Source organism: Pseudoalteromonas sp. SW0106-04, assembly GCF_001293805.1.
GTDB classification, from domain to species: Bacteria; Pseudomonadota; Gammaproteobacteria; order Enterobacterales; family Alteromonadaceae; genus Pseudoalteromonas; species Pseudoalteromonas ruthenica.
Genome location: NZ_BCAI01000004.1, coordinates 171136 through 228806 on the forward strand (window position 1 = coordinate 171136; position 57671 = coordinate 228806).

Below are 57671 nucleotides of genomic sequence, written 5' to 3' on the forward strand. Positions count from 1 at the left end.
CAGTGCTACGGATATCAAAATGTGATGTTTGCTATGGTCGGTGATGTGATTCGTAATGCCAGCGGCTTAGAATACGAAACATGGATGCAAGAGTTTATATTTAAACCGTTACGTATGCGCCATGCCAGTATTGGTTATGAGGGGATGGTGCGGGATGAAAACTTTGCTTACCCCCATGTGCGCGGGCGAAAACGTTGGCATACGGCGCGGTTAAAGAAAAATTACTACAAGGTCTCCCCAGCGGCAGGCGTCAATGCCAGCGCCGCAGACATGGTGCAGTGGCTTAAAGCACAGCTTGGCATGTACCCCAGTGTGCTGCCGCCTGAGGCGTTACAGGCACAAGTGCGTCCTTACACGGTGACCAAAAAGGAGCGCTATCGTCGCGTGTGGCGAAAACATGTAAATGAGGCACATTATGGCCTGGGTTGGCGTATCTATGATTATGATGATGAGACCATCTTTTATCACAGTGGTTGGGTGCAGGGCTATCGCACCGATATTGTGGTGATCCCCCGTTTAAATGTGGGTTTTAGTCTGCTGCTTAATGCCGAAACAGGTTTAATTAACGAGTTGACCACGCAATTTCTTGATCAGTTGCTGGCGATGTCACAACCGGCATAAAAGTGGGCGTTGAAATAAAAAAGGTCGGCATGAGCCGACCTTTTTTATAAGCGTTCGTGACTACCCGCGAGGTAGCTGAATCTTACGCTCTTCGCTTTGGCGATAAATAGTTAAAATATGACCAATGCTTTGCACTTTGTAGGCACCCGTTTCACGGATGATGGCATCAAAAATAAGTGCTTTAGTTTCTCTATCACTGGTTGGCACTCTGACCTTAATGAGCTCATGGATGTCCAAAGCACTGTCGATTTCGGCAATCACCCCTTCGGTCAGGCCGTTAGCACCCAACAAAACCACTGGCTTAAGTGGGTGTGCGAGGCTTTTTAGGTATTGCTTCTGTTTATTCGATAGTTTCATAGATTTTCAAATTTTGCTGATTCGAGCTTGAATTATCGGTATTCTAACGCCATCTAGCAGATATTACTATTTTAGTTGCGTGTTAATTTATGGCGAATAAGAAGCACTCGGCGAGCTCCCAGCGATGGTTGAAAGAGCATTTCGACGACCATTATGTGCATGAAGCGCAAAAGCAAGGATGGCGGTCGCGCGCGGTTTTCAAACTTGATGAAATCCAAAACAAAGACAAATTACTTAAACCCGGCATGGCAGTCGTCGATTTAGGCGCGGCCCCAGGAAGTTGGTCACAGTACTTGGCGCAGAAGGTAGGCGACAAGGGTCAGGTTATCGCCTGTGATATCCTGCCGATGGACTCTTTGGCTGGGGTCGACTTTTTACAAGGCGATTTTCGCGAAGAGGCTGTGCTAAATGCGTTGCTCGAGCGTATAGATGGGCAGAACGTCGATGTGGTGTTCTCGGATATGGCCCCGAATATGAGCGGTAATATGAGTACCGACCAAGCGGGAAGCATGTATCTGGTAGAGTTGGCACTGGATATGTGCCACCAAGTGCTAAAGAAAAACGGTGCCTTTGCGGTTAAAGTGTTTCAAGGCGAGGGCTTTGATCAGTTTGTAAAAGACGTTCGTGACAGCTTTCGCACTGTAAAAATACGTAAACCCGATGCGTCGCGCCCACGTTCCCGTGAGGTATATGTAGTAGCTACGGGCTACAAACTGTAGTACAGTTGTCGGGAAAAGTTGAATTTAATTAATTTGGATACAAGAGGTTAACACCTTGAGTGATATGGCAAAGAATTTAATACTATGGCTGGTTATTGCCGTTGTTTTGATGTCGGTTTTTCAAAGCTTTAACGGCTCCGACAATTTAGACAGGCAAACGAGTTACACACAATTCGTCAAGGATGTACGCAGCGGTTCGTTGCGCGAAGTCGTGATAGACCGTGGAACAGGCGCAATCACTGGAGTTAAAACCAGTGGTGAGCGTTTTCAAACAACCATGCCTATGTATGACGAAGACCTTATCAATGACTTACTCAAAAATGATGTCAACGTAAAAGGTGTTCAACCTGAAGAACAGTCCTTACTGGCAAGCATTTTCATTTCCTGGTTCCCAATGTTACTGCTTATTGGCGTATGGATATTCTTCATGCGACAAATGCAAGGTGGTGGCGGCAAAGGCGCGATGTCCTTTGGCAAAAGTAAGGCTCGTTTAATGAGTGAAGATCAGGTGAAGACTACTTTCGCTGACGTTGCTGGTTGCGATGAAGCCAAAGAGGACGTCACTGAGCTAGTGGATTTCTTGCGCGACCCATCCAAGTTCCAAAAATTGGGCGGCAGTATTCCTAAGGGCGTACTCATGGTTGGCCCTCCTGGTACAGGTAAAACCTTGCTCGCTAAAGCTGTTGCTGGTGAAGCGAAAGTGCCGTTTTTTACAATTTCAGGTTCTGACTTCGTTGAGATGTTCGTGGGCGTTGGTGCATCCCGGGTGCGCGACATGTTTGAGCAAGCGAAAAAAGCCGCTCCTTGCATCATCTTTATTGATGAGATTGACGCCGTAGGTCGCCAACGGGGTGCTGGTATGGGTGGTGGTCACGATGAACGTGAGCAAACCTTGAACCAAATGCTGGTAGAGATGGATGGTTTTGAAGGCAACGAAGGTATTATCGTTATCGCTGCAACCAACCGTCCGGATGTACTGGACCCTGCATTACTTCGCCCAGGTCGCTTCGACCGTCAGGTGGTCGTTGGTTTACCAGATATTCGCGGTCGTGAGCAGATCCTAAAAGTGCACATGCGAAAAGTGCCATTGGCCGATAATGTAGAAGCCTCGGTTATTGCTCGAGGAACGCCTGGTTTCTCTGGTGCTGACTTAGCCAACCTTGTGAACGAAGCCGCACTATTCGCTGCTCGTGGTAACAAGCGTGTTGTCAGCATGGCTGAATTTGATGCCGCCAAAGATAAAATCATGATGGGCGCAGAGCGCAAATCAATGGTGATGTCTGAGGAAGAAAAAGAGATGACCGCGTATCACGAAGCCGGTCACGCTATTGTTGGGCGTATCGTGCCAGAGCACGACCCAGTGTACAAAGTGTCAATTATTCCTCGTGGCCGTGCCTTGGGTGTCACCATGTACTTGCCAGAGCAAGACCGAGTGAGCCACTCAAAAGAGCACTTGGAATCAATGATTTCTAGCTTGTACGGCGGCCGTATTGCTGAAGCCATTATTTATGGCGATGAGAAAGTGACAACGGGTGCTAGTAACGACATTGAGCGTGCCACTGAAATTGCCCGTAAGATGGTGACCCAGTGGGGCTTAAGCGCGAAAATGGGCCCGCTACTGTACGCTGAAGAAGAAGGCGAAGTGTTTATGGGCCGAGGCTCATCACGCAGTGCCAGCATGTCTGATGACACAGCCAAACTGATTGATTCAGAAGTCCGTGATATCTCAGATAGAAACTACGAGCGTGCAGAGCAAATCTTGCGTGATAACATTGATATCCTGCATGCCATGAAAGACGCATTGATGAAATATGAGACCATTGACGCGCTGCAAATCGATGATTTGATGGAGCGTCGTGAGGTGCGTCCACCACGTGATGCCCACGACCAGAAGCCTCCAGCAGATGCCAAAGCTAAATCGCAAGGTGAGCTGGCCGATGAAGCAACGGCGCAAGACGATAATAACGTCGATAAGCCGAACTCTGACGACAAAGAGTAAAAACCAATAGCCCCAACACAGTTTGGGGCTTTTCCTTTCCCCAAGTTAGCCATTGATTAACCGGTACTTGGAAGACCTTCATAGACAGAGTAAGTAATGAAAAGGTTAACACTTCCTCGAGATCGTTATTTGGATCTCAGTACTCCCCAAGTCATGGGGATTTTAAATGTCACACCGGACTCCTTCTCCGATGGCGGCCAACACAATACCCTAGACAACGCTGTCAAACGTGCCCTAACGATGTTAGAGCAGGGCGCCACTATTATTGATGTGGGCGGCGAGTCAACACGCCCAGGCGCAGACGATGTCGCTGAACAAGAAGAGTTGCAGCGGGTGGTCCCAGTGATTAACGCCATTCGCGAGCGCAGTGATTGCGTCATTTCCATTGATACCAGTAAGGCCGGCGTGATGACAGCGGCGGTTCAGGCTGGTGCAGATATCATCAACGATGTGCGCGCGCTGCAAGAACCAGGGGCACTCAGCGCAGCAGCCAGCGCTCAGGTTCCTGTGTGCATTATGCACATGCGCGGGCAACCACGCTCAATGCAAAATGCCCCTGATTACAATGATGTCACCAAAGAGGTGGGCACGTTTTTACATGAGCGAGCGCGGCAATGTATCGAAGCTGGAATAAGTAAAACGAACATTATTATCGACCCCGGCTTTGGCTTTGGTAAATCACTGCAACATAACTATCAATTGTTGAGTGAGCTTGAGCAATTACAGCAACTAGGATACCCAGTACTCACTGGCCTATCGCGCAAATCAATGTTCGGAAAATTATTAAATCGAGATGCAGATCAGCGTCTCAGCGCAAGCTTAGCGGGCGCATTAATCTGTATGCAAAAGGGCGCGCGCATTGTGCGCGTGCATGATGTGCAAGAGACAACGGATATTGTAAAGGTTTTCCAAGCCACCCAGGTCCCTTTGCAAGTACAAGATTAGGAGAAAACATGAGTACAACACGTAAATATTTTGGCACCGATGGCGTGCGAGGTCAGGTTGGTGAATACCCGATAACGCCAGAATTTGCTCTTAAACTAGGCTGGGCGGCTGGTAAAGTTCTCTCTAAAACGGGAACGAGGAAAGTTATTATCGGCAAAGACACCCGCATTTCCGGTTACTTACTTGAGACCTCTTTAGAGGCCGGGCTTATCGCAGCGGGCATTGATGTCGTCTTACTTGGTCCAATGCCAACACCAGCGGTTGCTTATTTAACGCAAACCTTTAGAGCGGAAGCGGGCATTGTCATAAGTGCTTCACACAACCCTTATCACGATAACGGTATTAAGTTTTTCTCCAGCGATGGCCTTAAACTAGCCGACGATATTGAACTTGAAATAGAAGCCATGCTCGACAGTGATATGACCTGTGTGCCTTCTGAAAAGCTGGGTAAAGCGCGACGTCTGGTAAGTGCAGATGGCCGCTATATTGAATTTTGTAAAGGCCAGTTCCCGCAAGGCCATTCTTTAGAGGGGCTTAAAATAGTCCTCGATTGTGCCAATGGCGCAACCTATCACATTGCGCCTGCAGTTATGCAAGAGCTGGGTGCAGAGGTGATCCCTTATGCTTGTCAGCCGAATGGCTTGAATATAAATGCTGAGTGTGGCGCCACCGATGTATCCGCACTGAAACGCAAAGTGCTTGAAGAGCAGGCCGATGTAGGGATTGCTTATGACGGTGACGGCGATCGGGTGATGATGGTCGACCACAAAGGACAAGTGTTTGATGGCGATGATATCGTTTACATCATTGCCAGCGCACTGCACCATCAAGGAGAGCTTGGTGGTGGCGTGGTAGGTACGGTGATGTCCAACATGGGTCTTGAAAATGCCCTTAAAGAGAAAGGAATAGACTTTGCTCGCTCGAAAGTGGGTGACCGTTATGTGATGGAACTATTAAAGCAAAAAGGGTGGAAAATCGGCGGTGAAAGTTCAGGCCACGTGCTGAACTTAGATTTAATCAGCACCGGTGACGGTATTATTTCCAGCTTACAAGTACTTGCGGCTATGGTCACGACGAACAAAACATTGCGCGATTTAGGGCAAGGGTTTGTTAAATATCCCATGAATATGATTAACGTGCGCTATGCACCGGGTAGTGACCCAACACAAGCAGCCACTGTGCAACAGGTTGTCGCTGAGGTTGAACAGGAACTCGCCGGTAAAGGGCGGGTGCTGCTACGTAAATCGGGTACCGAGCCGGTGGTTCGTGTGATGGTTGAAGCCGAGCATGAAAAACAAGTACTGGATTTAAGTAGTAAAATAGCGCAAGTTGTTGAAAGTGTGAGCAGTTAAACAAGTTTGCATAAATAACTACTTGTAAGTTGAAATGACTCGGGGTACTATCTCGTCCGCTTTCAGACATGGAGTAAAACATGGCATCACGTAAGCCTTTAGTGGCTGGTAATTGGAAGTTAAATGGTTCTCAAACATTGCTTAATGAAATGGCTAATGTTTTAGAAGATATTAATAGCCAAGAAGTCGATGTGGCACTGTTTGTTCCCGCCCTATTAGCAGCAGAAGCTGTGAAATTAGGCTTGCAAACGGGTGTGCAGACTGTGTCTGAATATGAAGCGGGCGCTTACACCGGGGAAACCCAAGCGGCCCTGGCTAAACAGCTAGGTGTCACTTACACCTTAGTTGGGCACTCTGAGCGTCGCCATGTTTTTGGTGAGTCTGACGAAGACGTAGCAAATAAGTTTGCTATGGCGCAACAGCAGGGCCTTATCCCTGTGCTGTGTGTCGGAGAGACCGAGCAGCAACGTGAACAGGGTGAAACAGAATCAGTGATTAGTGCTCAAATTGACGCGGTAATCCAAAAATTAGGTGTGGCTGCATTATCACAATCTGTGATAGCATACGAGCCGGTTTGGGCTATAGGCACAGGTAAAACTGCATCGCCGCAGCAAGCTCAAGACATACACCAGTTTATTCGTGATAAAATTGCCCAGCAAGATCAGGGCCTATCACAAGGCTTACGCATATTGTATGGCGGTAGCGTAAACGAAAAGAATAGTGAAGAATTATTTGCACAACAAGATATAGACGGCGGCCTTATCGGCGGTGCAAGTCTAAAAACAGGCGCTTTTGTCAGCATCTGTGAAAGTGCAAAAGGATAATATTAAATGTACGAAATTCTATTAGTAATTTATTTGATTGTTGCAATTGCACTGGTTGGTTTCGTGCTAATTCAACAAGGTAAAGGCGCTGATATGGGGTCTTCATTTGGTGCAGGTGCATCGGCAACCGTTTTCGGTTCGTCAGGTGCTGGTAACTTTATGACTAAGACAACCACAGTATTAGCAACTATCTTCTTTGTGCTAAGCATCGTGCTAGGTAACCTAACTGCGGGTCAAATTAAAAAGACCGACGAGTGGGAAAACCTAGAATCAGCACCTGCTGCACAGACGGTGACTGAAGAAGCATCTGATGTACCAGTAGAAGAGCCTAAGAGCACGAATCCAGACGTGCCAAACTAAAAAATTAAGCCGTGGTGGTGGAATTGGTAGACACGCCATCTTGAGGGGGTGGTGAGCTATGCTCGTGCGGGTTCAAGTCCCGCCCACGGCACCAAATTAAAAAAGCCAAGCAGATGCTTGGCTTTTTTATTGTAAAGGCCTTGTTAATACTGGCCTTTAGTCATGCTAGGTGGTTGCTAAATATAAACCTTACCTCTATAATAGTCGCCACGAATGAGGTGATGCAGCCGTATCTCTCATGCAGCAGATTTTCAAACAAGGTTGTCTTTACGTTGGCTTTGTTTTATTTGATGTTCGCGCATTCTTAGTAATGCGCGTTTTGCGTTTAGCCAAGGCAACTTTGCTAAACGTCGCAGCGGTTTTTATCGTGCAGATATAGCCCGCAGCCAAGCTTGGCCCTAGGCCGCTCAGAAGATCAGGAGATCTTCGTACTACGAATATCTCCGGTGTGACGCCCCGCTTGGTTCGGGGCGTTGTTGTATCTGTACTTGAAAAATGGGGCTTAAGCCCTTTTTTTGTTTCTATGGAGGAGTTTCGTGACAAAGCTCGAGCAAACATTAACTGACATGTTAACACCGGCAGTTGAAGCCTTAGACTTCGAGCTACTGGGGCTTGAATTTATTCAAGCGGGTCGCCATTCCACATTACGTGTGTATATCGACCATCCAGATGGCATTACTGTGGATAATTGTGCAGATGTAAGTCGACAGGTGAGCGCGATTCTCGATGTAGAAGACCCCATTACCAACGAATACGACTTGGAAGTGTCATCGCCAGGCGTTGATCGTCCACTGTTCAAACCAGAACATTACCAACAAGCAGTGGGTGAAGAAGTACGCTTGCGTACCAAGCTTCCACAAGATGGTCGCCGTAATTTTAAGGGCGACTTAGTAGCAGTTAATGGTGATATGGTCACTATCAACGTTGATAATCAAGAGTTTATGTTGATGATCAGCAACGTTGAGCGTGCCAATATCATCGCCAAATTTTAATTTCAGTGCGAAAGGAATAGGGCAAGCGAGGCAATACCTATGGCAAAAGAAATCCTATTGGTGGCGGAAGCCGTTTCCAATGAAAAAGCGGTCCCCAAAGAGAAAATTTTTGAAGCATTAGAGTTCGCACTAGCGACCGCAACAAAGAAAAAACATGACGGTGATATCGATGTGCGTGTATCTATCGACCGCAAAACCGGTGAATACGATACGTTCCGTCGTTGGCAGGTGGCTGAGGCGCTAGAAGATGGCAGCCTAGAACACCCATACCGCGAGATTACCCTAGAAGCGGCGCAGGTAGAAGAGCCTGAAATCCAGCTTGGTGATTTTGTTGAAGAACAGATTGAATCTATTAAGTTTGACCGTATTACCACGCAAATGGCGAAGCAAGTTATCGTCCAAAAAGTGCGTGAAGCAGAACGCGCCTTAGTGGTTGAAGCGTATAAAGATCAAGAAGGTGAGTTAGTCACTGGCGTGGTGAAAAAAGCCAGCCGCGACGCCATCGTGCTTGATTTAGGCAACAATGCCGAAGCCGTCATTTATCGTGAAGATATGTTACCGCGCGAAAACTTCCGCCCAGGTGACCGTGTTCGTGGTTTACTCTATGCAGTGCGCCCCGAAGCGCGCGGCGCGCAATTGTTCGTCACTCGCTCTAAACCTGAGATGCTGATGGAACTATTCCGCATTGAGGTGCCAGAGATTGGCGAAGAAATGATCGAGCTACGCTCAGCAGCGCGTGACCCAGGTTCACGTGCCAAAATTGCAGTAAAATCGAATGATAAGCGCATTGACCCTGTGGGTGCATGTGTCGGTATGCGAGGTGCGCGTGTGCAAGCTGTCTCTACAGAGCTTGGCGGCGAGCGCGTGGACATCGTGTTATACGATGATAACCCCGCACAATTCGTTATTAATGCGATGGCACCTGCTGAGGTCGCATCCATTGTTATGGACGAAGATTCGCGCTCAATGGATATTGCTGTTGAGGCCGATAATCTCGCACAGGCCATTGGCCGTAACGGACAAAACGTGCGTTTAGCGAGCCAGCTTACTGGTTGGGAACTGAACGTGATGACGGTTGAAGATATGGAATCTAAAAACCGTGAAGAATCAGACAAACTTATCAACCTATTCACTGAAGGGTTGGATATTGACGACGACTTCGCTGAATTATTAATCGGCGAGGGCTTCTCAACGCTTGAAGAAGTGGCCTATGTACCTACTAGCGAGTTCCTAGAAATTGATGGTCTTGATGAAGAGACTGTTGAAGAGCTACGTAACCGCGCTAAAGATGCATTAACAACGAAAGCGTTGAAAGACGAAGAATCGCTAGAAGGTGCTGAGCCAGCTGAAGACTTATTGAATCTTGAAGGACTTGATCGCCACCTTGCCTTTGTCATGGCAAGTAAAGGGGTGATTACTTTAGAAGATCTAGCTGAGCAAGGCATTGATGAACTAGTTGAAATTACCGAGCTTTCCGAGCAGGAAGCGGGCGACCTGATTATGGCCGCGCGTAACGTTTGCTGGTTCGGTGACGAGTAATTTATTAACGGAGGTAACAAAGAATATGGCAGAAGTAAGTGTAGCAAAACTGGCCGAGGACATTGGTACAACTGTTGATAAATTGCTCCAGCAATTAGACAGTGCCGGTATTAAAAAAGGCGCTGACGACCATGTCTCTGAGTCAGAAAAAGCACAACTACTCGATCACTTGTCGAAGCAACACGGCGGTGCGGGTTCAACTGGCCCCGAGCGCATGACCCTGCAGCGTAAGAAGAAAAGTACGCTCAGCGTGACAGGTTCAACGGGTAAGGCGAAAGCCGTACAAGTAGAAGTGCGCAAAAAGCGCACCTACGTGAAAAAGAGCGCGCTAGAGGAGCAGCAGGAGCAAGCTCGTTTAGAAGCAGAGGAGCAAGCGCGTAAAGAGGCCGAGGCAAAGGCCAAAGAAGAAGCAGAGCGTAAGGCCAAAGAAGAAGCCGAACGCAAAGCAAAAGAAGAGGCTGAACGCAAAGCGAAACAAGAAGCTGAGCGTAAGGCTAAAGAAGAAGCGAAGCGTAAAGCTGAAGCACAGCGCAAAGACAGTCATGATTCTGCAAAGGACGAGGAGCAAACTCAGAAAGAACGTGAAGAAGCTGAGCGCTTACAGAAAGAAGCAGAAGAGGCAGCATTGAAGAAAGCCGAAGAAGAAGCGAAACGTCAAGCCGAAGAAGCCCGCCGTCTAGCGGAAGAAAACGAAGCGCGTTGGAAGAAAGAAGAAGAGGAGCGTAAGCGCCGCGAGGAAACAGCGGACCATCACCTCACAACCTCGACCTATGCCCGTGAAGCAGAGGACGAATCAGACGCGCGCGAAGAGAAAAGTGCACGTCGTAAAAAGAAAAAGCCAAAGGGTAAAACCGAGGCTCCAGCTAAGCTTAAAGGCAAGAAAGGTAAGCTCAAAGCGCCTACGTCTTTACAGCATGGCTTTAAAAAGCCGGTAGCGGATAAAAAAGCGGAAGTACGCATTGGTGAAACCATCACCGTTGCTGAGTTGGCATCACGTATGGCGGTGAAAGGCGCTGAAGTGGTGAAAACCATGATGAAGATGGGTGACATGGTAACCATTAACCAAGTTATCGATCAGGAAACAGCACAACTGGTGGCCGAGGAAATGGGTCACAAAGTAGTGATCACCAAAGAAAATGAGCTTGAAGAGCGCGTACTGAGCGATCGCTCTGAAGGCGGTCAGGCTGAATCGCGTGCACCGGTTGTAACCGTAATGGGTCACGTTGACCACGGTAAAACCTCGACGCTTGACTACATCCGTAAAGCCAAAGTGGCATCGGGTGAGGCTGGCGGTATTACCCAGCACATTGGTGCTTACCACGTTGATACCGACAACGGCATGATCACCTTCCTAGATACACCAGGACACGCGGCCTTTACTTCAATGCGTGCACGGGGTGCAAAAGCAACGGATATCGTTATCCTTGTTGTTGCTGCCGACGATGGTGTAATGCCGCAAACCAAAGAAGCAGTACAGCACGCTAAAGCAGCAGAAGTACCGTTGATTGTTGCGGTGAACAAAATCGATAAAGAAGGCGCGGACCCAGATCGCGTTAAGAATGAGCTTGCAGCGTTAGATGTTATCCCAGAAGAGTGGGGCGGCGAAACGCAGTTCGTTCATATCTCAGCGAAAACGGGTGAAGGTGTTGATGAGCTTCTTGAAGCTGTCTTGATGCAGTCAGAAATCCTTGAGCTGACCGCAATTCCTGAAGGTATGGCCTCGGGTGTGGTGATTGAATCACGTCTAGATAAAGGTCGTGGTCCTGTGGCAACCGTTCTTGTTCAAGAAGGTATGCTTAAGCAAGGCGATATCGTTCTTTGTGGTCTTGAATATGGCCGTGTTCGTGCAATGCGCGATGAGAATGGTAAAGAAATCAAAGAAGCGGGCCCGTCAATTCCAGTCGAGATTTTAGGTCTCTCTGGTGTGCCTGCAGCCGGTGACGAAGCCACTGTAGTACGCGATGAGCGTAAAGCGCGTGAAGTAGCGCTTTATCGTCAAGGCAAATTCCGCGAAGTGAAACTTGCTCGTCAGCAAAAAGCGAAACTGGAAAACATGTTTAGCAATATGTCTGAAGGTGACGTGAGCGAAGTGAACATTGTCCTTAAGGCCGACGTTCAAGGTTCTATCGAAGCCATTGCTGATTCACTGACTAAGCTTTCTACTGAAGAAGTTAAAGTGAAAATCGTGGGTAGCGGTGTTGGTGGTATCACCGAGACTGATGCATCACTTGCCGCCGCATCAAATGCGATTGTCGTTGGCTTTAACGTTCGTGCTGACGCCTCAGCGCGTAAAGTGATTGAAAGCGAAAGCATTGACCTGCGTTACTACAGTGTTATCTATGACCTGATTGAGGAAGTGAAGCAAGCCATGACTGGTATGCTACAGCCTGAATTCAAGCAGGAAATCATCGGTCTTGCCGAAGTACGTGATGTATTTAAGGCACCGAAGATTGGCTCTGTCGCTGGGTGTATGGTAACCGAAGGTGTGGTTAAACGTTCTAACCCAATTCGCGTTCTTCGTGATAACGTCGTTATCTATGAAGGTGAGCTTGAGTCGCTACGTCGATTCAAAGATGACGTTCAAGAAGTTCGTAACGGTATGGAATGTGGTATCGGCGTTAAGAACTATAATGACGTTAAGGTCGGTGACCAAATTGAGGTATTCGAAGTCGTTGAAGTACAACGCTCGCTGTAAACCTCACAGTTAGTCATAAAAAGTATGGGGGCCTTGTGCCCCCATTTGTGCATTGTGTAATCAATAGAAGTGGTGGAAATGAGAGAATTTTCTCGCACAGAGCGCGTAGCGCAGCAAATCCAAAAAGAAATTGCCGTGATCATCCAGCGGGAAGTGAAAGACCCGCGTCTCGGCATGGTGACGGTCTCTGCGGTGGAAGTATCCCGTGATTTGTCGTACGCCAAAATTTTTGTCACCGTCTTTAACCAAGATGACGACACTAAAGCGAAACAAAGCATGCGTATTTTGAATGACGCTAGCGGCTACATTCGTTCTTTGTTAGGCAAGCGTATTCGTGCCCGCATTATCCCTGAATTGCGTTTTGTGATCGATAACTCGCTGCTCGAAGGGATGCGTATTTCTAACTTGGTCGATACCGTAATGCGTGAAGATCAAGATAAGCGCAATAACAGCGACGAAGAAGAGTAAGCGCTATGGCCAGACGGACAAAAGGCCGCCCGGTCGATGGCGTATTGTTGGTTAATAAGCCGCAAGGGATCTCCAGTAACCGCGCGTTACAACAAGCAAAAGGTATTTTCTTTGCGCAAAAAGCGGGCCACACTGGCGCGTTAGACCCTCTTGCTACGGGTATGTTACCGGTGTGCTTCGGTGAAGCGACCAAGTTTTCACAGTTTTTACTCGACACCGACAAAACCTATGTGGTTCGGGCTAAACTCGGCGAGCGCACGACCACCTCCGACGCCGATGGTGAAATTGTGCAAACCCGTGCAGTGAATGTCTGTGAAGCGGATTTACGTGAACAGGTTGCCAGTTTTATTGGGGAGTCGGATCAGTATCCGTCGATGTACTCGGCACTGAAATACCAAGGCCAACCACTGTATAAATATGCCCGTGAAGGCATTGAAGTACCGCGTAAATGTCGCCGTATTCATGTTTACAGTTTGACCTTAGATGAGTTCGACAGTGAGCGCAACGAGATACAAATGACCGCGCACGTATCCAAAGGCACCTATATACGTACGATTGTTGATGACTTAGGTGAGCTACTGGGATGTGGTGCCCATGTGATTATGCTTCATCGCTCTAAGGTAGGTCACTATCCGGCAGAAAAAATGGTGACGTTAGAGACGTTGCAGCAGCTACTTGATGATGCTAAAGCCAAAGATATCGCCCCGGCAGAGGTACTCGACCCCTTGTTGTTGCCCATGGATACTGCGGTGCAAGATTTACCAAGCATTGAGCTTGACGAACAACAGGCCACTGCCTTTGCCCACGGGCAAACTGTGGTTGTCACCGAGCCGGTTGCGCCGGTATGTGCGGTGCGCTGCAAAACACGCTTTCTAGGCGTTGGTGAGCGTAACCAACACGGCCACTTAAAGGCCAAACGTGCTGTAGCAATTAACAGCTAGGGAAGCGGCGCACCCTATAAAGCGCTTGTAGTTCTCGCGTAAATTGTTAAAATAGCTCGCTCATTTGGTGGGGCTGGATTAGTGATCGGCTCTTACCGTATTAAAACACTCATTTTTTGGAGTTATTTATGTCACTAAGCAACCAAGAAAAAGCAGATATCATCGCAAAATTCGCACGCGCTGAAGGCGACACAGGTTCACCTGAAGTACAAGTAGCTTTGCTAACTCACGATATCAACAAGCTTCAAGGCCACTTTGCTAACCACAAGCAAGACAACCACTCACGTCGTGGTCTGCTTCGCAAAGTAAGCCAACGCCGTAACTTGCTTAACTACCTAAAAGGTAAAAGCATCGAGCGTTACACTGCACTAATTCAAGAACTTGGCCTACGTCGCTAATTCTTTGAAATCAGTTTACAAAAAGGGGCTATCTAGCCCCTTTTTTTGTGTGCTTTTGGCGAGTATACTAGGCCCTGTCTAAGTCGGTAGGGCAATGTATGGCCGTCGGCTAAGATGGCACCATATTGCCAATTGTAGTAAATAAAGGCATTCCAGCGTGAGTGTGGTTATTTACTGTAATTGGTAAGGTGCTTGAGAAAACCAAACTTTAGTCTGCTTAGGATGATTAAGTAGGGCTAAATGCAACTTAAAGGAAATAATTAAGTGCAACCAATTATTAAAGAATTTCAATACGGTGAACACACTGTAACGCTAGAAACGGGTGCTATTGCGCGTCAAGCAGACGGTGCCGTACTTGCTAGCATTGGCGACACCTCGGTACTTGTGACTGTGGTTGGTAAGCGTGAAGCAAACCCAGGTCAAGACTTCTTCCCTCTGACTGTTAACTACATTGAAAAAATGTACGCAGCGGGTCGTATCCCAGGTGGTTTCTTGAAGCGTGAAGGTCGTCCATCAGACGGCGAGACACTGATCGCGCGCTTGATTGACCGTCCAATCCGTCCACTGTTCCCTGATGGCTTTGTGAACGAAGTGCAAGTTATCGCAACCGTTGTTTCAGTAGACCCTGAAATTCAACCAGATATCGTAGCGCTGATTGGTACTTCAGCGGCGCTTGCGCTTTCGGGTATTCCATTCAATGGTCCAATCGGTGCGTCTCGTGTCGGCTTTATCGACGGTCAATATGTCCTTAACCCAACACTTACTGAGCTAAACGAAAGTAAGCTAGACCTTGTTGTTGCTGGTACTGACAACGCGGTACTGATGGTTGAGTCGGAAGCTGAAACATTGCCAGAAGACGTGATGCTAGGCGCCGTGGTTTACGGTCATGAGCAGTCACAAGCCATTATTACTGCGATTAACGAATTTGCTAGCGAAGCGGGCAAGCCTGTATGGGATTGGACCGCGCCAGCGAAAGACGAGTCGCTAGCTGAGAAAGTGGCTGCCATCGCGGAAGCGAAAATCGGTGAAGCGTATCACATCACTGACAAGGTAGCGCGTAAAGATGCGCTAAGCGCAGCAAAAGCGGAAGTAATCGAGAAGCTTAGCGCTGAGTTGGGTGAAGACGAAAGCTTAGATGAGCAAGAAGTATCGGGTGTATTCGGTTCACTTGAGAAGAAAATCGTACGTGGGCGCATCATTGCCGGTGAAAAACGTATTGATGGCCGTACTCCTGAGATGATCCGTGCTCTAGATGTTAAAACCGGTGTGCTTGCACGTACGCACGGCAGCGCTATCTTCACCCGTGGTGAAACTCAGGCACTTGTTACCGCAACGCTTGGTACAGAACGTGACGCACAGATGATTGATGCCATTACGGGTACCTCAACTAACCGCTTCATGTTGCACTACAACTTCCCTCCATTCTGTGTTGGCGAAACAGGCTTTGTAGGTTCACCTAAGCGTCGTGAAATTGGCCATGGTAACCTTGCGAAGCGTGGTATTGCGGCTGTTCTTCCTACGCTTGAAGAATTCCCTTACTCAATCCGTGTAGTATCAGAAATCACTGAATCGAACGGTTCATCTTCAATGGCCTCGGTATGTGGTACTTCGTTGGCGCTAATGAATGCCGGTGTACCAACTAAGGCGTCTGTAGCGGGTATTGCTATGGGTCTTGTTAAAGAAGGCGACAACTTTGTTGTTCTTTCTGACATCTTAGGTGACGAAGACCACCTAGGTGACATGGACTTTAAAGTAGCCGGTACTTCTGAAGGTATCACTGCATTGCAAATGGATATCAAGATTGAAGGTATCACTAAAGAAATCATGCAAATTGCGCTTAACCAAGCACAAGCTGCCCGTTTGCATATTCTTGGCGTGATGGATGAAGCCATTTCTTCACCAGCAGCTGAGCTTTCAGATTACGCACCACGCATTTACACGGTGAACATTCCACCGAAGAAAATTGCTGACGTAATTGGTAAAGGCGGTGCAACAATCCGTGCGTTAACTGAAGAAACTGGCACTACTATCGAAATCGATGATGACGGTACGGTTAAGATCGCAGCCACTGATGGTGAAAGCGCACGCGCTGCAATCGCTCGCGTAGAGCAGTTAACAGCAGAGCTTGAAGTAGGCACTATCTACGAAGGTAAAGTAGTTCGTATCGTCGACTTCGGTGCGTTTGTTAATGTATTGCCAGGCAAAGATGGTTTGGTACACATTTCACAAATCAGCGAAGAGCGTGTTAATAACGTGACTGATCACCTTAGCGTTGGTCAAGAAGTTAAAGTTAAGGTACTAGAAGTAGACCGCCAAGGCCGCGTTCGCTTGAGTATCAAAGAAGCGCAAGAAAAACCAGCTGCAAACGCAGAAGAGTCAAAAAGCGCTGAATAAGCATTAATCTGATGTAAAAGGGGGCTGTTTAGCCCCCTTTTTTGTGGTTTAATGAAAATCTATAGCCGTTGAATATAGGTGCAGGACGTTGAGAAAACCCATTTCGCTCATTATTGCAGGCGCACTAGCCGCTGTGTTGGCTGGTTGCCAATCCACTTCCCAAGAGCCTCAGTATTTAGTTGCAGTGCCATTTACAGCGCCTCTGCCCAGTGATTTTCGCAGCGAAATTGCCATTGCTCGTTATACCGAGCTCATTGAGCAAGCTGAACTTCCTAATGAGCAACAAGCGCAGCTTTATTATGACCGAGGCGTACTGTTTGATAGCTTAGGGCTCAGTACCTTGGCGCGCATTGACTTTAACCGCGCGGTAAAACTTAAGCCTGATTTAGCCGAGGTCTATAACTTCCTAGGCATTCATCACACCCTAATGCAGCAATACGGCAAAGCTTACGAAATGTTCGACTCGGTATTGGAGCTTAACGCTGAGCATGAATATGCATACTTAAACCGAGGCATCGCCCTTTATTATGGCGAGCGCCCTAAACTGGCCAGTGACGACTTACAAGCCTTTTTAGATTTTGCGCCAGACGATCCCTACCGTGTGCTGTGGCTTTATTTAGCGCAAAGTGCAAACGACGCGCAACAAGCAAAAGCCAATTTAGCTAAAATGGCGCAAGCGTTAGACCCACAGAATTGGGCCTATCAGTTGGTCGCTTATTACAATGGCGATATTGATGAAAAAGCTCTGTTAAACACCTTGAGCGAGGGCGTCGAGTCGCACCAAGAGTATGCTGAGCGATTGTGTGAGGCGTATTTCTATATTGCCAAGCGTCACCAAGCTGAAGGCAATACGGCCTTGGCCAGTGACTACTTTAAATTGGCGTTATCGACTAATGTGTACGAGTTTGTTGAATATAAGTACGCCCGTTTGGAGCTGAGCTTAATGGCAGGCGAGGGTGCGCACTAGTGTGATTATACTGCTGGCACTACTACTTTGTGCCAGCAGCAGTTTCTCCCCTCATTTAGCTTCCCATCTAGCTGCAAACTCTGCCAGTTACCTAGGTTATTGGCATCGCTATCAGCCACACAGTATCGACTATCAATCACTTAATCAGGTACAGCTGCGAGTGTTGGCAGGGCAGAGTGTGGCGCCAGCGCAACTGGCCCTGGCCGTCAAGTTACTCAATGACCACCGTATAGAGGATGCTACGCCGTATTGGCAGGCGGCGTTATCACATCAAAACGACACCCAAGCTGTGCAGTGGCAGCAACTTACCAAGCGGCTACTCCTTAATGAGCAATGGCACTCGCTCACGACCATCTCACAACATCGTGCGCTTAGTGAGGAGGTTGCTCAGCCTCTACTGATGCACCAAGGTGTGGCGCCCAGTCGAATTACCGCTGACTATGCGCAGCATCATGATTTTGAAGTGCGCTTAGGAGCAATTGAGGCACGCCAATGTGATTACAATATTTTATTATTGGCAGATCACGCGCAAGGCATTGAGAGGTTAAAACAATTGCGTGAACGATACCTCGCAAAAGCAGAGCCGCAGCTGGGGCTGATGTGTTTATCTAAGCCTGTTTACATGGGCAGTCAGCTTGCTTGCACGTCGGGTAGGGGGGGCTATGCGCGCTGCAATTGGCAGCCCTTGGCAGAGCAGCCATCACGACTACCCTCGGGGTTTGATTTCATTGTTATGATGACCAAGCAGGGGCGCGCCAATGTCCAAGCAGGAGTCATGCAATTAAGCACAGAGGCGCCTTATCATGTGTTTTTACACGAACTCATGCACTTTGCCGGGTTCACGGATGAATATCCGGGGCCTGAGGCACAACAACACGCATGCACAGACAAAGGGCAAATCTATGCTAACCTTTATGTCGATGATATAAGGCCTTCTGGTTGGTATAAAAGCGATTTTTGCAACAATGGACGTGGCTATAAACCCACTGAGCAAATCAGCATTATGCAACACTCAGAGGTTGGCTTATCGCCTTTGTATCGTCGCCTTTGGGTGAAACAATTGCGCCAACACAGCGATGAATTACTGCGCTATCAAGATTATTTTCATCGCCTAAGTGCGCTACCAATCTGGCTACAACGCCACCCACTTGCCACCCATGGAGCAGGTGAAGGCCGTACAACTATTAACCAAGCTGACAACTAGATTTGTAAGCAAGGTTAGTGAGGTGTTAATCTCAGCCCAAGTTTTAGGCGAATAGCCGCATCTAGGCTAGACAAAGAGTGAGCACAACAGTATAACTGACTAATTATTAATGTTTAATTGGCGCTATACTAACCCTAGTTGAGGAACTTAGCACACGGAAGCAAACCCGATGCTGGAGTTGATTATAAGAAGGTTGTTTGAAGGTTCAGCGACCATAATAAAGGTTCACAAACTATGACTTTGCTGTGGATACCCCTGTTATCCCTTATAGGCAGTTTACTTGCGAGTTTTACTGGTAAATTATCGCGCAATCAAAGTGCGATTATCACCGCAATAATGCCCATTTTAGGCTTAGCCCTAGTATTGAGTTTAGCCCCCGATGTGTTGGCGGGTGAAACCCTCTATTCCAGCTTACCCTGGATACCTGAATTAGGCGTGAACTTGTCTTTCCGTCTGGACGGGTTAGCCCTGCTGTTTTGCTTGCTGATCCTGTGTATCGGTTTGCTGGTTATTCTTTATGCTCGCTACTACCTTAGTGAGAATGACTCCATGCCTAAGCTTTATGCCTACTTAATGCTGTTTATGACAGCCATGCTAGGCATTGTCACGGCGAATAATATTATTCAAATGTGGTTCTTCTGGGAGCTCACCAGTATTAGCTCGTTTTTATTGATCAGCTACTGGTCCCATAAACCTGAAGCACGTAAAGGCGCACGTATGGCATTGGCTATTACCGGCGCTGGCGGTCTGGCCCTGTTGGCGGGCTTAGTGCTCATTGGCCAGTTAGTGGGCAGTTACGAGCTTGACGTTATTCTACAAAGTGCCGAGGTGATCAAGTCATCGTCCTGGTATCCGGTTATCTTGGTGTTGGTGTTGCTAGGGGCGTTTACCAAATCTGCGCAGTTTCCCTTTCACTTTTGGTTGCCGCACGCGATGGCGGCACCTACGCCAGTCAGCGCCTACTTACATTCGGCAACGATGGTTAAAGCCGGAATTTTTCTGTTAGCCCGCTTTTATCCCGCACTGGCAGGCACCGAGCTATGGTTCATTATTGTTGGTGTAACCGGCCTGACAACCTTGTTAGTAGGTGCTTACATTGCTTTATTCAAACACGACTTAAAGGGCTTGTTGGCATACTCGACCATCAGTCATTTGGGTCTTATTACCTTGCTCCTGGGCCTGGATACGCAGCTGGCGACAGTTGCGGCGATTTTCCACATTATTAATCACGCTATTTTTAAAGCATCACTGTTTATGGCTACCGGGATTATCGATCATGAAACCGGTACCCGAGATATGCGAAAATTAAACGGTATGTGGCGCTATATGCCCTATACCGCAACCTTAGCAATGGTGGCGGCGGCGTCCATGGCCGGTGTGCCGCTTCTGAACGGCTTTTTATCAAAAGAGATGTTCTTTGCTGAGACTTTACACCAGCAAATGCTGGGGTCCATGTCATGGTTAATTCCGGTGTTGGCGACGGTAGCCGGGGCGTTGTCAGTGGCTTATTCGGCGCGTTTTATTCACGATGTATTTTTCAATGGTGAGCCCAAAGACCTGCCTAAGGATCCTCATGAAGCGCCGCGTTATATGCGCGTGCCCATTGAAGTGTTGGTTGCCATGTGTGTGCTTGTAGGTTTGTTCCCAGCCTTTGTGGTGGACCCTATTTTATCGGTTGCTTCCAATGCAGTTTTAGCTGGTGATGCACCGGATTACAAACTGGCTATTTGGCACGGTTTTAACCTACCGCTATTTATGAGTGCGGTGGCAGTTGCCGGTGGTTTGTTTATCTATTCTCAACGCAAATATTTGTTCCAGTTCCAAGCCTCGCTACCCAGTGTTAATGCGAAAAGGGCATTCGACGCCGGTATCCAACAGGTGATGACTTGGTCACGTGAGCAAGTTCTGCGTATTGAAAATGGCTCTTTGCAGCGCTATGTCTTTATTTTATTGCTTTCGGCACTGGTTCTTGCCGGTCTGCCATTATTTGAAATGCATACGCTGGCTGGGTCTAAAGGCCTGAGCGATATTGATGCTCATAATGCCATTGGCGCGGCTTTGCTCATGATTGGTGCACTTGCCACCTTGGTATGGCACCGCTCGCGTATGGTGGCCCTTATCATGATTTCGGTGGTGGGGTTGATGACCTCAGTGGCCTTCAGTCGTTTCTCTGCGCCTGACTTGGCCCTCACTCAGCTTACTGTGGAAGTAGTCACGGTGATGCTATTGATGTTAGCGCTGTTTTTCTTACCGCAACGCACGCCAAAGGAATCAAGCTCCATTCGTATCTTGCGAGATTTAGGGATCAGTAGTGCCATTGGCATCGTTATCGGCAGTATTTGTTATGCGGTGCTCACACGCCCACACGAGAGCATCTCGCAATTCTTTGTTGCCAATGCCAAAACGGGTGGCGGCGGTACCAACGTTGTCAACGTTATCCTCGTAGACTTCCGTGGCTTTGATACTCTCGGTGAAATTACTGTACTGGGTATCGCAGCGCTGGGTATCTACAAGTTATTACTTAATCTGCCATTGTTTATGCCAGCATCAGACAGTGAAGGGCGCCCTTGGGCTCGCGAACGTCACCCGCTATTGTTGGCGAGTATCTCGCAAAGTTTGCTGCCGCTGGCCATTATGGTGTCTGTGTATATTTTCTTGCGTGGTCACAACTTACCGGGTGGTGGTTTTATAGCTGGCTTGGTCACTTCCATCGCCTTTATCTTGCAATACATGGCCAATGGTTCGAATTGGATACGTGCGCGCATGGATATCAATTATCGCAAGGTGATAGCCTCAGGGTTAGCCATTGCTACACTGACGGGCATGGGAAGCTGGCTGTTTGGGCGTAACTTCCTAACCAGCTGGTTTGATTATTTTGATATTCCGTTGGTGGGCAAAACCGAGCTTGCCAGCGCAATGATTTTCGACCTAGGGGTCTATCTCACTGTGGTAGGTGCCACTTTGATGATTTTGGCAAGCCTAGGTAAATTGACAGCAGAAACACCGAAAGAAAAGGTCAACCTCTAATGGAACTCTTATATGCAAGCTGTGTAGGTCTATTAGTGGCCTGCGGAGTGTATCTTATTTTACGAGCGCGCACTTTCCCTGTGGTGCTCGGGCTTACCATGCTCTCTTACGCGGTGAACCTATTTTTGTTCTCCTCAGGGCGTCTACAAATCAATAAGGCGCCAGTGTTGGGTCAGTCTACAGGGTATGCCGATCCGCTGCCTCAGGCGTTAGTATTGACCGCCATAGTGATTGGTTTTGCTATGACCGCGTTTGTAGTGATCTTGGCTATTCGTGGTCGCGCGGACTTAGGTAATGACCACGTGGATGGTCAACCGCGCTCGAAAAAGGGGTCATAGTTGATGCAGCATTTGATCACTTTACCTATCCTACTGCCTTTACTTGCGGGGATTATTTTACTGCTCCCGCCTTGTGGTAAAAACCTCATTATTCGCCGCTGGACAGCGATGTTTATGGCATTGCTTACGTTAATAGCGAGCACGGTATTATTGCAGCAACTGCTGCAAGGCGGACCGATTGTGTATGCGATTGGTACTTGGCAGCCACCATTTGGCATCGTTTTATACGCCGATCCGTTGGCGGTGCTACTGACTATCCTAACAAGTTTCCTAACCTTGGTTACCACCATTTACGCCAGTCGCGGTGATGATAAAAAAGGCAGCTTCTATCATCCACTTACGCACTTCTTGCTTATGGGTGTGAATGGTGCCTTCTTAACCGGGGATTTATTTAACCTGTTCGTCTTTTTTGAAGTGCTACTGATTGCTTCCTATGCCTTGCTAATGCATAAAACGGATAAACAGACCACCAAAGCCGCGCTGCACTACGTGGTGCTTAACTTAGTGGGCTCGAGTATCTTCCTCATTGCCTTAGGGATTCTTTATGGGGTACTCGGTACGCTGAATATGGCGGACTTAGCCACTAAAGTAGCTCAGCTACAGGGCGATGATATTTACTTGGCTAAAATAGGTGGTTTGTTGCTGCTTATTGTCTTCGCCCTGAAGGCCGCCTTATTGCCATTACATTTGTGGTTAGCGGCAACTTATAGCCGTGCAATGCCTGCGGTAGCAGCGCAATTTGCGGTTATGACCAAGGTCGGTATTTACGCCATGATGCGCGTGTTCACCATGATCTTCGGTGATAATGCTGGCGAGCTCAGCGGTATGGCCACCACTTGGTTATGGCCTCTAGCGCTGGTCACCTTAGTGGTTGGGGCTGTTGGCGTGTTAGCTTCGGAAGATTTACGTCGGCTAACGGCAAATTTAGTCATTGTTTCGGTGGGCACCTTAGTGGCCATGGTGGCTCTGAATAATGAGCAGGCCACGGCTGTGGCAATCTATTATTTACTGCACTCAACAGTGGGCTGTGCGGCAATGTTCTTAGTCGCGGACTTGATTGGCTTACAGCGTGGTAAAGTGCAAGATAGGCTGGTGAATAGCCGCAGTGTTGCCGAGCCTAAGCTACTCGGTATCTGCTTTGTGCTGTGCGCCATTGCCTTGGCCGGTTTGCCACCACTTTCTGGCTTTATCGCTAAATTATGGTTACTGGATGCGGCTTGGGAAAGCAACGTTGCCTGGGTGTTCTGGCCCATATACCTGATTGTCAGTTTGGCAACCCTTGTGGCTTTGTCGCGAGCTGGAACGAGCCTATTTTGGCATGACAACCCACAGCAAGATGAACAATTTGAAGATGCCGTATACGCTGGCAAACGCCGAAGCTTCGCGGTGCTATTGATGCTTGCAGTGCCAGTACTAATGACAGTGTTCGCTGCACCACTGACCGAAGTGAGCCAGCATGCAGCAGCAACATTGCATAATACTCAAGTCGCAGTTGATACTGTCTTTGCGTTGGCTAAGGGGCAATAAATGCGTTTACAAGCAAAATATAAGTGGTTACCCACCCCGTTTCGCACCATATTATTGTTTGCGGTTTGGCTGTTGCTTAACAACAGCGTATCGCCGGGCCATTTAATTTTAGGGGCGGTACTGGCTATTGTTATTCCGCTGTCTATCGCACCATTTCGCAAGCCTCAGCCGTTAATATTGCGCCCCGGCTTGGCATTCAAGCAGCTGCTTATCGTGCTGTGGGACATTATCACTGCGAATGTTGAAGTAGCGATAAAAATACTGGGCCCAAGCAAGCGTTTGCGTCCTGGGTTTATTAAAGTGCCGTTAGATTTGAAACATGATTTACCTATCACTATGCTTGCGAGCACTGTGTCGTTAACTCCCGGCACGGTCAGCGCTGAGGTGTATCCGATCCCAGAGTCTCTGCCACAAGGACAAGAGCCTGAACAACGCTTCTTGCTGATCCATGTGCTTGATATGGGAGACGAACAGGAGCTGATTAACTCCATTAAAAGCCGTTACGAAGCGCCGTTGAAGGAGATTTTTCAATGTTAGAACATGTTTTACTTATCGTGTTTGCGATGATTGGCGTGTCACTGGTGCTCAATTTGTGGCGCTTGATTGTCGGCCCTTCTATCCCTGATCGTATCTTGGCACTCGATACCATGTACATTAATACCATCGCGTTGATTATTTTGTATGGTATCGGTATGCAAACACAGATTTACTTTGAAGCTGCGCTGCTTATTGCCATGCTTGGTTTTGTCAGCACTGTCGCAGTATGTAAATATTTACTACGTGGCGATATCATTGAGTAGGAGAGGGTATGTTTGAGTGGATAATTGCCGCGTTCTTACTTGCTGGCGGCGCGTTTATTTTAATTGGTTCTATTGGTCTGGTAAAAATGCCGGATTTCTTTATGCGTTTACATGGCCCAACGAAGGCCACCACCTTAGGGATGGCATCGCTACTTATTGCCGCCAATGTTTACTTTAGTGTTACCAATGGTGAAGTGAACATCAAAGAGATTCTTATTTCTATATTTTTGCTGATCACCGCCCCCATCACAGGTTATATGCTTATCAAATCGGCTATTCACCACGATTTAAAAGCGAGAGAAGATACCAAAGGGTTGGATAAAATAGAAGACGACTAAGTAACAATATGAGCAATGAAAACGGGGCGAAAAACGCCCCGTTGTTATATCGACGCTTAGAATATCCGTTAGAAAGTGGTGACCACTTTAACAGCATCTGTGACGCTGCCAGCATCAACAAAGCCGATGGTATCGGGGTTTGAGCTGACTAACTGAATCACTTCTGCATCGTTATCCACCTCTTTAGGCGGTGTGCCCTTTCCTGTAAACACGAGTTTTGACCAATAAGCCTTAAGTTGTCCAGAGGACTTATTCAGTACTTTTTGATTAAATTCATCGGCGGTGGCACCGCTGGCTTGGCTAATGGGAATTGCTTTATTGCCATTGGAGAACGATTTCTCTTTGCCAATAAAGATACGCTCCACCGTGTCCTTATTGATATCACTGCCATTACTGGGGTGAACGATAACGGCCACATCAGCCAGAGCGACTGATGAGCTTAATAGCGTGAACAAAAATGCGATCTTATACATAATTGTGCTCCTCATTTAGAATACCGCGTCAACACCGATGGTGATCGACTCACTGTCACCCGCAACCGCTAAGTCAAAAGAATCATCTTCAACTTTATCGAATTGCACTTTAAATGCAGCGGACGGGTGGAAGTCCCACCTTACACCCACCGATGTGGTGTTGTGCTGCTCGGTATCACCATCGCCTTCTTGATCAAACTCAGAATAACTCACATAGGGTGTGATGCCATCAAAGCGGTAGCCAGCGCTGATCATATAGGTGTCGAGGTTGCCATCGAGGTCGAGGCGGTTAAGCTCTGTTAATACAAAGGCGTCGCCAAAGTCGAGGTTCAAGGCGAGACCATAAAACTTACCGTCGCGTTCGGTATCCCCATCTTCCCAAACAACGATATTGCCACTGCGATAACGCTCATTGGTATAGCGCATGTGTGTAGCCCGTATTTCAAACCAGTCGTTACTCGCTTGAATTACGCCGCCAATGATATCTTTCCATATTTCTCTGGTTGGCTCTTGGAAGAAAAACTCGCTGAGCAGCTTGTTGCTCTCGTCGTCTTCACGGCCACCATAAATATTACCGCTGATGGACCAGTCGCCAACATAACCGTTGTATAGCAAGTTAAGGCCGTTGTAATTGAATATTTGCCAGGTGTAATTATCGGCAGGAGGCCGCATCCATACATAGGCATAACCAACATCATAGAAATCCGAGTAGTAGAATAGTGGTAGGCGCTTCTTCCCCCCTTGCAAAGTCCAATTTTCATTGAGCTCATAAGACAAGTAGGCCCACTCGAACTCAGCATCAAAATCATTGGCACCGCGAGCAACTATTTGCCCTGTTGCGCTAAGACCATCCATCAAGTCGGCACTCACTTGAAGGCCGAATAGCGACTCGGGTTCGAAAGATATTTCATCGGTGTAAGCACTAACAATAGGGTAGTCGGCTAAAAAAGTCGGCTCTACACCATATTGTGGAACACCATCACCACTGAGCACTTTACCAGCATTTATGCTGACAAAGCCCGATACGTTGACATCAGCAAAACTTTGCGAGCTGAACGACAACGCCACTGCAATTAACGATAGTTTGAGTTTCATACCTGTTTCCTAAGTTGTGTGCTTAGTGCTCCTTGAGTATAGACAAATATAAGGTTTGTAAATTTTTTGTTGTGTATTCAGCAGGCAACCACCACCGTGGCGTTTTTTGCATGAACCAATAAAAATGAGAGAAAAAGCAAAAAAAGTTAGAATTTTCTTAAATTTGGTTAACACTTAGAGGTAGCTGGCCGATACCTAATAAGCATTACTTTCTGAGGTGTACACTATGAATACGGGTTTCTCGTTCGCAAACCTAAGCATTACTAAAAAAATCCACGCGATTACATGCATTGCGGTGGTGGCTTTTGTGGTGATTGTGTTAGTCAACTATTCCGCCATGAGCTCAAATCAGCAATCACTCAACGAGCTTGAGACTTCCACCTACAACTTGCTCAACATCACCGCAGAAAACGCCACTGCGCTGAAGAGCGTTGATGAGCTTTATACCCAGGCAGTCACCTTTGGTGATGCAGAGTTGTTGGATAAAGCCGAAGAGGTCTATCAAACCATCACGGATAATTTAGAAAAGCTAAATAGCATCCAAAGCGGTTTTATGCCTGCGAACACCTCTAAGCGGCTGCAAGATTATAAAAACATTGCCGCTAGCATCGCCAAGGGGATGATCGATGGCACGGCGGACTTCAGTAAAATTCAACAAAACGCAAAGCAAAAAACCGACATTTTCAATTCCCTAACGACTGACTTTAACAACGCCGAAGAGCGAGCCAATGCGCGCTTTTTAGAGCTGATAAACGAAACTGAAAGCCGCTCAGGCGCAGCAATGACAACCATGTTAATTGTCGCCGTGGTCTCTGTGATTTTTGTGGTGCTACTTGCGGTGGTGATCGCCCGAGGTATAGGTAACTCGGCAAAAGATGCCGCGCAAAATTTGCATTTGTTGGCACAGGGACAGGGATCGTTGTCGACCACGCTCAATGTGCGTTCTCATGATGAAATTGGCCAAGTCTCCATCAACTTCAATGAATTTATTGCCCTGCTAAAAAAAGCGGTGGTTGAAGTGATGAATGTGGTTGAACCGCTGATGGAGAACTCTACACGCTTGGTGCAAGGCATGGAAAAAGCAGAGTCTGCGACCAACCAGCAAACCAGTGATGCAGAAATTGTCCGCCAGTCGATGGAAGAGATGCGCCAGAGTGTGGGTGATATTTCTCATTCTGCTTCTCAAGCATCCGACGCAGCGCAACTTGCCGAGCAAGAGGTGGCACAAAGCAAAGACCAAATCCGCGTATCCGTGAGTGAATCACAAACCCTGAGTGAGGAAATCAACCGCGCCGCAGGCACGATTAATAAGTTGGCGGATGATACTCAAAACGTAACCCAGATTCTGAATGTTATTACCTCAATTGCAGAGCAAACTAACTTATTGGCATTGAATGCAGCAATCGAGGCTGCCCGTGCTGGCGAACAAGGCCGAGGCTTTGCGGTGGTCGCCGATGAGGTTCGAGAGCTGGCCTCACGCACCGCCAAATCCACCAATGAAATTCGCGAGTTGCTTACCGTTTTAACTGAAGCAGCCAATGATGCTGTTAAGGCAATGACATCAGCGCGGGATATGGCCAGTAATAATGCTCAAGCCGCCGAGCAAACAGGGCAATCGATTGAGCAAATCTCCGAACAGATTTTGTCTATTAACACCATGAACGGGCAAATTGCCGCCGCCACAGAGGAGCAAACCTCAGTGGCTACTATGGTTGTTGATAATGTCACTTCAATGCATCGCTCCTTTGAAGATACGATGCAAGCGCTCAGTGAAGTGCGCGATGTCGCTAAAAACTTACACTATCTATCTGACAACCTGTTGGACGCCACTGCCAAATTTAAAGTGGAATAAGTGAATCAAGGGTGAGTAAGGGCGCTACTAGATAGCGCCCTTTTTTTAGGCATTTACTGAGATGTCTTTGCGCATTGCTAGTCTCACAGCGAAAAGAAACACTCAAAACGGGTGAATTTTCAAGCATTGAGCAATCCATGAGGGTGGTCAATAAATGGTTAAAACATGCAATTAGCGATCATTTAGACTAATCCAGCTGAGAGCAGAATCTTTAACCTTTTGAAATTAAATCACTTTTATTTGGCACCAAGTTTGCTCTGTAAAGGTTGGTTCAATTCCATTAAGGATAAAAAGTGAAAAGCGTTGGATATCTTTTAGTTTTACTCATTTTTGCGTCAGGTTGTGCAACAAACAGTAGAAATCTAAGCCAGGCTCTTGGAGAAGAAAATTCTCATTCGCGTGACCTTATCACTGTTGAAGAGGTCGTTTTTGACAGCGAAGGGGTACCACTATCAGGGAGCATATATATTCCTAAAAACGCACAAGCAGCGGTCGTTCTGGTACACGGCTCAGACCCTGTTCCACGTATGTCGAAGCTAGCAGAGTCACTGGCCAAGCATGACTTGTTGGTTTTGACCTATGACAAGCGTGGGGTGGGTGAGTCTGGTGGGGTTTACGTTGGGCCTCAAGTTGGAACTAATAATATCAGTGTTGATAATTTAACGTTGCTTGCCAAAGATGCCAGTGCTGCGGTAGATGTGGTTCATGAATATGACAATAGTTTATCCATAGGCCTTCTAGGTGCCAGTCAAGCTGGCTGGATTATTCCAATTACCGCACTTAATAATCAATCGGTCGAGTTTATGGTTCTCTTTAGTAGTCCTACTATCACGACTTTGGAACAACTGAGGTTCCAGTTCTACACAAATGGGAGAGAAGATTTTTGGCAAACACAGAGCTATGAAGAGGCCCGTGAACACACCCTAACCGATCCTGATAAATACGAGTTTAACGCAACGGATCCGAAAGTTTACCTAGACTCTCTATCAATACCTGGGCTGTGGCTCTTTGGAGAGCAGGATATACAGGTCCCGGTCAAAATGTGTGTGGAGCAACTAAATGAGCTAAAAGCTCAAGGCAAGCCTTTTGAATATGTCTTATTTCCATCGCTTGGACACAATACGAACAAAGCTGAGCCTCTCGCTATTGCGATACATTGGATAGAGCAAAAATATGCCTCCAATTAACCCGCTATTCGTGTTTCGGCTAAGTTGGAAAAACCCAAGATCATGGCTACTTAACGGCTCAAATGCGACAGCAGATTGCAGCGCGGCGCAGAGCATTATTAATCTATTATGGCGCTTGACCTACTTTTGGGGCCAAAGAAATGAATGGTCGCTTTTGACAGCAGCCAAAAGTCATTAAACTTAACAATGATTGAGCGAAAGCAGATATTCACTTGCTAGCGAGTCTTGGAGTGCCTGTTAAATGCTGGTAAGAACATTACCCCAGTTAAAAGAACCCTCCCAGAACTTACTTTCGACAATAACTGCTTAGCAGTCGATACCGCATTGCATTCCTTTTGCTCTGCGGAAATATTTACTTTAATGTTTGGTTTACGATAATTTTTTCAGTAATACTTATGAGTCTACAGGTGCTTGGCATCTTACCTTGCAAGGTCTCCTAATAAGTTGTTATACACCAAAGGAAAATCTATGACATCGGAAGCTATTTTTGTAACAATCTTTGCATCACTTCTTTCAGGCTTATTCGGCGTACTTATTTCTTTTAAGTTCTATGAGCGTCTTGAGAAAAGAAAACTTCGAATTGAGACTGCAAAGAAGCTAATTGGAGGAAGATTTAATCTTGCCTCTAATGAGTTCAACATTGCTATGAATGAAATATTTGTTGTCTATGCCGATTGCCCTGAGGTAATGACAGCAATGACGAACTTTTGGGAAATTCTCCAAGTTCCACGTGGCCAGCGCTCTGATAAAGTCGTTGATGATAAGCTACTTACTCTTTTGAAAACGGTATGCAAAAATTCTGGCATTACTCATTCGAAAGATATCAATGATGACTTCTTCTTAAGAACTTTTAACGGTAACGGCAATCCTGTATCTGCCAAGCAAGGCGTATAACAAAAAATTAAGTCTCTCGCGGGCTTGCTGGGAAAAAACATGGCGTCAGTGTCACTTCGTTCCGATTATAGCCGCCATGTTTGTGCCTTTTATTTGGGTGTTACTTTAACGGGGAAATTTGAATTAGAATGAAGTTTTTAGTTTCTTCACTTCCTATTTTTTTGCTCATTGGTTGCACGACAGGCAGGTTGGAATATGTCACCCCGGAAGGCGAAACGAAGTACGGATGCGAAACTGAATACACGTGGCAACCCAGCGTAGACAAATACGCAGTAGAGTACATTCTAAGTTACTGTGCCAAACAGGCTGCTCAACTTGGAAATACAGTCGTCAATACGAATCTGCTAAATCTAGACTTATCTATTCCTGCGCCACCGGCTGGTCAAAACTGGAGCTTTGACCTAGCGAAATCAATGTACAAAAAAGGGCAGCTCACCGATAAACAATACGGTTACCTAATCGCTTATATGGATTTGGGGCATGACAAAGGTTGATGTTTCAGCAAGTTCACATAATAAAGAGTTTACCCCACTCACTTCGGTCTCTGGTGCAGTAATGCAGCCGTGCTTCGCGATGATGTCACTAGTTCAATGTCCGTTAGCTTTGTGATTTAGGAGCAGGATGGCCGTGAGAATATTCCTAATTTTGATGACTTCTTTATTGAGTTCAGCCTCTCTAGCCAATGACGTCGAGTTTTCATCGTTTAGAATAGGAACAGACTCTTACGATACTCGTAGTGGAGTCTTTAAACGTTTACTGTGTCTGGAAAGCCAAGACAGTATAGAAGTCGTTTTATCGCTTACTACAAGTGAAAAACTGCAACTTTTTCGTTTAGCCCAACAGGATATTTTTGAGGGCAATGCAGATTTGGGTGAACTAGAAGGTGTATGTGTTAGCAGTTACCCATACGAAGTTATATATGGTGACAGCACGGGGGAAATTAAAACGACTTGTTATTCGCCTTTACAAGATGATGAAGCTCATTTATTAAAGTTTGTTTACTCTATTGATACTGTTCAAAATTTGCCAAAATCACATTGCAGGCTTTATTAGTACTTGCACGTGGCAAGTAATTCACCTGAAATAAGAAGTAGTGGGATGAGCTCACCCTATATACTTTTATTCTGTTAATTAGGCCTTAGCACTCGCCATAGACACCTAAAAACTGCCAGGTTGGACTAGGTTCAACTTATCCAATCTGGCAGGCTCGGTTTAGGTTTATTTAATTTAGAAGGTGGCGACCACCTTCACCTTGTCACTGGCACTTGCGGCACTAACGTACCCTATTGCCCCAGGGTTGGCTGCCACAAAATCAATCACCGCTTGATCGTTCGCTAACTTGTCCGGTGGTGTTCCTTTACCTGTAAACACCAGCTTAGACCAGTAGGCGTTAAGTTGTGAACTCGATTTGCCTACCACCTTATCGTTAAACTCATCAAAGGCGGGTGTGCCATCTTGATTCACCGCCGTGGCACTATTGCCATCAGGGAAAGACTTAGATTTACCGAGATAAAGCTTCTTGATCGCATTTTGATCTAGGCTTGCACCATTACTGGGATGAACGACTACGGCAATATCAGCCCACACCCCTTGTGCGAATACTAAAAGCGAAACTGCTGCTACTTTTTTTAACATGTTTTTCCCCTTAGAACACTAAGTCTACACCCATAGATACAAGATCTACTTCGGTATTGGTAATATCGTCTTCAAATCGGCTCACATCAATTTTAAATGCCGCCGATGGATGGAAATTATAGCGTGCGCCTATAGTGTAGGTATTGGATTCTGCCCGCTGAGAGAGTAGTACGAAGTTAGTAGCGTCTCGCAGCAACGGCGCATTTGGGTCACTCGGGTTAGTCGACACATTGATAGGGCCGTTAGGTGTTTGAATCTGTGCAGGTATGGTGTTCAACTCGGAACTGTCATTCTCGTCGTCGTTATTTTCATAGGTAAAATGCACTGTCCAATCATCGATACGATAACCCACCGAGGCATAGTACTGGCGCTGTTTTGCCAATATGCTGTCTTCTACCTCAAACTGGGTATACTCAGCATCAAATAAGAAGTTATTGTAATCAACACCAAAGCCAACGGCTGCGAAGTAGGCATCATCCTCTTCAATTTCTAGGTCTTGGCGTTGCTCACTCAGTCCATAACTATCTAAGCCGTTTAGTAGCGAAGTTAATTGTGCACTGTTGCTTACATCAATGCTGGCTTCACTCATAAAGTACGCTACCCGCGCGGTGAACCAATCTTTCGATAGTGTCCAGTTTACGCCCAAAGTATCGTTAAGTTCAGCAGCATCGTTATTGGTAACGGCGACAATATCGTCATTTACGGCACCGTACATCAACTGCAACGCACTGTCCCAGTCACCTAGCGTGCTGTTATGCAGGTAACTTAATCCTTCGTAGGTGGTGAAACTGAGGTTATAAACAGACTGTGGCGGGCGCACCCAACGATAGGCGTAACCCACATCTAAAAAGTCTGAATAGCGATAAAAAGGAATGCGCATTTTCCCGGCGCTAAGCTGTGAATTGTCAGATATCTCGTAGGTGAGATAGGCCCATTCAAACTCAGCATCAAAGTCGTTCTCTCCGCGCGCAATAACCTGTGCGGTGGCGCTTAGGCGCTCTTGCAAATCGGCAGACACCTGCAAGGCAAATTTGCTCTCTTGCTCCATATTAAAGTCATTATCATAGCCATAGAGCGTATCGTCATCATCCAAAGTTTGACCACCGACAATAGAGGCGAAACCATTTATTCTTACCTCAGCAAAGCTGGGCAAGCTAACCAGTGCGGCTGCAATAGACAGCCCTAGTAACGTTTTCTTCATGTTGATTTCCTTACTGTTACCGATTAAGGGTGCCTTTTGAGCATAGAATAAAATACCTAGTTAACAAGGTAGGTGACTGATACTTAAGCAGTAGTTCAAGGCAAGAGTATTGCTAATGAAGTTAAGAAAGTGTCCGCTGCGGACACTTTTATTGTCCGCGGACACCATGTACATCTCAATGATTTTGATAAAAAGAAATATAAAACAATGATTTAAGTATTATCTTTGAGTTGGCATGGTTTTCGTAACCCTGTACTCATACGTACTAAGGGAAGTTGTTATGCTATTAACTTTATTTGTTTTTTTTACCTCTCCGTTATTGGTGCTTACGGCGGCACTTATCAGCACCTGGTTACATAGTAACTGCCTGTTGGTCGGGGAGGCGCAGTCATGATCCGTGATACCCAAGCACAGGACACTGTTGTGAAAGAGCGCCAGCGCTCATACAAACCCTTATTGATTGGTCTTATCAGCATATTAGTCATCGCTGCAGCGCTCTATACCTTTGCTAGTCCCCAGTCTAATACCAGCCATTCCATTGCCCGTGAGAGTGTCAAAATTGCCACCGTCGAGCGGGGTAACTTGGTTCGCGATATCGCTACCACAGGGTTTATCGTCGCGGCCAATGCCCCGCAAGTATATAGCCCAACACAGGGCTATGTTGAACTGCTGGTCAACCCCGGCGATACCATTGCTGTGGGGCAGGTCGTGGCGCGAGTTAAAAGCCCCGAGCTGGCCAACAACTTAAAGCAACAGCAGTCTGAGCTTCAGCGTTTAGAAGATGAGCTTTCGCGCAAAGAATTACAGGTGCGCCGCGATAAACTCGCACTTATGCGCACGCTGGATATGGCCAAAGTGACTTTAGATGCGGCTAAACGTGAGCATCGTCGAGCGCTTATCTCTATTAAAGACAACCTTATTAGCCAAATTGATATGGAGCAGGCACAAGATGAATTAGCGCGTGCCAAACTAGCCTATAAACATGCTCAGCAAGAAGTACAAATTGGCGAAGACACCTTAGCATTCGAATTAAAGTCAGCACACAGCGATGTCACCAGGCAGCAGCTTGTTGTTGATGACATCAGTCGTAAAGTGCGCGAGTTAGCGATTGTCGCGCCGGTCAGCGGGGTGGTGGGTAACCACTTTGTCCAACAGCAAGCAGCTGTGGCTCCGAGCCAGGCACTGATGACGCTGGTTGATTTAAGCGCTTTTGAGGCCGAATTACAGGTACCTGAAAGCTACGCCAATGAGCTTGGCTTAGGCCTTGAGGTCGAACTCAGTATTGGCTCTGAGCAGCTGGTGGGTGAGCTGGTGTCTATCTCTCCTGAAGTGAAAGATCGCCAAGTGAGCGCCCGAGTGCGTTTTACCCAGCGTGAGGGCTTGCGCATTCGTCAAAACCAACGGATTTCGGCACGCATTCTCCTAGAAAACCGTGAAGATGTATTGATGGTGCGCCGTGGGGCATTTATGAATCAAGGCGGTTTTGTGGCCTATCGCGTCAATGGCGACGTGGCTGAACGAATTCAAATTCAAACAGGGGCGAGCAGTATGGCGGCGGTCGAGCTCACCGCAGGGGCACAGCAAGGCGATGAACTTGTGGTGTCCAGTTACGATGTATTTAACCAAGCGCAACGTGTATTGCTACGTTAAGCGTTTATAAGAAAGGATATAAAAATGATTAGAATGAATAATATCAACAAGGTATACCAAACGGATATGGTGCAAACCCACGCCCTACGGGATTTCAACCTTAATGTTGAGCAGGGTGAATTTATCGCTGTCACTGGGCCGAGCGGCAGCGGTAAAACCACGTTTTTAAACATCGCCGGGATGTTAGAGCCGTTCTCTAGCGGTCAGTATCAGCTCGACGGTGTGGATGTGGGTGGTTTGAACGACAATCAACGAGCTGATTTACGAAACCAAAAAATTGGCTTTATTTTCCAAGGATTTAACCTTATCCCAGATTTGAACTTGTATGAAAATGTGGAAGTGCCATTGCGATATCGCGGTATCAAAGCCGCAGAGCGTAAAAAGCGCATAGAGCGGTGTCTTGAACTGGTAGGCCTCGGTGCTCGCGCTAAACACCTGCCACAACAGCTCTCTGGGGGGCAGCAGCAGCGTGTCGCGATCGCTCGGGCGTTGGCCGGCGAACCGCGCTTTCTACTTGCCGATGAACCAACCGGAAACCTCGATAGTTTAATGGCGCGTCAGGTCTTGGAAATTCTTGAAGATATTAACCGTGAAGGGGCGACCATTGTCATGGTTACTCATGATCCGGAGTTGGCACGCCGAGCGCCGCGCAATATTCAGGTCGTCGATGGCCAACTTGCTGATTTTAGTCTGTATCAAGGCCGACCTAGTAGCGCAAGCAGTGCCGGCGATATTGCTCAACAGGCTGTAGGGGGCTAATGATGTTTTGGCACTATATTGATTTAAGTTGGCGTTCGCTCAAGCGTACCCCCATGGTGAGCACCTTGATGGTGTTGGCTATCGCCATTGGCATCGGTGTAACGATGACGACTTTATCGGTGTATCACATGATGAGCGCCGACCCTATTCCGGCAAAAAGTAAACAACTGTTTGCCGTGCAATTGCAGTCTATGGACGATGGCGACGGCTGGTGGACCAGCGATGATTTGCCTTATCAACTGTCTTTCCCAGATGCAGAAAATCTATACCAAGACCGTGCAGCGAAAGCGCAAGCGCCAATGTTGCGCACAGGTTTTGCCGTACACCTTGGAGATGCGCGTACCAAGCCACAACTGATGGGGGCAAGAGCGACGAGTCGCGACTTTTTCAGCATGTTTAACGCCCAGTTTGTGCATGGTGGAGCATGGCGCGAGCAGGCGGACAAAGACGCAATGAAACAGGTGGTCATTGAGCGTAGCTTGAGCGAAGAACTTTATGGGCAGCAAAGCCCAGTGGGAAAAACCTTATACCTCGACAATCATGTGTTTGAAGTGGTGGGAGTTGTTGCGCCAGTCACCCGTCATGTCAAATTTTACGATTTGAATAATGGCGCGTTTCGCAAGCCAGAACGCATTTTTGTGCCGTTCTCTTTAATTCGTGAGCTGGAATTGCCCTCATGGGGTAACTCCAACGGTTGGAAACGCGAAGAGATCAAAAGCTATCAAGATAAATTGAATTCGGAGATTTATTGGCTGCAATATTGGGTCGAGCTCGATAATGATGAGCAAAAGCAGCAATACAGCGACTATTTGCGCAATTATATCGACCAGCAAAAGCAACTGGGGCGGTTCACGCGAGAGCATCCGAAGTTTTCCTTGCGCGATGTGAATCAGTGGATGACGTACAACAAGGTTGTCAGCGAAGACAATAAAATTTTAGTGTTATTAAGCTTTATGTTCTTGGCTGTTTGCTTGGCGAATATCCTCGGTCTACTGCTCGCTAAGTTTATGCGTAGGGCACCCGAAGTGGGTGTGCGCCGAGCCTTGGGGGCGAGCAAAACACAAGTATTTATGCAGCATTTGGTCGAGGTTGCCTTGCTTGGCAGCTTAGGCGGTGTGCTCGGTATTTTTCTGGCACAGTTGAGCCTCTGGGGCGTGCGAGAAAGTTACAGCGCCTACAGTGACTTGGCTACCATGGACGCGTTCATGCTTATCAGTGCGCCAGTCATTGCCATTATCGCGTGTATCGTCGCTGGCTTGTTACCGGCTTGGCAGGTGTGTCGAACCAACCCCGCTTATTATCTGAAAACGCAGTAGGAGCTAGAGCATGTCAGAATTAAAACCCATGATAAACGCATTACTGCGCTCAAAAATTGGTGCTGTGTTACTACTGGTACAGGTGGCCATCACCTTGGCTATCGTCAGTAATGCGGCGTTTATGATAAGCGACCGTCTCGCCTATTTGAATCAACCTACTGGCTATGACGAGTCGGCTATTTTTAGCTTTCGAGTGAATAACTTTGACCCTGATATCAACCTGGTTCAGCAATACGCCTTGGATGAACAGGCGATCCGCTCTGTTGATGGTGTGGTTGATGTGGCGATGACTAACTGGGTGCCACTGTCCGGCAGTGGTGACTCGAGCAGTATGCACACTTCGCCACCGCCAGAGATGGGCCGTGGTGTGCGTGCAGCGTATCAGCTTAGCAGCGACAGCGCCCTCAATACCCTAGGTGCCACATTAATTGCTGGGCGTAACTTCCGTGCTGATGAAGTCGTGCACAGTGATAATCGCGACAATTTGCCAACCACAGCCATTGTCACCAAAGATTTGGCCGAGGAGATGTTTCCCGATGAGTCAGCGCTTGGGAAAACCGTTTATCAAGGGCAAGGCGCACTGAAAATAATCGGGGTTATCGATACCATTAAAGGCCCGTGGCTTGATGATAGTCGCCCGGCCAATGTGATCTTCTTCCCGTTTAATTATGCCGACTCGCGAGCCGAGTTCATTGTTCGCACCGAGGCCCATAAACGAGCACAGGTAATGGCACAAATCGAAGAGCTGTTACTTAACAACGAATCTCAGCGCGTGATCTATCGTATTGAAGGATTAGATGAAAGCAAAGCCGCTTATATGGCGCGTGATAGGCTGGTCATGCGTATGCTGATCGTGTTAATTGTGGTCTTAGTACTGGTTACTGCGCTAGGTATTTTTGGCTTGACGCTGTTTAATATCTCCAAACGCACTAAACAAATCGGTACGCGTCGCGCCTTAGGTGCAAGACGCTCGGCCATTGTTCGTTACTTCTTGGTCGAGAATGCATTGGTTGCCAGTGTCGGCATTGTTCTTGGAGCGGGCCTGGCCATGTTATTAGGGCAGCAGCTTATGACGGTCTTTTCTCTGCCCAGTCTATCGTGGACTTTTGTCTTGGCGAGTGCCACTTTTATGCTCATAATGAGTTTGATTGCCGCTTGGGCGCCGGCTCAGCGAGCCGCCAATATCGAACCCAGCATCGCTACGCGGTCTATATAATTACAATAACAAGCGGCGCCGATAGGTGCGCCGCCACATTATGGATAATATGAAAAAGATACTCATCGTTGACGATAACACCGCAGTGTTGGAAGCATTGTCGCTGCTACTGGAGATTCATGGTTATCATCCCGTGGTCTGTGAAACGCCCGCCGAGGCGCTGCATATCGTTCGCTATCAACGTATTGCTTTAGTTTTACAGGATATGAACTTCAGTGCCGATACCACCTCAGGTGAGGAGGGCAGAGCGCTGTTTTATCAGTTACGAGAAATCAACTCACACCTTCCGGTGGTATTGATCACCGCTTGGACCGAGCTCAGTACCGCAGTGGAGTTAGTCAAAGCCGGCGCAGCCGACTACATTGGTAAGCCTTGGGATGACCAAAAGCTGTTAACGACCATCGAAAATCTTGTCGCGCTGGGCGAAGCCGCCAGTGAGAATGCAACCTTCAAACGCCAAGCCCAAGAGCGCAGCCAAGCTCATGCTGGCGCTGATTTAGCCGGGTTGGTATTTGCCAGTGCTGCAATGCAGCGGGTTGTGGATATGGCGTTGCAGGTGGCCCATGCTGATGTGCCTGTGCTTATCACGGGAGCGAATGGCAGTGGTAAAGAAGGCATTGCTGAGATTGTGCACCGTAACTCTGTACTCAAAGCACAGCCCTTTATTAAAGTGAATGCAGGAGCACTGCCTAGCGACTTAATTGAAGCGGAATTATTTGGCGCTGAAGCCGGCGCATTTACCGGAGCCAAAACCACACGCATAGGACGCTTTGAAGCCGCTGATGGGGGCACCTTGTTCCTTGATGAAATAGGTAACCTATCACTCGATGGGCAAATGAAATTGTTGCGTGTGCTGCAAAGTGGTGAATTTGAACGCGTTGGCTCCACGCAAACCCGTAAGGTCTCGGTGCGGGTGATCTCTGCGACCAATGCAGACCTGCGCAGCGATATTCAACAGGGGCGCTTTCGCGAAGACTTATATTATCGTCTCAATGTCATTGAATTAGCGGTGCCACCTTTGTGCCAACGCCAAGATGATATCCCAGCTCTAATTGCGCACTTTTTACCAGGACGAGAGCTGAGTCCTCATGCTGAGCAGGCGCTGCGTCATCATAGTTGGCCAGGAAACGTACGCGAGTTGGAAAACGCCTGTAAGCGTATAGCGGTGCTTAAGCCGCAAGGTGAATTACAGGCAGATGATTTTGCTTTGCAAAGTGCTGAGCAAGCACAGGTGCAAAAACATGAGCCCTCGAAGCAGGACATTGAACACTCTATGCGTCTACATCAAGGGGTGGTGGCCAAAGTGGCACGGGATTTTGGTTTATCGCGACAAGCGCTGTATCGGCGTATGCAGAAATTTGGTATTGAATACTAATGGCCTTGTTAACTTCACCCACTAGTCGCCTTACTTGGCAGCTGAGCTCATGGCTGAGCTTGTTTGTTTGTGCGCCGGTTGTAGCTGGGGTATTGCTAGGGTTGTTATCGGTGTTGCAGGCGTTGCTCTTAGCCGTCGTGCTTGGCGCGCTGCAAGCCATGTTTATACATTATGTGGTCACACCCAGAGTGAAAGGGCTCCAGGCTATAGAGTCAGGGCTGTTGAATTTTAAGGATGGAGATTTTTCCACCTCTTTGGCTTATAACAAAAATGATGAGCTGGGCGATTTGTGTCGGCTTTACAATGACACCGCGAGCAAATTACATCAGGAACGACAATGGATATACCAACGAGAATTGATGCTCGATAAGGTTCTGCATAGCTCGCCGCAAGCGCTGTTATTAGTGAATGACAAACAGCAGGTGGTGTACAGTAACCACAGTGCTAGGAGCTTATTGTTTGCCGATTTACGCGTTGAGGGTGAGCAATTATCGGTATTGTTTGCGCGCATGCCAAACGGGTTAGCGCAAGCTTTGCAGGCAGGGAAAGAGGGCTTATTTAGTGTTGAGCAGCAACATGAGCAGCGGCAAACATGGCACTTAGCCACCGGACACTTCTTGCTCAACAATCAAGCTCATACCTTGTATATACTCAAGCCCATGACACGGGAGATCTCACGCCAAGAAGTGCAGGTGTGGAAAAAGGTGATCCGAGTCATTAGCCACGAACTCAATAACTCCCTCGCGCCGGTATCATCCATGTTGCACTCTGGGCAGTTGTTGGCACAAGGCATTGAAGACACCCGTTTAGCGCGGGTATTTACAACGATTGACGAACGAATCGGTAAACTCAGTGAGTTTGTTCAAGGGTATGGGCGGTTCGCTAAATTACCACAACCGCAAATGAAACATTTCAGCTGGCACAAGATGATGCAAGGGCTTACGCAGCAATGGGCTTTTACACTGCTTGGGGAATTGCCAGAGCAGGGCTATGGCGATGATACTCAGCTTGAGCAATTGCTTATTAACCTGCTCAAAAATGCCCATGAATCAGGCTCTCCAGAGGCAGATATCAGTGTTGAGGTGAATTGTAGCGAGGCGCAGCAGGAAATACTGGTTCGCGATCGCGGTAAAGGCATGTCAGAAGCCGTGATGGCCAGTGCGTTGGTGCCCTTTTACTCCACTAAAAGTTCGGGGTCAGGGCTAGGCTTAGCGCTGTGTCGTGAAATTTGCGAGGCGCATCATGGTGACATCAGTTTACACAATCGCCACCACGGTGGCTTAGTAGTGCGTGTGCACCTGCCCCTTGCTTAGTCGGTTGTGCCAGGCAAAAACAAAAGCGAACGTTAAATTAGCATGAGTAACACTTTATACATCACCGGCGCTGGGGTTAGCGCCGCCAGCGGTATTCCCACCTTTCGTGGTGAGGATGGGTTCTGGCGCATCGGCAGCGCACACTACACGCCTATGGAAATGGCAACTCGGGCCATGTACCAACATAATCCCAAGGAGTTTTTAGCCTGGTATTATCATCGTTTTGCTACGTACCGCCATCATGGCCCGAATGATGTGCATCACTGGCTCAGCGATAAAAATCTGATCACCCAAAATATAGATGGCTTAGATGCCAAGGCGGGGAACAACAATTATATCGCTATTCACGGGCGCTTAGATTTAATGACCGAATTTCATAACCAAGGAGAGGCGGTGACGACACACCCAGCGCCTTGGGAGAGCATTGATGAGGGGAACCTCCATGCTTCGTTGCTGGCGGCCTTTGCCATTGACGGTGAAAAGCCCCAGCTATACCACTCTTACAAACCTTTGGTCCTGCTCTTTGATGAGTATTACACCGACCTATATGGTATTACCGAGGCTCAGCAACTCATGCTATCAGCGGATAAAATCGTGTTTATTGGTACCTCGTTCAGCGTCAATATTACGCAAATGGCATTGGAGATTGCTCGAAGCAGAGGCATTGATGTTGAGGTTGTTGACCCTGAACCGGTGCAAGTAGCACATGCACAGGTGACTTATCACCGCATGACGGCGTTGGAATATGTGCAACGTATGGGTTAGCAGGTAATAAAAAAGCGCCCAAATGGGCGCCTTTAGTTAACGACTAGGAGTTAGTTGCTAATTTCAAAAATAACGCTTTGTTCTTGTTCGAGAAACCCGAATGTCATGAGCGCATCACCGCTGACATCCGCCTTCGCAGTGACATTCAAATACACTTCGTCACTTGCGCGCTTATTTAAGGTAGCAGTAACTAAGCTGTTATTGATAATCCACGTACTGGCATCGGTGACGTTAATGTTGTCGCTAAAACCAGTGTAATCCGCATACACACGTATTTCGGTGCTTTCACCTGCATTTAAGCTGATAGTTTCGCTATTGTCGTTAATAAAAATAGCAGATAACTCACCTTCTTGCGCAGAAGTGACTGACAGGCTGATGGAGTCTTGTACAGAGTCTGAGCAGCTCGCATACACCAACCCATCCCCTTTTTCTGTTGCCAATACGGCGCCACTGAATCTTGGGTTTGTTTCGATATAGGCGATAGCATTGTTATTTTCAGCCCAATTCACACCCGGTGTAACATCAACACTTTGCTCGTTAAGCGTGCCACGCACTTGCAAGGTTTCGCGCTCACCTAAATCAAGGTCTAAAGACTCATAGCTCTGCTCGTCGCTATCGACAAAACGAATGCTGGTGATTTGTGTTGGCGCGGTTGTGAAACTGAGCTGGTTACTGTTTGCTTGTGCGTAGGAGGCGCGCACTTGAAGGTCATCACCACTGCTATCAGAGGTATATAAAACACCAAAATCATTGATGTAAGCCGTGGCACTGCCTGCCACTTCCCAGGTCAGCTTGTTGTTATCCACGGTGCCTTGATACCCATCATCATAGGTGACGGCGGTGGTAATTGTGTTTGGTTGACAGGCATAAGCACGGGCACTGTTTGCGCTCAAGGTCAGGCTCGCTACTTGAATGTCTTTAATAGATACTTCGATGCTTTCACTAACGTCATTGATGGTTGTCGCAGTGAAGGTGACTAGGCCTTGTTCAGTGTCGCTTTGAGCTTTAGCGGTGATTTTACCCTCGTCATTAATGCTCGCAAAATCAGGATGTGAGGATTGCCATATCACCTCTTTGGTAATGTCGCGAGAGTCGCCTTTTGAGTCCACCCCAGTGGCCTTGAGTTGCAGCTCATCACCAGGTTCAATACGAATGCCACCGCCGGTAATGGAAATGCTTTCAATAAGTTCACCAGATTGTCTTTGGCGCTCTTTCTCGAATGCGGTGTTAATGCTGTTGGCATTGTCGTTGTCACTGCAGCCACTGAGCATGCCTAAACTTAAAAGCAGGCTGCTTGCCAATAGAGTTTTATTCATTGCTTTATCCTTAAAAAACATAACTCAGACCAATGCCCCACGCGTCAATGAGGATATCGTCTTTGTTATAACGCTGTTGGTAATCGGCATTAATACGAAAATTATAGGGAAGGTCATAATTTACTCTGCCTCCCCAAGCAAAGCCTGAGAATTCTTCTAAGCCATCATAGACACTGGGCTTGCCACTGAAGAGCACTTCGGTACGCGCATAACCTAAGGCTAAATCGACGCTAAAACCATCGTAATTCGGTGAGCGAAAGCGAAAAAATGCGCTGTAATTTTGGTCGATGTCCGTGGTGACACCTAGAAGATCGTCGTCGCTGCTACTCACTCCGCCTTGAAGCTCAAGGAAAATACCATTGTAAAGTTCAGCACCTAGCTTAATATTGTTCACTGTGGGGGAGGCGCTATTGCCATCAAAATCGGTGCTTAGTTGCAGGTAATCTGCACCGATATAATATTCATTGGCGTGAGCGTAATTGCACGCGAGCGCCAAGCCTAAGCACAGCAGTTGCTTTTTCATTGTGTCTTCCTTCTCGAGATGATCCACAGCAGTGTATCAAAATTGTATCTAAAGTGGGTAACAAGATGTAACCTAAATTTCGCCAACAGGCTATGCTAGGAACGCAGCGCCCGTGGCAACATAGTACGCCCTTTATACAAGGGGTTAAAAATGATAACTCACGCCTAAACCGTAGCTGTCGAGCTCAACTTCGTTACCCAAATCACGTGATGTGTAATCAAGCGTAACATGCCAGTTAGGGTTCACGGCGTAGTCAATGCGTGCAGAATAGGCAAAGCCATCGTCAGAGATACTTTGGTTAAGTGCTTGATTAGTTAAATCTACTTCGGTGTGGGCATAGCCTAATCCTAAATCAAAGGCAAAACCACGATGGCGAGGGGTGAGTAAACGCACAAACAATGCGCGGTTAGCGCTTAACTCATAAGTGGTACCCTCAACCATGTCATCATTGTCGTAGACACCCAGCTGTGCCTCCAAAGCAATTTGTTCAAAGATAAATACACCACCGCGTAAATTAACGTGGCTAAAATCTGCTTGTCCGGGCGTGCCGACAGTCTTTAAATCCATTAATTGATAATCGCTACCAAGATAAAAGTCCATTGGGTGTTCAAAAGGACGATTGTCGGCATGGGCATTCAGGCAGGTAGCGGCAAGCAAGGCACACAGGAGCTTATTCATAACATTATCCCTGTTGTAGTGAGCAAAAAATTGTATGCAAAATCCTAACTTAATGATTTAGCGAAGTAAATGGATGTACTCTGTGGTGCTAACACGGCAAACAATAAAAAACCCAGCGCTAGGCTGGGTTTTGGTGCATCACAATGTTGAACTGTGGCTGTTATTGATTCGCTTCTAACTCTTCGCGTTTAGCGCGAATTTTTTCTTTCAGCTCTTCAATCTTTTCTTTTGTTTCTTCTGATAATTCACCGGCACCTTCTTTTGACTCTTCCCAAGCTTGCTGGGCTAGATCTTTAGAATCGGCAACTAAATTATCTAAATGTGTTTTACCTTCTTCACTGGCTACGGCAACAAGTGCTTGTGTTTCGTTAACAAGCTCATCAAGTTGCTCACCGAAAGACTCATCGTGCAATTGCGCGCTAAGATCTTTAGCATCTGCAACAGCAGAGTCCCATGCTTGGCTGATCTCTTCTTTTGCTTCGACCGCACTGTCTTTCGCTTGCTCTTTTGCTTCATTAGCATCTTCACAAGCACTCAGTACCAAGGCACTGGCTAGAACGGTAATAACAGCTAATAATTGCTTCATTGTGTCTTCCTCTTTGACAAAACCTGGGCTCAGTATAGCGGTAAAAATATAAATAGAGCATGAATTTGCTACTTTTATCTGAGCAGTTGTGACCGTGCACCATTTCGAAGCAGCGCTGTGCACTGTTGGCGCAATAACAGCACCGGATTATGCGAATAAAAATTTAAGGTATTGAACACGAAAAGAAAAATAGAGTTGGCACTAATTCTGCGGCGGTCTTTGCCAAGCAAGAGGTTGAGGAGCACCGACATGGGCATTAGTTACCTGAGCGTGATTGAACGCTATCAAGAGCATCATAGCGTCATCACACCCTTACTCGATGCACTTATTCAGTCTTTGCAAGCCCACTCGCAGTGGCAAAACCAGCCACACCTTGCTTTTGCAAAGCTATGCCAACATTACCATTTTGCTGAGCTGTGTTATTTACTTGATAGCAACGCGGTGCAACTGAGTGCCAATATCGATAACAAAGGGAATACCCTGCACGGGCAGGGGTGTAGTCGAGCCTCTCGGCCTTACTTCACGGCGCAGCAGCAGGGCCAATTTACTCTCAGCGAACCATACATCTCTTTAGCCACCGGCAACCTATGTGTGTCGGTGATGGCCCCTTGCCAACAAGGTAGCGATAACAAAGGCTATGTCGTGGTTGATATTCACCTCGCTCAGCTGGTGGAGTATGTGATGGGGGACCGTTCTCGAAGCCGTTTTAGTGGCGTATTTAAAGCCGGCTACAGTGTCATTGTTATGAGCTTATTTACACTGGTATTAGTGCTTATGTACACCGTTAGCATGGAAATTTGGCACTTATTACTGAGCCTAAATGGTGATAGCGACCCGCTGCAGCCTTTTGGCATTATTATCTTTATTACCTTAGCGTTATCCGTATTTGACTTAGGTAAAACCATCCTCGAGGAAGAAATTTTAATGCATAAAGATATCTTCCGTCACAGTTCTACGCGACGAACAATTACGCGATTTATTTCCACCATCCTTATTGCCATCTCCATTGAAGCGTTATTGACCATGTTCAAGGCTTCTTTGGGGCAGACAGAGTACACCACCGCCGCGCTGCTGATGATGCTGAGTGTGATGGGGTTGCTTATAGGGCTAGGCGTGTATGTTTATCTTGGTGCTAAGGCAGAGCTGCTGTTAATACAAGCTCAGCGAGCTAAAAAAGGCAGTTGAGGGCGTCTCTACTATACTTGTGGCAACGTTTACGCGGGCCTTGGGAGTGGTGAGCTATGTATGACAACTTAAAGAACCATCAGCACTACACGGTGATTTTTTACACCCCAGATAAAGACATCGATCAGCATGCGATTGATGTGCTTAGCAGACACTTTGACCATATTTTGGTTACCAGTGATAAGCAGCAACTACTGACTGCTGTGAGCCAATCTCCCGCTGTAGTTGTGTTTATGTCTTTTGAGCATTTTGCCGACGCGCTGCAATTTTATTACATCCATTTAGAGCCAATGCAGCGCACGCCGCCCACCTTTAAGGTTGCCTACCTGATTGCTCGTAAAGACGAAGCGGACGCCTATCACGCGTTTGCCATCGACGCTATTGATGACTACGTGGTGGTGCGCCCGCTCTACGAGGTACATCGGCCGATATTAGTTGCAACCACCTTAATGCGCCAATTGGGTGTGGTGGCAGCGTCGAAGCAAGCTAAAAAGGCCCATTTTCAGCAGCTTCACCTGAGCGCTAAAGTAGAACAGCAAATGCTTGAAGGGCTGCGACATAAAAAAGCGCTGAAAGAGGCATTTACTCACTCTATAAATGAATTACAAGCGCACATTATGGACCAGTCCCAGCACTTGGGTGATGACGGCGAACAGGTTGATGTTAAAGAGGTAAAGGCACTGCTTTCGCGGCTATGTTCCAATGAGTTACGGCCTATGCTGCTCCATTTACAGCAGCAAGCTTTAGATCTTCTGGAGCAATGCTTGCTTAGCCGCAGTCAGCAAAGCGGTGGCACTGCTGAAACGTCGAAAGCCACAATCGAGCGGGTGCAGCCCTGTGTCAAAGATGCGCAAGTTAATAATGTTTTACTGGTGGATCACGATGAGGTGTCGTTGCAATTAAGCGCCCGCTGCTTAGCGCATTATCAGTGTCAGGTGGTTGAAGTACTTAATGGCCGCGAGGCACTGAAACTATTACAACAACACGCATTTGATTTAATCGTGCTGGACATTAACCTTGATGACTCCGATGGTATAAACATCGCTTATCAAATTCAGCATAACCAAGGCACTAATCAGCAAACGCCCTTGATATTAATGGTTAAGCAGCTGTGCAGTGTAACCAAGCAGCGCGCAAAAGACGCGGGTTTTGAGGTATTACTGGAAAAACCTCTGACCATGAAAAGCTTAGGTTCAGCGCTTACTCAGCTGCAGCGCCGTCTAGCGCTAAAAGAATGAGCGCTTTTTAACTGATAATTAATGGTTGAATTTACACAGCTGGTAATATGATGTAGACAAGTTAGGCTTTGCTTAGCATTATTTTAGAGGATATGAGTCAGTGACTACTGATTTGTTATCATCGCTGGGGAGTACTTAACCCTGCAGGCTAGTCTAGCGCTCATGTTCAGCTTGCGCCACGCACTTGCCGGCAACTGTTACCGAGGTTTGATTGCTATTAAGACAATGTCCGTAAACGGTGAGAGGTATTTTACATTGTGACACATTTGACCTCTAAAATGAATTCACTAATATTTAACGAGGATATGAAAAGCTAATAGTTTGCTCTATGCTGTAAGATTTAACATCTGCACACTATTAGACTATCACGATGTCATCAAGATGATGTCATCAAGCAACAAGGTACTATCTAAATAAGCTAGAGAGTCTTTTTAGGAAAAGTAGCAACTAAAATTGGCCTTTAATTGGAGCTTTAAAAGCTTCTTACTAGATTTCATTTGGGCACTTTTACTTTTCTTTGGAGTTCTTTGAGGTGCAGTTTAGCTTGTAATTTTATTTTGAAAATTTACCCGAAAAATTTAATGCTTATAGCGCATTGATTACACAAATATATTTAAATTAATTTAAGAAGGAACTTAAATAATGAAAAAGCGTGTAAACCTCAGGAAAAATACCCCCCGACGAAAAAATAAAGTTGTCTGGGCATAGTAATGAATAAAATAAGCTCACTTTCAATTCCCACTGTAGTCATCTTACTGTACTTTTTTGGAGCATTTTATTCACTATCTGAAAGCTCTGTTGAAGATGTTGTAATTTGCAGCACTAATAGCGATACACATCATATACCCTCAGGAGTATGTGAATATTACCTGTTCAACTATCGCTCCACAAATAAAGATATTGCAGAACTTGAGCTAAATAGTGGTTTGGCATTCTTTTTTGGCATAGACGACAAAGAAAAGCGCAGTAAATATATTGTGCACTTCTTAGAGCATGGTGCATCTATTGATAAACATAGTCATATAGACGGCTTAACGCCCTTGCATGCTGCGATACTTTTGAATGAAGCAGATCTCGTAAAACTAATTATTGATCAGGGAGCAGATCTAAACCAAGTCGAGTTAAACAGCGAGTTAACCCCTTTAGACTTTTTGAAGAAAATTGAGAGCACCAACACAGCTATTGATCGATCTCAGGTAAGCAAAGTTTTACATGAAGCATTGGAAAAGCGTAATTCTAAAAGCTTAAAATAGTACTTATTAGCTCCCCGGAGGTTCGTTAACGGGGAGTTATGCATTACCTAGTTACTGCTGTTACAAGTTTGGATCTAGCAACCGTAAAAGCTTGGTATTAGGAAGCCAACTCAAAAACACTTTTATTTTATTCTATATCTAACCCTAATGTTTTTGAGTCGGCGCCAAAAGTAAAATATTGGTGCCGGCACTTCATTCATTTTCATTAGTATCACCAAAACAATCAGCGTAGTCCGATAGCCGGGTAGCCTTATCAATTGCTAGACGATAAGAGAGTCGATAAGTAACGTCCTGTACAGTAGGGATTAAAGTGCCTGTTACTTCTAGCCAATTGCCACTGCAATTATCCATGAAATTGATGTTGTTCGTCGGCTCTAACAGTAAAATTGAGATGGCTGACTCGGTGTCGTCTATTTCTTCGTGCGCAGGAGATAAGAATAAATAGGGCTGACCTATCCTAGAGTAAAAACCTTTTAAGCTAATACGTTTTCGGGAAAACTTCTGTGGGTTAGCGATAACTCCTGTCACCGATGTGGTGTCGAAGTGTGCTTGTACTTGCTTGTCAACGGCTATGGCTTGGCTAGCAAAGCCAGCTAGTGTTGAAATTACTAGTATAGGAGTGAGTATGTTCATGAAAGTCCTTTTAAATAGTAGCTTTCTTTCCAAAGAGGTTGAGAGTGTAACAATATCTGTGTAAGTGGCATTCTTAATCTGTTCAAAGGAAATACAGAATGCCAATATCAGACAAACTTATCGATCAGCTTCTAGAAGGTTGTGACTCCCCTGAAGACATCGAGTGAGTTACCGATACTTGGTTGCTGTCGATGGCAACATCAAGGTCCATATTAGTCGGATCTGAAAGCAAATCTAGATTGTTGATGTCATCAATACATACCCAGCAGTTTCTCTGTTTCCGCTTCCCAATGTAAAGTGCATTATCAGCCAGCGTTACCAGATTTTTCCATGTCATACTTGCAATGCGTTTGGATTCGCCTGGATAGATTATTCCACCAACAGTGCAGCTGACATCAAGTGACGTGTCATGAGCGACTTCAAAAGGTTTGTGATTGATCGTTTTCACAATACGGTCAGCGAGCTGGTGAAAACATTCTATATTTGACACTCTTGAAGCCAGTAAGAACTCTTCACCACCCCACCTAACGAACATATCGGACTCTCGAACACTTTCTCGAATCCGCCGAGAAAATTCTTTTAGGACAACGTCGCCAATATCATGTCCGTAGTTATCATTAACCTTCTTAAAATGATCGATATCAAAGATATACACACCAAGGTAGCTATCTTCTTTTCCCTCGTTATCTCTTAAAACAAACTTCAATTCTCGATCAATGTTTTGCTCAAAGAAACGCCGATTATTAAGCCCCGTCAACCCATCAACAAGGCTTAATTGAGCATACTGCTTGGCCAATAGTTTCTTCTGCCGTAACTGCAGCAGGACAAGTAAAAGAACAAGTAAAAATACAACAACAATGGCTATAGTTAACTTGTTTTGACTCGCAGCCTTTTCTTCATTCGCGATTGCAAGTTGCTTCTCTCTCTCAATAACTTGATCCTTTAACCTAGACTCATGTTGCAACCTGTTGAGTTCGGATCTGGATGCTGACTTTACTGAATTTTGTTTTAATAAGGACTTAAGTGTATTTTGATATAGCGCATAGAACCTATCGTAGCCAAGTAGTTTTGCGTCAATAATTTCAGATTCGATGAGTCGAGAGTAAATATCCAATTGAACCTCTAAAGGAGTGTCTCTTCCCAACTGACTACATCGCTCAAGATTATAGTTCATATCGATCTTAGCTTTAATTATTTGCTGATAACAGAGCAAATAAGTTGAATCAGACAGCTGACTTTGGGGTGTTTCGTAGGACTCTTGCAGTAACTTCTTGGCTTCTACCGGTTCATTTAATTCTGTATATGCGAGGCTTGAAAATACCAATACCGACTGCCGAATGTCGACAATATCAGGATCTACTTTTGCAAACCACTTTAACGCTTCTCGATAGTCAGGTTTGTGAAACATATAAGCAATGCCTAGATTAAAATAACCGTTAGCCAATGTCTGTTTCACGTATATTGTGTCGAGTGAATCGGATACACTTTTGCTCCTTAATTCATCAAGAGCACCTTGCACCAACTTGACACCCTTCTCAAAATATTCACCATCGCCATGCATAATATAAAGCTGTGATAAATTAAGTGTAATATCACTTCTCAGGTAGATATTCTCATCGCTAGCGAGCTCCATAGCCATCTCGTAACTTCTGAATGCCTGCTCAATATCCCCAAGACTAGATTGGATCCAAGCCATTGAACTGAGGGATTGCGCTGCGATACTTAGATTACCGAGATCAATGGCATCCGATAGCAGCAAAGTCAATTTATCTAGCTTATACTCATCACTCTTCTTTATCGATGAAATACAATAAAATCGATAGTCTATGTCAGCTTTAATTGGCTTATTAGATTGGCAAACAGAAAGTATCAACTCATTGGAGCTGGTCCAGTCATATTGAAATGCGAGTTCTCTGGCTAAACGATATGTTTCGGCTGGGATGTGAGTTTTGCCAAGCTCATTTTCCAGCCATGCGATCCTTTCATTATAATCGTATGACTCATACTTTTCAGGAAGTGGAGGAAGGTTTATCAGATCTTCAATGCCAAATCCTTCTTTAGAAAATAAGGTTGGTGATAACGCGCTAAGAAGAATTGCCGAAATCAGGCAGAGCAACTTACCAAAACTCATTTGTAACCCAAATCAAAATAGTTGACTGAATCGCCCCGAGTTCATCGGAGACTAGTTTGTTTAAGTCAGGCCACTTTACCTGACTCGCTTAAATTATTATAGCAGTCTGTTTCATACTGAGCTGGTGAAATCAGTTAGCGGTGTGACTATCTTTGGCATTTTATGTACCACCAATTTGATTGAAAAAGCCTCTGTGGTACTTCTGATGGTACATAAGATTGTAAATTTTAAAAACTGTTATTAAGTCTAAATGGAATGGTTAAGTATTGAGTTTGTTGATTTATAACGAATTTCAGGCAAAAGAAAAGCCGCTAAAAAGCGGCTTTGTCTGTGGTGTTGGTGGAGCTGGGGGGATTTGAACCCCCGTCCGGAAAACCTCGACCATCGGTCCTACATGTTTAGTATCGTCTTTTGGTTAACCTTTGAGTCTCGGACGCACACGATAAACAAAGGCGAGGCCGCTTAGTTTTAACCCTTCAACCCCGGCCAGGGTTTCCGTAGCGAGTCTGTGTAGGGTGACACTTCAGAACCGGGTCCACAGACATACACCGGAGAAGTGCTAGCGGGCTATTATGCCGCTAGAGCGTAGTTATCGTCGTTTGCGATTACTTTAAAATGCGGCTTTTTTACGAGGCCAACCGCACCTCGACATGCACCTCAGGCGTCTTGAATCCCGTCGAATCCTAATCAGCCCCTGAAATACGTTTCAGTATCCATAAGTATAACTGAGAGCGTGACCCTACTACAAGCGAAAGCAAGTGAATTTCTTATAAATCAGGCGTGTTTGCCTATTCCCTGTGCAAAAACAACGCATTTGCTATAACAACTGCGAAAAGAGTATGAACAATTACTTAACAATTAAGTATGAGTATGGTCAAATAGCGCTCGATGCAAAAACACTAATAATAAAATCGTGCTCACTTGCTGGGCGCTTCTTGGAAGTAAAATAACGTGTCCCTATTTGCCTTTGATAAGCTCAGTGGCGAGGTGAGCTTAATTGATCACCCCATGAATGGCTCAGTACCTGCCAGCGCTACTCAGCTTATGGAATTACTGGCGCAATCGCCTTACGCCGACTGCGAAATCCTTGATGCCAATATCGCGGCATTATTTAATCCGTCTAAGTCTAACCCGTCACGTGTTGTAGCGCGGGCAGTTAATGCTCGTCTGAATGTGAATATCGATGAACCACTGATGATGGCAGAGGGCGAGCTCACCTGCGCTCTTGGTGGTGAAATTTTAGATTTAGACAACGCTGTGCGCCAACTTCGTGAAGCTGGAATTAAAAAAGGTATTAGTCGTAAAGCGCTTGAGTTATTGCTAGCGAAGCAGTTTGAGCTGCCACCTGGGGGGCGTGCCACGGCAATTGTTGCTGTTGGGCGTAAAGCGAAAAGTGGTGAAGATGCACGTTTTATTCGTCTATGCGCCACCGCTCAAGATCGCGTTTTATGTCCGAAAGAAGCTGAAAATGGCAAGGTCGACATGCGCGACCTTGGCGATATTATTACTGTGAAGCCGGGTAGCCCGTTAATGCAAAGAGTGCCTGCAACGGCAGGGGAGCCTGGGTACAATTTATTTGGCGAGCAACTTGCGCCTAAACCCGGTCGGCAGTTTCCGCTTGAGGTTATGGAAGGCACGCGTCTAGACAGTGACAATGAGAACCTCTTGGTGGCCGACGCTGTCGGGGTGCCGGTTGCACTTGCTCGGGGTGTGCGAGTGGACGACGTGCTGTGCTACGACTTTGTTGATGCAACAACGGGGCATATTCGCTTCGAGGGCAGTGTGATTGTCAGCGGTGATGTAAAAGATGCGATGCAAATTGTCGCCACTGGTGATATCACCGTCTTGGGCTTTGTCGAATCGGCAACGCTACAAAGCGACAATGAGATCACCGTCGTTAAGGGCGTGATCGGACGCAAACGAGACGAGTCTGAGCCCTGTAGTTGCCGTATTCAAGCTAAACGCAGTGTCTCTATTGGCTATGCTCAATACAGTGATATTCAATCGCAGCAAGATATCTTTATCGACCGCCAAGCACTGCACTGTGAGCTAAGCGCTCGGCGCTTAATTCGTGTTGGTCGGGGCAAAAACCCCCGAGGCAAGTTGATTGGTGGCTTTGTCAGCAATGCTTTGCGCATAGAAACTGGCGAGTTAGGTGCGCCATCGGGTACACGCACTAAAGTGTATCTGGGTCAGTATTACTATGAACTAAAACAAAAGCGTAAAACCTTAGCTGAACAGCAAAAACGCATTAACGAGAAGTTTGCTGCCTTACAGGTGCTTCGTAAAAAGGCCTTAAAAGAGGCGGATAATGACAAACGCAAACGTCAGTGCGCACATTTGGATAAGCATGAAGCTCAGTGGGTGGCCATCAAGCAAGGGTTAGAGAAGAAAAAACGACTCGTGCAACAGCGCATTAATATGTTGTTGGGCACGAGCCGTGTGCGGGTAAATGACTTAATGCACCCTGGAGTGGAGCTGAAAATTGCCCATGATACCACGCAGATATCACGTATCTATCCGCCGCATTCGGCGCTGTTGAGTGAAGGCAAAATCACTCAACAATTTCCACTTTAAGGCACTTGCGGCCTTAGACGCCTTCGGTATTTGCCGGCGGTGTAGGCTCTTCGCTAGTCTCGGTACTAGCGAGCGGCCAGCCTCCCAAGCTTTGCCATTTGTTAACGATAAAGCAGAACAGCTCAGCGGTACGCTCTGTATCATACAAGGCGCTGTGTGCCTGGGCATTATCAAACTCGATTCCCGCAGTGCGACACGCTTTCGCCAGTACCGTTTGTCCTAACGCTAATCCGGCCAGCGACGTGGTGTCAAAGCTTACAAAGGGGTGAAATGGCGTACGTTTAATTTTGCAGCGCTCAATGGCGGCATTTAAAAAGCCATGATCAAAGGCAGCATTATGAGCAACCACCACGGAGCGTTGGCAACCAGCGTCTTTTTGCGCTTTGCGTACAAATTTACAGATACTCTTCATTGCTTCGCTTTCATCCACCGCGCCACGCAATGGCGAGAAAGGGTCGATACCATTAAACTCAATAGCCGATTGCTCGATGTTTGCCCCTTCAAAAGGGTCAACATGGAAGTGTTGCGTTTGGTCTAGGTGCAAGTAGCCTTGCTCATCCATTTTTAATGTGGTGACAGCAATTTCAAGCAATGCGTCGGTATTTTTATTAAAGCCAGCGGTTTCCACGTCGATAACTACAGGAAAGAAGCCGCGAAAGCGCTGTGCAAAGCGTGTTGGTTCTGTGTCTGCCATAATACTGCCCAAAGCCAATAAAGGCCGGCTATTATGGCAAAAACTGCGCCATGCCAACAGGGGCTAAGGTAAAATTAATCACGCCATAGTGCCATCATGTTCGTTTTCTGTGGTACAAGTATTGCATTGCGTTTCGTACACGGTAAAAGCGTCAATGATTCGACGAGGTATGTTCACATCATGATTAGGTTTTCATTAATTGCATTGAGTGTGTTGTTAAGCGCCCAAGCGCAGGCGGCGATGCGCAGCTATGAGGCTTCAGCACAGTCCTCGCATTGGACCTTGGTAGAAAACTCGCGTTTACAGTGCCAACTTAATCATGAAGTTCCCTATTATGGCGAAGCCATATTCCGCGCTCATGCCAGCAAAAATAAAGCCTTAAACTTTAATTTGGACATGGTTGTTCGCCCCAATAATTATGACTTAGCAGCATTGGAAGCGGTGCCGCCAAGCTGGCGCCCAGGCACCCATGCGAAAGCGTTAGCGTCAATGGAGCTACTGCGGCAATTCGATGGCGAGCTCGGTGACAGCACGGCCTGGGAGATGCTCTCAGAGCTAGAAAAGGGCAATCATCCCACTTTTTACTACCAAGACTGGCGTAACGCCCGTGATCAGGTTTCGGTGGGCTTATCGTCGGTTAATTTTAAGCAAGCATATTGGGCGTTTTTACAATGTCGTGACGGATTATTGCCTTTTAGTTTTGAAGATATCGCGTTTACGGTGATGAACTACAAGAAGAACTCCAGCGAGTTGACCAAATCATCGAAAAAGCGCCTCGCACAGATAGGTGAGTACCTCAAGCATGACAAAGAAATAGAGTCGGTGATGATCTCGGCCTATACCGATAGCTATGGTGGACGTTGGAATAACCTCGAACTTTCTAAACGCCGTGCGGCGGCGATTGCCGAGTATATTAAAGAGTTAGGTGTAGATGAAGGTAAGTTGGTGACTACGGGGTTTGGCGAGAAGCGCCATGTGGCTCCAAACGAGACGGTGATTGGTCGCGGCAAAAACCGTCGCGTAGTGATTCAAATAGCTAAGCCATAAGGCTCATCAGCGTAACTTATTCGTTAGCGGCGCTGACCATGGCACTGATTTCTGTCCACTCATCACGTTGATACACACTAATGCGTACCGGATGGCCGTTTACATCATAAAACAAGGTAAAGCGGCCAATATCACTGGTAATATTCAACGGCTCACCCAGCTTACTCTGATAAAAATCAGTGACTTCGTTGTCACTGAGTCGAGTGAAACCATCAAGCACCATGGGGTATTTCTTTTCCACGGTCATGCGGGTGGTAAAATCTTCTGGCAAAGGTAGCAAAGACAAGTCCGCATAGGCTAGGTTGCTCGCCGCTACCAAAACACTTCCTGCAAGGGTGGTAGCAAGTCGGCGAAAAGCGTTATTCATGGTTTCACTCCGATTATAAACACATCTTTATATTATAAAATTTAACCTATATTTAACCAAAAATCACTTTATTTGTCCGCGCTTTAGGTCGCGAATAATAAAACGGGCAGGGTGCAGGGCCTGATCGACACGATTTGAAATCGGCAATGGCTCGTCACATAGGCTGGCAACTAAGCTCTCAGCGCACAGCGGAGCCGTGCACAAGCCTCGTGCCCCTAAGCCAGTAAACAAGTGTAAACCAGGGTTTTGATGACGCAGTGGTTGCTGGCCTTGCCACTGTCCTTTAGATAGCAATGGGAAGGCCGCCATATAATCGTCTTGTTGCGCATATTGCCCAATAATAGGCAAATGGTCGGCGAGGGTTGCGCGAATAGCGGCTTTGGCACCGTTGATATTCTGCAATTCTTGAGTCCAGTCGCAATCACCATAAAACCCGGCAAATTGTTGCCAATTAGTGCGATCATCAGCATCGCGAATATCCCGCGCTTGGGTGTCTTTTTCAAAGGTCGCGCCCATGCAATGGCTGCCATCGTGAGCCGGTGTAAAATACCCTTTGTGGCAAAGCACAGTGTTGAGCTTGCGCGAGTTATCGCTGGCGCTCAGGTGTGACACTTGACCGCGCACACTTTGTAGCGCCAACTCGTTCTTTGGCAACAGCTCAGTGGAGTGCTCCCCCATACAAATAAATACATCGCTAAAATCGTCATAGCCCTGGTTTTTGCATAGCAATTGCCACCGCTCACCCACGCGATTAACAGCCGTAACCTGAGTGGCAAAGTGAATGTCGAGCTGCGCCTGCTGCTTGGCGTGAGTGACTAGTGCCTGCACCAGTTCCACTGGGCTAACCCAGCCCGCATCAGGGATGAATAAACCACCATAGGGAGTATCAATGCCGGCAATAACGCTTGCTTGCTCCGCATCGACACCCTGTATCAACCACTGCGGCCAATTGTTCTTACTGAGCAAGTTGGCATGGCGTTTTTGTCCTTCCTCTTTAACGCCTTGTAGCAGCACGCCACACCATTGGTGGGCAAAATCAACATCGTTTGCCAGTTGCTCGTACAAGCGCTTGGCATATAAAAAGCTGTGCGCGAAGAGCTCACTGGAGGGCGATACATCTGCTTGCAAGTGCGGATACACTGCGCCTTGTTTGTTGTGCGACGCACCTTGTGCCAGTTCGTCGTCAGCGCAAAAGAGGGTGCAAGGAATATTGCGTGCCGTTAACCGATGAGCCAATGTCGCCGCAGCAATGCCACCACCAATAATGGCAACCTTATCTAAGGGGCGGGTATGGCGAACAAATGGCGCCGGAACATTGGTGGTCGCGGTGGTATGTTCAAGCTCACCCACTATCATCTCGCGCTTGCGGCCATAGCCTTTCACTTTATTCACCTTGAACCCGGCTTGCTGCAGCCCTCGGCGTACAAAGCCTGCAGCGGTGAAGGTGGCAAAGGTGGCGGCTTCGCGACCAAGATGTGCCATAGCATCGAACAAGGACTGCTGCCACATATCAGGATTTTTACTCGGGGCAAAGCCATCTAAAAACCACGCATCGACAAGACCATGCTGATTGAAGTTCATCTGCTCGATGCTATCAAGCACATCGCCAATCCATAAATCCAAGGTCACATCACCAAAGTGCAGGCGATGGCAACCAGGCAAGGCCTCGGGATACTGTGCCACCAGTTGCTCACTGTAATGGCTCAGTTGCGGCCAGGCTGCTAGAGCTCGGGCTAAATCCTGACGCTGGATAGGGAATTTTTCAAAGGAGATAAAATGCAGCAGGGTGGCTTTTTTCTCTGTTTGGGTGGCAAAGCGTTGCCATGCATTCAAAAAGTTTAAACCCGTACCAAACCCTGTTTCGGCAATGACAAATTGCTCGCGCGGATGACTGCATAGTCGCTCAC

At 46.9% G+C, this 57671-nt stretch carries 53 protein-coding genes, 1 tRNA gene and 1 other RNA gene (2 of these 55 only partly in view); 40 read left to right on the top strand and 15 right to left on the bottom strand.

Annotated elements, in window-relative coordinates:
• Window positions 1–621: the 3' portion of a serine hydrolase gene (locus W04_RS07160; RefSeq protein WP_026111214.1), read on the top strand. It extends 534 nt beyond the left edge of the window; 621 of the gene's 1155 nt are visible here — the last part of the coding sequence; the start codon falls outside the window, past its left edge; it ends in the stop codon at window positions 619–621.
• A 60-nt stretch (window positions 622–681) separates the two neighbouring features.
• Here W04_RS07160 and yhbY read toward each other — a convergent pair whose 3' ends face one another.
• Window positions 682–978, bottom strand: a complete 297-nt coding sequence (gene yhbY, locus W04_RS07165; protein WP_022945707.1) for a ribosome assembly RNA-binding protein YhbY — start codon at window positions 976–978, stop codon at window positions 682–684.
• Between the two features lie 89 nt (window positions 979–1067).
• Between yhbY and rlmE the strand changes: the two genes are divergently transcribed.
• The 22 genes from rlmE to W04_RS07275 all read left to right on the top strand — a co-directional run bounded on the left by rlmE (window position 1068) and on the right by W04_RS07275 (window position 24805).
• The gene (gene rlmE / locus W04_RS07170; RefSeq protein ID WP_053910333.1) at window positions 1068–1697 is read left to right on the top strand and encodes a 23S rRNA (uridine(2552)-2'-O)-methyltransferase RlmE; all 630 of its coding nucleotides are present in this window, start codon (window positions 1068–1070) and stop codon (window positions 1695–1697) included.
• A 64-nt stretch (window positions 1698–1761) separates the two neighbouring features.
• Window positions 1762–3696: an ATP-dependent zinc metalloprotease FtsH gene (ftsH, locus tag W04_RS07175; RefSeq protein ID WP_022945705.1), complete on the top strand. Its 1935-nt coding sequence runs from the start codon at window positions 1762–1764 to the stop codon at window positions 3694–3696.
• 96 nt (window positions 3697–3792) lie between these two features.
• Window positions 3793–4641 carry a dihydropteroate synthase gene (folP, locus tag W04_RS07180; protein WP_053910334.1) on the top strand — a complete coding sequence of 283 codons (849 nt, stop codon included), beginning with the start codon at window positions 3793–3795 and terminating at the stop codon, window positions 4639–4641.
• A gap of 8 nt (window positions 4642–4649) precedes the next feature.
• A complete protein-coding gene (gene glmM, locus W04_RS07185; protein ID WP_053910335.1) occupies window positions 4650–5993 on the top strand; it encodes a phosphoglucosamine mutase in 1344 nt (447 codons plus the stop codon).
• A gap of 80 nt (window positions 5994–6073) precedes the next feature.
• Complete coding sequence (gene tpiA, locus W04_RS07190; RefSeq protein WP_053910336.1) at window positions 6074–6817, top strand: triose-phosphate isomerase; 744 nt, start codon at window positions 6074–6076, stop codon at window positions 6815–6817.
• A gap of 6 nt (window positions 6818–6823) precedes the next feature.
• On the top strand, window positions 6824–7177 hold the full coding sequence (gene secG, locus W04_RS07195) for a preprotein translocase subunit SecG (protein WP_053910337.1): 354 nt from the start codon (window positions 6824–6826) through the stop codon (window positions 7175–7177).
• 8 nt (window positions 7178–7185) lie between these two features.
• A tRNA-Leu gene (locus W04_RS07200) sits at window positions 7186–7271 on the top strand.
• A gap of 442 nt (window positions 7272–7713) precedes the next feature.
• Entirely contained in the window at window positions 7714–8169 is a 456-nt protein-coding gene (gene rimP, locus W04_RS07205) for a ribosome maturation factor RimP (protein ID WP_022945699.1), read from the top strand.
• Window positions 8170–8208: 39 nt separating this feature from the next.
• On the top strand, window positions 8209–9708 hold the full coding sequence (nusA, locus tag W04_RS07210; RefSeq protein ID WP_022945698.1) for a transcription termination factor NusA: 1500 nt from the start codon (window positions 8209–8211) through the stop codon (window positions 9706–9708).
• A gap of 25 nt (window positions 9709–9733) precedes the next feature.
• Entirely contained in the window at window positions 9734–12403 is a 2670-nt protein-coding gene (gene infB / locus W04_RS07215; RefSeq protein WP_053910338.1) for a translation initiation factor IF-2, read from the top strand.
• 78 nt (window positions 12404–12481) lie between these two features.
• The gene (gene rbfA, locus W04_RS07220; protein ID WP_022945696.1) at window positions 12482–12871 is read left to right on the top strand and encodes a 30S ribosome-binding factor RbfA; all 390 of its coding nucleotides are present in this window, start codon (window positions 12482–12484) and stop codon (window positions 12869–12871) included.
• A gap of 5 nt (window positions 12872–12876) precedes the next feature.
• On the top strand, window positions 12877–13812 hold the full coding sequence (truB, locus tag W04_RS07225) for a tRNA pseudouridine(55) synthase TruB (protein WP_053910339.1): 936 nt from the start codon (window positions 12877–12879) through the stop codon (window positions 13810–13812).
• 128 nt (window positions 13813–13940) lie between these two features.
• Window positions 13941–14210, top strand: coding sequence for a 30S ribosomal protein S15 (gene rpsO, locus W04_RS07230; RefSeq protein WP_026111212.1), 270 nt, complete (start codon window positions 13941–13943; stop codon window positions 14208–14210).
• A 264-nt stretch (window positions 14211–14474) separates the two neighbouring features.
• The gene (pnp, locus tag W04_RS07235) at window positions 14475–16604 is read left to right on the top strand and encodes a polyribonucleotide nucleotidyltransferase (protein ID WP_053910340.1); all 2130 of its coding nucleotides are present in this window, start codon (window positions 14475–14477) and stop codon (window positions 16602–16604) included.
• Window positions 16605–16692: 88 nt separating this feature from the next.
• Window positions 16693–17571, top strand: a complete 879-nt coding sequence (gene nlpI / locus W04_RS07240; protein WP_022945693.1) for a lipoprotein NlpI — start codon at window positions 16693–16695, stop codon at window positions 17569–17571.
• 1 nt (window position 17572) lies between these two features.
• Complete coding sequence (locus W04_RS07245; RefSeq protein ID WP_053910341.1) at window positions 17573–18775, top strand: hypothetical protein; 1203 nt, start codon at window positions 17573–17575, stop codon at window positions 18773–18775.
• Window positions 18776–19009: 234 nt separating this feature from the next.
• On the top strand, window positions 19010–21802 hold the full coding sequence (locus W04_RS07250) for a monovalent cation/H+ antiporter subunit A (protein WP_022945691.1): 2793 nt from the start codon (window positions 19010–19012) through the stop codon (window positions 21800–21802).
• On the top strand, window positions 21802–22140 hold the full coding sequence (locus tag W04_RS07255; RefSeq protein WP_053910342.1) for a Na+/H+ antiporter subunit C: 339 nt from the start codon (window positions 21802–21804) through the stop codon (window positions 22138–22140). The genes W04_RS07250 and W04_RS07255 overlap by 1 nt, the downstream gene beginning before the upstream one ends.
• Window positions 22141–23667, top strand: coding sequence for a monovalent cation/H+ antiporter subunit D (locus W04_RS07260; RefSeq protein WP_053910343.1), 1527 nt, complete (start codon window positions 22141–22143; stop codon window positions 23665–23667).
• On the top strand, window positions 23668–24204 hold the full coding sequence (locus W04_RS07265; protein ID WP_022945688.1) for a Na+/H+ antiporter subunit E: 537 nt from the start codon (window positions 23668–23670) through the stop codon (window positions 24202–24204). It begins immediately after the preceding gene.
• A complete protein-coding gene (locus W04_RS07270) occupies window positions 24198–24467 on the top strand; it encodes a K+/H+ antiporter subunit F (RefSeq protein WP_022945687.1) in 270 nt (89 codons plus the stop codon). The genes W04_RS07265 and W04_RS07270 overlap by 7 nt, the downstream gene beginning before the upstream one ends.
• 8 nt (window positions 24468–24475) lie before the next feature.
• Window positions 24476–24805, top strand: coding sequence for a Na+/H+ antiporter subunit G (locus tag W04_RS07275; RefSeq protein ID WP_022945686.1), 330 nt, complete (start codon window positions 24476–24478; stop codon window positions 24803–24805).
• Window positions 24806–24873: 68 nt separating this feature from the next.
• Here the strand turns inward: W04_RS07275 and W04_RS07280 are convergent, their stop codons facing one another.
• Window positions 24874–25278, bottom strand: coding sequence for a phosphate ABC transporter substrate-binding protein (locus W04_RS07280; protein WP_171036757.1), 405 nt, complete (start codon window positions 25276–25278; stop codon window positions 24874–24876).
• Between the two features lie 15 nt (window positions 25279–25293).
• Entirely contained in the window at window positions 25294–26373 is a 1080-nt protein-coding gene (locus tag W04_RS07285) for a porin (protein WP_053910345.1), read from the bottom strand.
• Between the two features lie 226 nt (window positions 26374–26599).
• Here W04_RS07285 and W04_RS07290 point away from each other — a divergent pair, with 226 nt between their 5' ends.
• The 5 genes from W04_RS07290 to W04_RS07310 all read left to right on the top strand — a co-directional run bounded on the left by W04_RS07290 (window position 26600) and on the right by W04_RS07310 (window position 31359).
• Window positions 26600–28225, top strand: a complete 1626-nt coding sequence (locus W04_RS07290; RefSeq protein ID WP_053910346.1) for a methyl-accepting chemotaxis protein — start codon at window positions 26600–26602, stop codon at window positions 28223–28225.
• A gap of 293 nt (window positions 28226–28518) precedes the next feature.
• Entirely contained in the window at window positions 28519–29412 is an 894-nt protein-coding gene (locus W04_RS07295) for a S9 family peptidase (protein WP_053910347.1), read from the top strand.
• A gap of 468 nt (window positions 29413–29880) precedes the next feature.
• Window positions 29881–30306: a DUF6680 family protein gene (locus tag W04_RS07300; RefSeq protein ID WP_053910348.1), complete on the top strand. Its 426-nt coding sequence runs from the start codon at window positions 29881–29883 to the stop codon at window positions 30304–30306.
• Between the two features lie 128 nt (window positions 30307–30434).
• On the top strand, window positions 30435–30800 hold the full coding sequence (locus tag W04_RS07305) for a hypothetical protein (RefSeq protein ID WP_053910349.1): 366 nt from the start codon (window positions 30435–30437) through the stop codon (window positions 30798–30800).
• Between the two features lie 127 nt (window positions 30801–30927).
• Window positions 30928–31359, top strand: coding sequence for a hypothetical protein (locus tag W04_RS07310; protein WP_157576335.1), 432 nt, complete (start codon window positions 30928–30930; stop codon window positions 31357–31359).
• A 174-nt stretch (window positions 31360–31533) separates the two neighbouring features.
• On the opposite strand, the gene W04_RS07315 is transcribed toward W04_RS07310, so the two are convergent.
• On the bottom strand, window positions 31534–31941 hold the full coding sequence (locus W04_RS07315) for a substrate-binding domain-containing protein (RefSeq protein WP_045978152.1): 408 nt from the start codon (window positions 31939–31941) through the stop codon (window positions 31534–31536).
• A 10-nt stretch (window positions 31942–31951) separates the two neighbouring features.
• Complete coding sequence (locus tag W04_RS07320; protein WP_053910351.1) at window positions 31952–33142, bottom strand: porin; 1191 nt, start codon at window positions 33140–33142, stop codon at window positions 31952–31954.
• Between the two features lie 390 nt (window positions 33143–33532).
• Here W04_RS07320 and W04_RS07325 point away from each other — a divergent pair, with 390 nt between their 5' ends.
• From W04_RS07325 to W04_RS07355, 7 genes are read left to right on the top strand one after another with little or no spacing between them, the layout of a single operon-like run.
• Window positions 33533–34792: an efflux RND transporter periplasmic adaptor subunit gene (locus W04_RS07325; protein WP_053910352.1), complete on the top strand. Its 1260-nt coding sequence runs from the start codon at window positions 33533–33535 to the stop codon at window positions 34790–34792.
• Window positions 34793–34816: 24 nt separating this feature from the next.
• On the top strand, window positions 34817–35551 hold the full coding sequence (locus W04_RS07330; protein ID WP_053910353.1) for an ABC transporter ATP-binding protein: 735 nt from the start codon (window positions 34817–34819) through the stop codon (window positions 35549–35551).
• Window positions 35552–35553: 2 nt separating this feature from the next.
• A complete protein-coding gene (locus W04_RS07335; protein ID WP_053910354.1) occupies window positions 35554–36867 on the top strand; it encodes an ABC transporter permease in 1314 nt (437 codons plus the stop codon).
• Between the two features lie 10 nt (window positions 36868–36877).
• On the top strand, window positions 36878–38083 hold the full coding sequence (locus W04_RS07340) for an FtsX-like permease family protein (RefSeq protein WP_053910355.1): 1206 nt from the start codon (window positions 36878–36880) through the stop codon (window positions 38081–38083).
• A 49-nt stretch (window positions 38084–38132) separates the two neighbouring features.
• Window positions 38133–39458 carry a sigma-54 dependent transcriptional regulator gene (locus W04_RS07345; protein ID WP_053910382.1) on the top strand — a complete coding sequence of 442 codons (1326 nt, stop codon included), beginning with the start codon at window positions 38133–38135 and terminating at the stop codon, window positions 39456–39458.
• Window positions 39458–40771: a PAS domain-containing sensor histidine kinase gene (locus W04_RS07350; protein WP_053910356.1), complete on the top strand. Its 1314-nt coding sequence runs from the start codon at window positions 39458–39460 to the stop codon at window positions 40769–40771. Before W04_RS07345 ends, W04_RS07350 begins: the two co-directional genes overlap by 1 nt.
• Window positions 40772–40813: 42 nt before the next feature.
• Window positions 40814–41536, top strand: coding sequence for a Sir2 family NAD-dependent protein deacetylase (locus W04_RS07355; RefSeq protein ID WP_053910357.1), 723 nt, complete (start codon window positions 40814–40816; stop codon window positions 41534–41536).
• A gap of 50 nt (window positions 41537–41586) precedes the next feature.
• On the opposite strand, the gene W04_RS07360 is transcribed toward W04_RS07355, so the two are convergent.
• The 4 genes from W04_RS07360 to W04_RS07375 form a co-directional block, all read right to left on the bottom strand.
• Window positions 41587–42852: a hypothetical protein gene (locus W04_RS07360; RefSeq protein ID WP_157576339.1), complete on the bottom strand. Its 1266-nt coding sequence runs from the start codon at window positions 42850–42852 to the stop codon at window positions 41587–41589.
• A gap of 10 nt (window positions 42853–42862) precedes the next feature.
• Window positions 42863–43375 (bottom strand): outer membrane beta-barrel protein, encoded by a 513-nt coding sequence (locus tag W04_RS07365; protein ID WP_053910359.1) that lies wholly within the window; start codon window positions 43373–43375, stop codon window positions 42863–42865.
• A gap of 144 nt (window positions 43376–43519) precedes the next feature.
• Window positions 43520–44053: a porin family protein gene (locus W04_RS07370; RefSeq protein WP_053910360.1), complete on the bottom strand. Its 534-nt coding sequence runs from the start codon at window positions 44051–44053 to the stop codon at window positions 43520–43522.
• 160 nt (window positions 44054–44213) lie between these two features.
• Window positions 44214–44639, bottom strand: coding sequence for a hypothetical protein (locus W04_RS07375; RefSeq protein ID WP_022945666.1), 426 nt, complete (start codon window positions 44637–44639; stop codon window positions 44214–44216).
• A 249-nt stretch (window positions 44640–44888) separates the two neighbouring features.
• On the opposite strand from W04_RS07375, the gene W04_RS07380 reads away from it, so the two are divergent.
• The 3 genes from W04_RS07380 to W04_RS07390 all read left to right on the top strand — a co-directional run bounded on the left by W04_RS07380 (window position 44889) and on the right by W04_RS07390 (window position 48315).
• A complete protein-coding gene (locus W04_RS07380) occupies window positions 44889–45824 on the top strand; it encodes a general glycosylation pathway protein (protein ID WP_053910361.1) in 936 nt (311 codons plus the stop codon).
• Between the two features lie 56 nt (window positions 45825–45880).
• Window positions 45881–47062 (top strand): response regulator, encoded by a 1182-nt coding sequence (locus tag W04_RS07385; protein WP_053910362.1) that lies wholly within the window; start codon window positions 45881–45883, stop codon window positions 47060–47062.
• A gap of 710 nt (window positions 47063–47772) precedes the next feature.
• Window positions 47773–48315 carry an ankyrin repeat domain-containing protein gene (locus tag W04_RS07390; RefSeq protein ID WP_053910363.1) on the top strand — a complete coding sequence of 181 codons (543 nt, stop codon included), beginning with the start codon at window positions 47773–47775 and terminating at the stop codon, window positions 48313–48315.
• A 192-nt stretch (window positions 48316–48507) separates the two neighbouring features.
• Here W04_RS07390 and W04_RS07395 read toward each other — a convergent pair whose 3' ends face one another.
• The 3 genes from W04_RS07395 to ssrA all read right to left on the bottom strand — a co-directional run bounded on the left by W04_RS07395 (window position 48508) and on the right by ssrA (window position 51774).
• Window positions 48508–48948, bottom strand: coding sequence for a hypothetical protein (locus W04_RS07395; protein WP_053910364.1), 441 nt, complete (start codon window positions 48946–48948; stop codon window positions 48508–48510).
• A gap of 124 nt (window positions 48949–49072) precedes the next feature.
• Window positions 49073–51079: a GGDEF domain-containing protein gene (locus W04_RS07400; RefSeq protein ID WP_053910365.1), complete on the bottom strand. Its 2007-nt coding sequence runs from the start codon at window positions 51077–51079 to the stop codon at window positions 49073–49075.
• Window positions 51080–51416: 337 nt separating this feature from the next.
• Window positions 51417–51774, bottom strand: a transfer-messenger RNA (tmRNA) gene (ssrA, locus tag W04_RS18700).
• A gap of 256 nt (window positions 51775–52030) precedes the next feature.
• On the opposite strand from ssrA, the gene W04_RS07405 reads away from it, so the two are divergent.
• Window positions 52031–53656 carry a DUF342 domain-containing protein gene (locus tag W04_RS07405; protein ID WP_053910366.1) on the top strand — a complete coding sequence of 542 codons (1626 nt, stop codon included), beginning with the start codon at window positions 52031–52033 and terminating at the stop codon, window positions 53654–53656.
• A gap of 13 nt (window positions 53657–53669) precedes the next feature.
• Here the strand turns inward: W04_RS07405 and rnt are convergent, their stop codons facing one another.
• Entirely contained in the window at window positions 53670–54350 is a 681-nt protein-coding gene (gene rnt, locus W04_RS07410; RefSeq protein WP_026111206.1) for a ribonuclease T, read from the bottom strand.
• A 180-nt stretch (window positions 54351–54530) separates the two neighbouring features.
• On the opposite strand from rnt, the gene W04_RS07415 reads away from it, so the two are divergent.
• Window positions 54531–55397, top strand: coding sequence for an OmpA family protein (locus W04_RS07415; RefSeq protein ID WP_045978129.1), 867 nt, complete (start codon window positions 54531–54533; stop codon window positions 55395–55397).
• Between the two features lie 16 nt (window positions 55398–55413).
• Here the strand turns inward: W04_RS07415 and W04_RS07420 are convergent, their stop codons facing one another.
• The gene (locus W04_RS07420; RefSeq protein WP_022945659.1) at window positions 55414–55764 is read right to left on the bottom strand and encodes a hypothetical protein; all 351 of its coding nucleotides are present in this window, start codon (window positions 55762–55764) and stop codon (window positions 55414–55416) included.
• A 63-nt stretch (window positions 55765–55827) separates the two neighbouring features.
• On the bottom strand, window positions 55828–57671 hold the 3' portion of the coding sequence (gene mnmC, locus W04_RS07425; protein ID WP_053910367.1) for a bifunctional tRNA (5-methylaminomethyl-2-thiouridine)(34)-methyltransferase MnmD/FAD-dependent 5-carboxymethylaminomethyl-2-thiouridine(34) oxidoreductase MnmC. It continues 133 nt past the right edge of the window; the window shows 1844 of its 1977 coding nt (coding positions 134–1977); its start codon lies off the right edge, out of view; it ends in the stop codon at window positions 55828–55830.

Coding starts and splice junctions, on each gene's coding strand:
- rbfA (WP_022945696.1), top strand. CDS start 12,482: ATGAGAGAATTTTCTCGCACAGAGCGCGTAGCGCAGCAAATCCAAAAA.
- yhbY (WP_022945707.1), bottom strand. CDS start 978: ATGAAACTATCGAATAAACAGAAGCAATACCTAAAAAGCCTCGCACAC.
- W04_RS07280 (WP_171036757.1), bottom strand. CDS start 25,278: ATGTATAAGATCGCATTTTTGTTCACGCTATTAAGCTCATCAGTCGCT.
- W04_RS07275 (WP_022945686.1), top strand. CDS start 24,476: ATGTTTGAGTGGATAATTGCCGCGTTCTTACTTGCTGGCGGCGCGTTT.
- W04_RS07325 (WP_053910352.1), top strand. CDS start 33,533: ATGATCCGTGATACCCAAGCACAGGACACTGTTGTGAAAGAGCGCCAG.
- ftsH (WP_022945705.1), top strand. CDS start 1,762: ATGGCAAAGAATTTAATACTATGGCTGGTTATTGCCGTTGTTTTGATG.
- W04_RS07375 (WP_022945666.1), bottom strand. CDS start 44,639: ATGAAGCAATTATTAGCTGTTATTACCGTTCTAGCCAGTGCCTTGGTA.
- glmM (WP_053910335.1), top strand. CDS start 4,650: ATGAGTACAACACGTAAATATTTTGGCACCGATGGCGTGCGAGGTCAG.
- W04_RS07370 (WP_053910360.1), bottom strand. CDS start 44,053: ATGAATAAGCTCCTGTGTGCCTTGCTTGCCGCTACCTGCCTGAATGCC.
- W04_RS07270 (WP_022945687.1), top strand. CDS start 24,198: ATGTTAGAACATGTTTTACTTATCGTGTTTGCGATGATTGGCGTGTCA.
- truB (WP_053910339.1), top strand. CDS start 12,877: ATGGCCAGACGGACAAAAGGCCGCCCGGTCGATGGCGTATTGTTGGTT.
- W04_RS07415 (WP_045978129.1), top strand. CDS start 54,531: ATGATTAGGTTTTCATTAATTGCATTGAGTGTGTTGTTAAGCGCCCAA.
- W04_RS07340 (WP_053910355.1), top strand. CDS start 36,878: ATGTCAGAATTAAAACCCATGATAAACGCATTACTGCGCTCAAAAATT.
- rlmE (WP_053910333.1), top strand. CDS start 1,068: ATGGCGAATAAGAAGCACTCGGCGAGCTCCCAGCGATGGTTGAAAGAG.
- W04_RS07335 (WP_053910354.1), top strand. CDS start 35,554: ATGTTTTGGCACTATATTGATTTAAGTTGGCGTTCGCTCAAGCGTACC.
- W04_RS07285 (WP_053910345.1), bottom strand. CDS start 26,373: ATGAAACTCAAACTATCGTTAATTGCAGTGGCGTTGTCGTTCAGCTCG.
- rnt (WP_026111206.1), bottom strand. CDS start 54,350: ATGGCAGACACAGAACCAACACGCTTTGCACAGCGCTTTCGCGGCTTC.
- W04_RS07315 (WP_045978152.1), bottom strand. CDS start 31,941: ATGTTAAAAAAAGTAGCAGCAGTTTCGCTTTTAGTATTCGCACAAGGG.
- W04_RS07390 (WP_053910363.1), top strand. CDS start 47,773: ATGAATAAAATAAGCTCACTTTCAATTCCCACTGTAGTCATCTTACTG.
- W04_RS07345 (WP_053910382.1), top strand. CDS start 38,133: ATGAAAAAGATACTCATCGTTGACGATAACACCGCAGTGTTGGAAGCA.
- W04_RS07360 (WP_157576339.1), bottom strand. CDS start 42,852: ATGAATAAAACTCTATTGGCAAGCAGCCTGCTTTTAAGTTTAGGCATG.
- W04_RS07305 (WP_053910349.1), top strand. CDS start 30,435: ATGAAGTTTTTAGTTTCTTCACTTCCTATTTTTTTGCTCATTGGTTGC.
- W04_RS07400 (WP_053910365.1), bottom strand. CDS start 51,079: ATGAGTTTTGGTAAGTTGCTCTGCCTGATTTCGGCAATTCTTCTTAGC.
- W04_RS07300 (WP_053910348.1), top strand. CDS start 29,881: ATGACATCGGAAGCTATTTTTGTAACAATCTTTGCATCACTTCTTTCA.
- W04_RS07395 (WP_053910364.1), bottom strand. CDS start 48,948: ATGAACATACTCACTCCTATACTAGTAATTTCAACACTAGCTGGCTTT.
- W04_RS07380 (WP_053910361.1), top strand. CDS start 44,889: ATGGGCATTAGTTACCTGAGCGTGATTGAACGCTATCAAGAGCATCAT.
- nusA (WP_022945698.1), top strand. CDS start 8,209: ATGGCAAAAGAAATCCTATTGGTGGCGGAAGCCGTTTCCAATGAAAAA.
- rpsO (WP_026111212.1), top strand. CDS start 13,941: ATGTCACTAAGCAACCAAGAAAAAGCAGATATCATCGCAAAATTCGCA.
- W04_RS07385 (WP_053910362.1), top strand. CDS start 45,881: ATGTATGACAACTTAAAGAACCATCAGCACTACACGGTGATTTTTTAC.
- W04_RS07255 (WP_053910342.1), top strand. CDS start 21,802: ATGGAACTCTTATATGCAAGCTGTGTAGGTCTATTAGTGGCCTGCGGA.
- W04_RS07290 (WP_053910346.1), top strand. CDS start 26,600: ATGAATACGGGTTTCTCGTTCGCAAACCTAAGCATTACTAAAAAAATC.
- W04_RS07355 (WP_053910357.1), top strand. CDS start 40,814: ATGAGTAACACTTTATACATCACCGGCGCTGGGGTTAGCGCCGCCAGC.
- W04_RS07330 (WP_053910353.1), top strand. CDS start 34,817: ATGATTAGAATGAATAATATCAACAAGGTATACCAAACGGATATGGTG.
- W04_RS07420 (WP_022945659.1), bottom strand. CDS start 55,764: ATGAATAACGCTTTTCGCCGACTTGCTACCACCCTTGCAGGAAGTGTT.
- W04_RS07310 (WP_157576335.1), top strand. CDS start 30,928: ATGGCCGTGAGAATATTCCTAATTTTGATGACTTCTTTATTGAGTTCA.
- W04_RS07265 (WP_022945688.1), top strand. CDS start 23,668: ATGCGTTTACAAGCAAAATATAAGTGGTTACCCACCCCGTTTCGCACC.
- secG (WP_053910337.1), top strand. CDS start 6,824: ATGTACGAAATTCTATTAGTAATTTATTTGATTGTTGCAATTGCACTG.
- infB (WP_053910338.1), top strand. CDS start 9,734: ATGGCAGAAGTAAGTGTAGCAAAACTGGCCGAGGACATTGGTACAACT.
- folP (WP_053910334.1), top strand. CDS start 3,793: ATGAAAAGGTTAACACTTCCTCGAGATCGTTATTTGGATCTCAGTACT.
- tpiA (WP_053910336.1), top strand. CDS start 6,074: ATGGCATCACGTAAGCCTTTAGTGGCTGGTAATTGGAAGTTAAATGGT.
- W04_RS07250 (WP_022945691.1), top strand. CDS start 19,010: ATGACTTTGCTGTGGATACCCCTGTTATCCCTTATAGGCAGTTTACTT.
- W04_RS07320 (WP_053910351.1), bottom strand. CDS start 33,142: ATGAAGAAAACGTTACTAGGGCTGTCTATTGCAGCCGCACTGGTTAGC.
- W04_RS07365 (WP_053910359.1), bottom strand. CDS start 43,375: ATGAAAAAGCAACTGCTGTGCTTAGGCTTGGCGCTCGCGTGCAATTAC.
- W04_RS07350 (WP_053910356.1), top strand. CDS start 39,458: ATGGCCTTGTTAACTTCACCCACTAGTCGCCTTACTTGGCAGCTGAGC.